Source organism: Streptosporangium sandarakinum (assembly GCF_013409935.1).
GTDB lineage: Bacteria > Actinomycetota > Actinomycetes > Streptosporangiales > Streptosporangiaceae > Streptosporangium > Streptosporangium nondiastaticum.
Map to the genome: position 1 here is coordinate 2,904,528 of NZ_JACCCO010000001.1, position 55,968 is coordinate 2,960,495.

Annotated in this window: 56 protein-coding genes, 1 tRNA gene and 1 pseudogene (1 of these 58 cut by a window edge); 38 read left to right on the forward strand and 20 right to left on the reverse strand. The window is 70.3% G+C overall.

Annotation, left to right across the window (positions count from 1 at the left end; translation table 11 throughout):
* The first annotated feature begins 473 nt into the window (after positions 1 to 473).
* From HDA43_RS12935 to HDA43_RS12945, 3 genes are all read left to right on the forward strand, one after another.
* On the forward strand, positions 474 to 1,388 hold the full coding sequence (locus HDA43_RS12935; protein ID WP_179820203.1) for a hypothetical protein: 915 nt from the start codon (positions 474 to 476) through the stop codon (positions 1,386 to 1,388).
* A gap of 746 nt (positions 1,389 to 2,134) precedes the next feature.
* Positions 2,135 to 2,620 (forward strand): hypothetical protein, encoded by a 486-nt coding sequence (locus HDA43_RS12940; RefSeq protein ID WP_179820204.1) that lies wholly within the window; start codon positions 2,135 to 2,137, stop codon positions 2,618 to 2,620.
* 193 nt (positions 2,621 to 2,813) lie between these two features.
* A complete protein-coding gene (locus HDA43_RS12945) occupies positions 2,814 to 3,311 on the forward strand; it encodes a hypothetical protein (RefSeq protein WP_179820207.1) in 498 nt (165 codons plus the stop codon).
* Between the two features lie 948 nt (positions 3,312 to 4,259).
* Here the strand turns inward: HDA43_RS12945 and HDA43_RS12950 are convergent.
* Positions 4,260 to 4,487 (reverse strand): hypothetical protein, encoded by a 228-nt coding sequence (locus HDA43_RS12950; RefSeq protein ID WP_179820209.1) that lies wholly within the window; start codon positions 4,485 to 4,487, stop codon positions 4,260 to 4,262.
* Between the two features lie 750 nt (positions 4,488 to 5,237).
* A pseudogene (locus HDA43_RS34330) lies at positions 5,238 to 5,471 on the reverse strand (2'-5' RNA ligase family protein); the annotation flags it as partial.
* Between the two features lie 169 nt (positions 5,472 to 5,640).
* Between HDA43_RS34330 and HDA43_RS12960 the strand changes: the two are divergent.
* The 3 genes from HDA43_RS12960 (at position 5,641) to HDA43_RS12970 (ending at position 8,606) form a co-directional block, all read left to right on the forward strand.
* Positions 5,641 to 6,591 (forward strand): tyrosine-type recombinase/integrase, encoded by a 951-nt coding sequence (locus HDA43_RS12960; protein WP_246423972.1) that lies wholly within the window; start codon positions 5,641 to 5,643, stop codon positions 6,589 to 6,591.
* Between the two features lie 484 nt (positions 6,592 to 7,075).
* On the forward strand, positions 7,076 to 8,068 hold the full coding sequence (locus tag HDA43_RS12965) for a DUF4747 family protein (protein WP_179820211.1): 993 nt from the start codon (positions 7,076 to 7,078) through the stop codon (positions 8,066 to 8,068).
* Entirely contained in the window at positions 8,052 to 8,606 is a 555-nt protein-coding gene (locus HDA43_RS12970) for a hypothetical protein (RefSeq protein ID WP_179820214.1), read from the forward strand. Before HDA43_RS12965 ends, HDA43_RS12970 begins: the two co-directional genes overlap by 17 nt.
* Positions 8,607 to 8,622: 16 nt before the next feature.
* On the opposite strand, the gene HDA43_RS12975 is transcribed toward HDA43_RS12970, so the two are convergent.
* Genes HDA43_RS12975 through HDA43_RS12985 form a run of 3 tightly spaced genes read right to left on the reverse strand, consistent with a single transcriptional unit; the run spans position 8,623 to position 9,846 of the window.
* Positions 8,623 to 8,943, reverse strand: coding sequence for a hypothetical protein (locus HDA43_RS12975; protein ID WP_179820216.1), 321 nt, complete (start codon positions 8,941 to 8,943; stop codon positions 8,623 to 8,625).
* A gap of 29 nt (positions 8,944 to 8,972) precedes the next feature.
* Positions 8,973 to 9,524 (reverse strand): hypothetical protein, encoded by a 552-nt coding sequence (locus HDA43_RS12980; RefSeq protein WP_179820219.1) that lies wholly within the window; start codon positions 9,522 to 9,524, stop codon positions 8,973 to 8,975.
* Positions 9,517 to 9,846, reverse strand: coding sequence for a hypothetical protein (locus tag HDA43_RS12985; protein ID WP_179820221.1), 330 nt, complete (start codon positions 9,844 to 9,846; stop codon positions 9,517 to 9,519). The genes HDA43_RS12980 and HDA43_RS12985 overlap by 8 nt, the downstream gene beginning before the upstream one ends.
* Before the next feature lie 387 nt (positions 9,847 to 10,233).
* Between HDA43_RS12985 and HDA43_RS12990 the strand changes: the two genes are divergently transcribed.
* From HDA43_RS12990 to HDA43_RS13075, 18 genes are all read left to right on the forward strand, one after another.
* On the forward strand, positions 10,234 to 10,374 hold the full coding sequence (locus HDA43_RS12990) for a hypothetical protein (protein ID WP_179820223.1): 141 nt from the start codon (positions 10,234 to 10,236) through the stop codon (positions 10,372 to 10,374).
* A 123-nt stretch (positions 10,375 to 10,497) separates the two neighbouring features.
* A complete protein-coding gene (locus HDA43_RS12995) occupies positions 10,498 to 10,659 on the forward strand; it encodes a hypothetical protein (RefSeq protein ID WP_179820226.1) in 162 nt (53 codons plus the stop codon).
* Positions 10,660 to 10,744: 85 nt separating this feature from the next.
* Entirely contained in the window at positions 10,745 to 10,960 is a 216-nt protein-coding gene (locus HDA43_RS13000; RefSeq protein WP_179820228.1) for a hypothetical protein, read from the forward strand.
* 5 nt (positions 10,961 to 10,965) lie between these two features.
* Complete coding sequence (locus HDA43_RS13005; protein WP_246423973.1) at positions 10,966 to 11,610, forward strand: NUDIX domain-containing protein; 645 nt, start codon at positions 10,966 to 10,968, stop codon at positions 11,608 to 11,610.
* A gap of 139 nt (positions 11,611 to 11,749) precedes the next feature.
* Positions 11,750 to 12,097 (forward strand): WhiB family transcriptional regulator, encoded by a 348-nt coding sequence (locus HDA43_RS13010; RefSeq protein ID WP_179820233.1) that lies wholly within the window; start codon positions 11,750 to 11,752, stop codon positions 12,095 to 12,097.
* A gap of 3 nt (positions 12,098 to 12,100) precedes the next feature.
* The gene (locus HDA43_RS13015; RefSeq protein ID WP_179820235.1) at positions 12,101 to 12,247 is read left to right on the forward strand and encodes a hypothetical protein; all 147 of its coding nucleotides are present in this window, start codon (positions 12,101 to 12,103) and stop codon (positions 12,245 to 12,247) included.
* A complete protein-coding gene (locus HDA43_RS13020) occupies positions 12,247 to 12,414 on the forward strand; it encodes a hypothetical protein (protein ID WP_179820238.1) in 168 nt (55 codons plus the stop codon). Before HDA43_RS13015 ends, HDA43_RS13020 begins: the two co-directional genes overlap by 1 nt.
* Before the next feature lie 15 nt (positions 12,415 to 12,429).
* Entirely contained in the window at positions 12,430 to 12,627 is a 198-nt protein-coding gene (locus HDA43_RS13025) for a hypothetical protein (RefSeq protein WP_179820240.1), read from the forward strand.
* On the forward strand, positions 12,624 to 13,889 hold the full coding sequence (locus tag HDA43_RS13030) for an SPFH domain-containing protein (RefSeq protein WP_179820243.1): 1,266 nt from the start codon (positions 12,624 to 12,626) through the stop codon (positions 13,887 to 13,889). The genes HDA43_RS13025 and HDA43_RS13030 overlap by 4 nt, the downstream gene beginning before the upstream one ends.
* On the forward strand, positions 13,886 to 14,194 hold the full coding sequence (locus tag HDA43_RS13035) for a hypothetical protein (protein WP_179820246.1): 309 nt from the start codon (positions 13,886 to 13,888) through the stop codon (positions 14,192 to 14,194). The genes HDA43_RS13030 and HDA43_RS13035 overlap by 4 nt, the downstream gene beginning before the upstream one ends.
* A gap of 56 nt (positions 14,195 to 14,250) precedes the next feature.
* Positions 14,251 to 16,404, forward strand: a complete 2,154-nt coding sequence (locus tag HDA43_RS13040) for a P-loop NTPase family protein (RefSeq protein ID WP_179820248.1) — start codon at positions 14,251 to 14,253, stop codon at positions 16,402 to 16,404.
* A 304-nt stretch (positions 16,405 to 16,708) separates the two neighbouring features.
* Positions 16,709 to 17,401 carry a beta clamp domain-containing protein gene (locus HDA43_RS13045; RefSeq protein ID WP_179820251.1) on the forward strand — a complete coding sequence of 231 codons (693 nt, stop codon included), beginning with the start codon at positions 16,709 to 16,711 and terminating at the stop codon, positions 17,399 to 17,401.
* On the forward strand, positions 17,398 to 18,204 hold the full coding sequence (locus tag HDA43_RS13050; protein ID WP_218911707.1) for a deazapurine DNA modification protein DpdA family protein: 807 nt from the start codon (positions 17,398 to 17,400) through the stop codon (positions 18,202 to 18,204). The genes HDA43_RS13045 and HDA43_RS13050 overlap by 4 nt, the downstream gene beginning before the upstream one ends.
* 87 nt (positions 18,205 to 18,291) lie before the next feature.
* Entirely contained in the window at positions 18,292 to 18,678 is a 387-nt protein-coding gene (locus HDA43_RS13055; protein ID WP_179820253.1) for a hypothetical protein, read from the forward strand.
* 5 nt (positions 18,679 to 18,683) lie between these two features.
* Positions 18,684 to 19,595 carry a bifunctional DNA primase/polymerase gene (locus tag HDA43_RS13060; protein WP_179820256.1) on the forward strand — a complete coding sequence of 304 codons (912 nt, stop codon included), beginning with the start codon at positions 18,684 to 18,686 and terminating at the stop codon, positions 19,593 to 19,595.
* A gap of 33 nt (positions 19,596 to 19,628) precedes the next feature.
* Entirely contained in the window at positions 19,629 to 20,807 is a 1,179-nt protein-coding gene (locus HDA43_RS13065) for a DUF3631 domain-containing protein (RefSeq protein ID WP_179820258.1), read from the forward strand.
* Between the two features lie 144 nt (positions 20,808 to 20,951).
* A complete protein-coding gene (locus HDA43_RS13070) occupies positions 20,952 to 21,137 on the forward strand; it encodes a helix-turn-helix transcriptional regulator (protein ID WP_179820261.1) in 186 nt (61 codons plus the stop codon).
* Positions 21,137 to 22,519, forward strand: coding sequence for a tyrosine-type recombinase/integrase (locus tag HDA43_RS13075; protein ID WP_179820263.1), 1,383 nt, complete (start codon positions 21,137 to 21,139; stop codon positions 22,517 to 22,519). Before HDA43_RS13070 ends, HDA43_RS13075 begins: the two co-directional genes overlap by 1 nt.
* A gap of 87 nt (positions 22,520 to 22,606) precedes the next feature.
* On the opposite strand, the gene HDA43_RS13080 is transcribed toward HDA43_RS13075, so the two are convergent.
* Both HDA43_RS13080 and HDA43_RS13085 read right to left on the reverse strand, forming a co-directional pair.
* Positions 22,607 to 23,164, reverse strand: coding sequence for a hypothetical protein (locus HDA43_RS13080; RefSeq protein ID WP_179820265.1), 558 nt, complete (start codon positions 23,162 to 23,164; stop codon positions 22,607 to 22,609).
* Positions 23,165 to 23,938: 774 nt separating this feature from the next.
* A tRNA-Tyr gene (locus tag HDA43_RS13085) sits at positions 23,939 to 24,020 on the reverse strand.
* A 368-nt stretch (positions 24,021 to 24,388) separates the two neighbouring features.
* Here HDA43_RS13085 and HDA43_RS13090 point away from each other — a divergent pair.
* From HDA43_RS13090 to HDA43_RS13100, 3 genes are all read left to right on the forward strand, one after another.
* Positions 24,389 to 24,883: a YajQ family cyclic di-GMP-binding protein gene (locus tag HDA43_RS13090; RefSeq protein WP_179820268.1), complete on the forward strand. Its 495-nt coding sequence runs from the start codon at positions 24,389 to 24,391 to the stop codon at positions 24,881 to 24,883.
* Between the two features lie 520 nt (positions 24,884 to 25,403).
* Positions 25,404 to 26,408 carry a TolB-like translocation protein gene (locus HDA43_RS13095; RefSeq protein WP_179820270.1) on the forward strand — a complete coding sequence of 335 codons (1,005 nt, stop codon included), beginning with the start codon at positions 25,404 to 25,406 and terminating at the stop codon, positions 26,406 to 26,408.
* 21 nt (positions 26,409 to 26,429) lie between these two features.
* Complete coding sequence (locus tag HDA43_RS13100; protein WP_179820273.1) at positions 26,430 to 27,005, forward strand: pyridoxamine 5'-phosphate oxidase family protein; 576 nt, start codon at positions 26,430 to 26,432, stop codon at positions 27,003 to 27,005.
* A 67-nt stretch (positions 27,006 to 27,072) separates the two neighbouring features.
* Here the strand turns inward: HDA43_RS13100 and htpX are convergent, their stop codons facing one another.
* From htpX to HDA43_RS13135, 7 genes are all read right to left on the reverse strand, one after another.
* Positions 27,073 to 27,924, reverse strand: coding sequence for a zinc metalloprotease HtpX (htpX, locus tag HDA43_RS13105; protein WP_179820275.1), 852 nt, complete (start codon positions 27,922 to 27,924; stop codon positions 27,073 to 27,075).
* 177 nt (positions 27,925 to 28,101) lie between these two features.
* The gene (locus HDA43_RS13110; protein ID WP_179820277.1) at positions 28,102 to 29,886 is read right to left on the reverse strand and encodes an NADH-quinone oxidoreductase subunit N; all 1,785 of its coding nucleotides are present in this window, start codon (positions 29,884 to 29,886) and stop codon (positions 28,102 to 28,104) included.
* Positions 29,883 to 31,637 (reverse strand): complex I subunit 4 family protein, encoded by a 1,755-nt coding sequence (locus tag HDA43_RS13115; protein ID WP_179820280.1) that lies wholly within the window; start codon positions 31,635 to 31,637, stop codon positions 29,883 to 29,885. The genes HDA43_RS13110 and HDA43_RS13115 overlap by 4 nt, the downstream gene beginning before the upstream one ends.
* A 214-nt stretch (positions 31,638 to 31,851) precedes the next feature.
* Complete coding sequence (locus HDA43_RS13120) at positions 31,852 to 33,891, reverse strand: NADH-quinone oxidoreductase subunit 5 family protein (protein WP_179820282.1); 2,040 nt, start codon at positions 33,889 to 33,891, stop codon at positions 31,852 to 31,854.
* Positions 33,888 to 34,268 carry an NADH-quinone oxidoreductase subunit NuoK gene (nuoK, locus tag HDA43_RS13125; RefSeq protein ID WP_179820285.1) on the reverse strand — a complete coding sequence of 127 codons (381 nt, stop codon included), beginning with the start codon at positions 34,266 to 34,268 and terminating at the stop codon, positions 33,888 to 33,890. The genes HDA43_RS13120 and nuoK overlap by 4 nt, the downstream gene beginning before the upstream one ends.
* 1 nt (position 34,269) lies before the next feature.
* A complete protein-coding gene (locus HDA43_RS13130) occupies positions 34,270 to 34,806 on the reverse strand; it encodes an NADH-quinone oxidoreductase subunit J family protein (RefSeq protein WP_179820288.1) in 537 nt (178 codons plus the stop codon).
* Complete coding sequence (locus HDA43_RS13135) at positions 34,803 to 35,948, reverse strand: 4Fe-4S binding protein (protein ID WP_179820290.1); 1,146 nt, start codon at positions 35,946 to 35,948, stop codon at positions 34,803 to 34,805. The genes HDA43_RS13130 and HDA43_RS13135 overlap by 4 nt, the downstream gene beginning before the upstream one ends.
* 265 nt (positions 35,949 to 36,213) lie before the next feature.
* On the opposite strand from HDA43_RS13135, the gene HDA43_RS13140 reads away from it, so the two are divergent.
* Entirely contained in the window at positions 36,214 to 38,106 is a 1,893-nt protein-coding gene (locus HDA43_RS13140; protein WP_179820292.1) for a serine/threonine-protein kinase, read from the forward strand.
* Positions 38,107 to 38,275: 169 nt separating this feature from the next.
* On the opposite strand, the gene HDA43_RS13145 is transcribed toward HDA43_RS13140, so the two are convergent.
* The 5 genes from HDA43_RS13145 to HDA43_RS13160 form a co-directional block, all read right to left on the reverse strand.
* Entirely contained in the window at positions 38,276 to 39,217 is a 942-nt protein-coding gene (locus tag HDA43_RS13145) for a hypothetical protein (protein ID WP_179820294.1), read from the reverse strand.
* 147 nt (positions 39,218 to 39,364) lie between these two features.
* Positions 39,365 to 40,318 (reverse strand): NADH-quinone oxidoreductase subunit NuoH, encoded by a 954-nt coding sequence (gene nuoH / locus HDA43_RS34335; RefSeq protein ID WP_218911709.1) that lies wholly within the window; start codon positions 40,316 to 40,318, stop codon positions 39,365 to 39,367.
* Between the two features lie 312 nt (positions 40,319 to 40,630).
* A complete protein-coding gene (locus tag HDA43_RS34340; RefSeq protein ID WP_218911710.1) occupies positions 40,631 to 41,248 on the reverse strand; it encodes an NADH-quinone oxidoreductase subunit C in 618 nt (205 codons plus the stop codon).
* A complete protein-coding gene (locus tag HDA43_RS13155) occupies positions 41,241 to 41,738 on the reverse strand; it encodes an NADH-quinone oxidoreductase subunit B (protein ID WP_179820297.1) in 498 nt (165 codons plus the stop codon). Before HDA43_RS13155 ends, HDA43_RS34340 begins: the two co-directional genes overlap by 8 nt.
* 118 nt (positions 41,739 to 41,856) lie before the next feature.
* Entirely contained in the window at positions 41,857 to 42,237 is a 381-nt protein-coding gene (locus tag HDA43_RS13160; RefSeq protein ID WP_179820300.1) for an NADH-quinone oxidoreductase subunit A, read from the reverse strand.
* Between the two features lie 278 nt (positions 42,238 to 42,515).
* On the opposite strand from HDA43_RS13160, the gene HDA43_RS13165 reads away from it, so the two are divergent.
* From HDA43_RS13165 to HDA43_RS36375, 10 genes are all read left to right on the forward strand, one after another.
* Entirely contained in the window at positions 42,516 to 44,024 is a 1,509-nt protein-coding gene (locus HDA43_RS13165) for a polysaccharide deacetylase family protein (RefSeq protein ID WP_179820302.1), read from the forward strand.
* 361 nt (positions 44,025 to 44,385) lie between these two features.
* Positions 44,386 to 46,239: a 2-oxoacid:acceptor oxidoreductase subunit alpha gene (locus HDA43_RS13170; RefSeq protein WP_179820303.1), complete on the forward strand. Its 1,854-nt coding sequence runs from the start codon at positions 44,386 to 44,388 to the stop codon at positions 46,237 to 46,239.
* Entirely contained in the window at positions 46,232 to 47,281 is a 1,050-nt protein-coding gene (locus HDA43_RS13175; protein WP_179820304.1) for a 2-oxoacid:ferredoxin oxidoreductase subunit beta, read from the forward strand. Before HDA43_RS13170 ends, HDA43_RS13175 begins: the two co-directional genes overlap by 8 nt.
* A gap of 401 nt (positions 47,282 to 47,682) precedes the next feature.
* Complete coding sequence (locus tag HDA43_RS13180) at positions 47,683 to 48,603, forward strand: NAD-dependent epimerase/dehydratase family protein (RefSeq protein WP_179820305.1); 921 nt, start codon at positions 47,683 to 47,685, stop codon at positions 48,601 to 48,603.
* Between the two features lie 122 nt (positions 48,604 to 48,725).
* Positions 48,726 to 49,427 carry a polysaccharide deacetylase family protein gene (locus tag HDA43_RS13185; protein WP_312873223.1) on the forward strand — a complete coding sequence of 234 codons (702 nt, stop codon included), beginning with the start codon at positions 48,726 to 48,728 and terminating at the stop codon, positions 49,425 to 49,427.
* Between the two features lie 200 nt (positions 49,428 to 49,627).
* Positions 49,628 to 50,551, forward strand: a complete 924-nt coding sequence (locus HDA43_RS13190; protein WP_179820306.1) for a glycosyltransferase family 2 protein — start codon at positions 49,628 to 49,630, stop codon at positions 50,549 to 50,551.
* A gap of 22 nt (positions 50,552 to 50,573) precedes the next feature.
* On the forward strand, positions 50,574 to 51,674 hold the full coding sequence (locus HDA43_RS13195; RefSeq protein ID WP_218911711.1) for a GNAT family N-acetyltransferase: 1,101 nt from the start codon (positions 50,574 to 50,576) through the stop codon (positions 51,672 to 51,674).
* Positions 51,675 to 51,811: 137 nt separating this feature from the next.
* Positions 51,812 to 53,176 carry a nucleotide sugar dehydrogenase gene (locus HDA43_RS13200; protein WP_179820307.1) on the forward strand — a complete coding sequence of 455 codons (1,365 nt, stop codon included), beginning with the start codon at positions 51,812 to 51,814 and terminating at the stop codon, positions 53,174 to 53,176.
* Positions 53,166 to 54,362 (forward strand): glycosyltransferase family 4 protein, encoded by a 1,197-nt coding sequence (locus HDA43_RS13205; protein WP_179820309.1) that lies wholly within the window; start codon positions 53,166 to 53,168, stop codon positions 54,360 to 54,362. The genes HDA43_RS13200 and HDA43_RS13205 overlap by 11 nt, the downstream gene beginning before the upstream one ends.
* Before the next feature lie 160 nt (positions 54,363 to 54,522).
* Positions 54,523 to 55,281 carry a methyltransferase domain-containing protein gene (locus HDA43_RS36375; protein ID WP_179820312.1) on the forward strand — a complete coding sequence of 253 codons (759 nt, stop codon included), beginning with the start codon at positions 54,523 to 54,525 and terminating at the stop codon, positions 55,279 to 55,281.
* A gap of 127 nt (positions 55,282 to 55,408) precedes the next feature.
* Here HDA43_RS36375 and HDA43_RS13215 read toward each other — a convergent pair whose 3' ends face one another.
* Positions 55,409 to 55,968, reverse strand: partial view of a glycosyltransferase family 2 protein gene (locus HDA43_RS13215; RefSeq protein WP_218911712.1) — the 3' portion only. Its footprint extends 421 nt past the window's final position; the window shows 560 of its 981 coding nt (coding positions 422-981); the start codon falls outside the window, past its right edge — the gene reads right to left on this strand; it ends in the stop codon at positions 55,409 to 55,411.

A 55,968-nucleotide genomic window follows, 5' to 3' on the forward strand; every position in this document is an offset into this window, starting at 1 on the left:
GCGGCGGAGTGGTCGCCTCGACGGCCTGCACCGAGGTCTGGCAGGAAGCCCGAAGACCGGCCTTCGCTCCCGCACAGGTGGCCTCTCCCCTGGCCCATAGGCCGTACGACCTGAGGCACGCGGCGGTGTCGCTCCGGCTCAACGCGGGCGTCTCGGCTCCCGACGTGGCAGAGCGTGCCGGGCACAGCGTGGACGTGCTCCTACGGGTCCACGCCAAGTGCCTCGACGGGCACAAGGACGGGCGAACAAGCGGATCGATGACGCGCTGACCGCGTGAGGCGCATGCCGTACGACCAGCGGAAGCACTTCGGGGTCCTTCAGCGAGCATGCAGCCTTGGCGGCCAGTCACGGCTGGCACCGGTTGCGGCTGATCCGTCACCCCGAGTCCTCGCCTGATTTCCCGGCTCACGCTGGTTCCGGGCGGCTATGGTGCGCCGTACCCGATTTGATCTAGATAGCAGGAGCGCGCAGTGATGAACGTGAGGGAGCCCGACTGGGCGTACGTGGCCAGGTCCCTCCTCAAGGTCCTGGCCGTCACCGCGGCATTGTTCCTGGCTCTCAGCGCGGCCGAACGAGTTCTGACGATGTTCATCGACTTCGACGACGAGCGGATGGCCCAGGTGTACGGCACGGCCGCTCGCGTCGCGAACCCGGATATGCGCCTGACGGACGGCCACGGCGATGACGAGGGGCTACTGGAGACGACCTACACGCTGTGGGGGGAGCCGCGCCGGGCCGGTCGCGGCGAGGGCTGGGCAGGGTACGAAATCACGAAGAACCTGTTCGGCACCGTCCGGGCCTCCTCCCTCGGCGAGTCATCCGGCAGCCTGGGCGGCGCGATCACCTCCATGGAGGCAGACCTCGGCGTCGACAGGGAACTTACGGAGAAGGCCCGAAAGACCATCGATGGGCTCCCCCAGACACTCGACGCCGTCGCTGTCGTGGAGTTCGCACACGTGATGACCACCGAGCAACTCGTCGCCTTCAACCGGAGGCACGGACTCTGCGGAGGAGCGGACGTCGCCTACATTTACTCCCCGTCCTTCTACGACGACTCCAGCGACGATCCCTCGTTGAACGCGGTCGTCTGGAACCGCGCCATGACCGAGGACCGCATCCGGGCGGATCTCACATATCAGTGCGAGACCGAGCCCGAGGCGGCGCTGAAGGAGTTCCGCAGATGGGTAGGGCTGCTTGACGAGGGGGACGACCTCAGCGATTTCGAGCTGAACTACGAGTGGCTCAACGGGACGGCCAAGGAGGGTGTCGTGTACGGGCTCGTGGCCGACCGCTGGAAGCTCGCCGACCTGCGCAAGCTCCTCGACGACCCGGAGGTGCGGACGATTCACCTCACCGACGTCGCCTTCGACCTCGGCGAGATCAAATAGCAGTCTTCGATGGGTTTCAGCGGCGTGGATGCGAGCCCCAGCGCCCACACCGCCCAGGGTTGTGCATGATCTAGCCGCTGCATGCCCGGTGCGCCTGATCGACGTGCTCACCCATGCCAACATGCCGGCCTTCGCCGGCCAGGGAGTCCCAGGGCTCGGGCGGCATGATCCACATGCTGTTCGAGCGCCACCGGTGTCGACCCCTCCCGTCCTGCGGCCAAAGATCCGTCAATCGCGTCCATGCCCGCACCTGTGCGATCGATGAGCGTGTCGTCGCGCTACCGAGGGCAGGAGGGCACCGGTCCGGCTCCGTTGCCATCTCCGTCGCGCTACCGCGATCGTTGGGCCGTTCTCGTTCCGCAGGCGATCGAAGCCGATCACCACTCGGCCGGAAAAGCAAAAGAGGCCCCGTAGGGCCTCTGAGCCGCCGTTTGCCTGGTGGCAGGTGCAGGACTTGAACCTGCACAGGCTGAACCGACGGTTTTGCAAGTCATGATCGTTCCCGCCGAGATATGGCCTCTCACCTGCGGCGCAGCCATGTCTACCTGCCACGACTTCCATGATCATTGCATATATGTCGTACGACGAGCCGATCACGGCTTGTCCGGAGCGGACGCACAGGAACCCTGGATCACCCGGTTTGCTTGGTCCGACCGCGGACGTTGATCAGGTTCTTGCCCGGCCCTCTCGCGGGCAAGCCGCCCCAGCGGGATGCGCCGGCCTCCTCCGACAGGCAGCATGGCAGAATGCCGGATCTGCTGTGGGATGAGGTCAGGAGCTTCTTCGACCCCGATCTGATGGGGAGCCTGCCGGATGTCTGGGTTGCGGATGCCTCGGTCGACGACTGGCAGGCGGTCCTCGATCTGATCGAGGTCCATGGTTGGAGGAGCGAGTACTCCGAGGGCGACATCGTCCTGCCGCTGCCTCACGCCGAGCAGGTGTTGTCCCTACCTGCGGATGCCGACTACCCAAGCCTGCGCGTCTGGCCGGCTCCGGATGTGCTGGCGATCTTCCGGTTTCTGTCGGAGGACATGATCGACTTCGATGTCGATCTGCGGGAGCTGCAGGGGCAGGAGCGGCTGGACCTTCTGTGCGGATTCTTCGTAGAGATCGGGCGGAAGCTGGGCAAGCCGGTGCTGATATCGCCGGAGGGTGACCCGGACCGTCCAGTGCTCGGGTTCGATGTCCGGGCCGACCGTGTGGTGCTGCTGACGGACCCTTGGGCCGGCTGACCACCACTGCGGAACGGACGTCCCGCAAGATTCGAACCCACGACCATCGGATCAGAGGCGGATCGGTCGTTGAGGGCTCCGTAATGCGGTGGCCTACGGCTGTGGGCTATGGGACGGTGAGTGGGATGAAGATCGTTCCGTGCAGGCTCCGCAGCAGTTGCACTCGGGCCATCCCTCCGGATGCGGTCGACGCATGAGGTACGTCGATCTCAACGCCTCGATGACCCTGCCCGGTGGTGTCGTTCACGGTGTCATCAGCCCGGCCGAGTACCTGGAACGGCTTCCCGAGTTCGCCGACGTACTGCCGGCGGGCGCTCGGGCGTTCGCAGCAGATCCCCAGCACTACGACTTCCACGGTCCGCGATGCGTGAAGGACCTCAACCTGGAGCGGATCTCGTTCGCCGAGACCGGCGGTGAGAACCGCATGGAACTCGCGTTCCGGCACAACTGCTGGAAGCACGAAGAGGACCTCGTCATCCGCTATGAGGGCGTGACGGGCTACAGACTCGACATCGCCGCCCCCTCCGGGATCGAACCGCGCAGCGTGGTGATCCTCGATGAGATCCTGCCGCACCCCGACGGATGCAGCCACGAGATCGCCTTCCGGCCCGGAACGACCATGGTGGTCTGCCGGGACCTGACCGCCACGTGGGTGGATATCGACTGCCCCGAGAAGCCCTCTCGCGCCTGAGGTCATCGGCAGAGCGTCCTGCTGGTCAACGGTGGCAGCGGTTTTCAAGAGGGCCGTATTCCAGATGGCGGCAGAGCCTCTGATCAGGGCGGGAGCACCTTCCGGCACCTCAACCACAGAAGATCATCCCGCATATGTCCCGCGCACTTCTCAATCCTCGCCTACCAGGACCCTGCGGTGGCCGCACATGTCGCGGGCGAGGACTTCCCTCCCAGCTCTTGACCTGTCCCGTCCACCATCCGAGAGCATGTCGATCATGCTGTTTCTCCGTTTCTCGGCCATCGGGCTTCTCTGCGGAGTCGTGCTGATCCCCCTCTTCTAGATCCAGCGGGGCGATGAATTCGAGCATCTGCGCCTGGCCGCACTGATGGGCTTGGACGTCGCCCAGGTCGTCACGGTCCCGATCGCGCTGGCGGTCGGAGCCTGGAAGGCTCGCCCTTGAAGCAAGCGCCCTCGGCCGTCGCCTCCAGGCTTCGTCCTCCTCATAGCTGTCGACCTCCCAGGACGGGACCGCTGTGTCAAGGGTCAGCGAAGCTGATCGTGAGGCAACGGCGCAGGCGCCCTCGACTCGGCGAGCACGAGACACCTGGGCGGCAAGGAGGACGAAGGGCCATCGGATTAGAAGTGGATGACCCTTCATGGGCTTCGCGTAGCCTCTGATCCGCGGAATGAGACGTCGGGGGTCAGCCGAAGACGGAGATCATCCCGTGCATATCCCGCAACGCCTATTGAGTAGCCACGGCTCCCTATGAGTCCCTCATGGTCTCCTCACCGACGGGCATGCAACGGGCACGGGGCATGGCTTCTGCTTCCTCGCGGCATGCCTATGGTCGTATGGCCGGGCCGAGGAAGGAACGTCTCCACACGGTCCTGCGGACGCCGGCTCGGCCGAGCTAGACGCTGGCATGGATGTGCTCGCGCTGTGTGCTTTCCCGCATGACAGCGGTCTCAGAGTTTGTACAGCCTGTTGAACGGTGTAGTGATTCGTTGCTGCCGCGATCCGAAATCGATGAACACGGCGATCTCGTCTTCTACAGCGATGACGACGCCGAGACCATACCGATCATGGGTCACTTGGTCGTTCACGCTGAACCGCTCGGCAGGCGGGGCGGGGGGCGGGGGCTTGAAGGGACTTGTGGACAGGTGGCGACGGGGCGCGCCGCTGGCTGACTTCATCCCCACCAGTATGTGCCGCCTGTTAGAACGCTCGCAACGGGACATGGACATGGCCCTAAAAATGACCAAGGTGCGAGTCTGGATCAGCGTCCTGACCTGGGCCTTCGCGCGTGGAGCGGATGACGGGAATCGAACCCGCGCTGTCAGCTTGGGAACTGCATCGATCATGGCCTACTGGAACCCTGAGCTGGGCAGCGAGCCGGTCCTGAGTGACCGTGGCGGACCCCTCGTCCCCCTCTTAATGGCCCGCTAATGGCCCAACGATCAGCCAGCGACCTGGCATTTCTCGCGCAACGCGCGTACCCCGGCCCGCCTGATCATCCCGTCCGCCTTCGACCCGCCCGAAGGGGAAGCGGGCCAGGGCCACGGGGACAAGGTGGAGCCCCCAACCGCAGGAACGACCTTGGCCCCGTGGCCCTGGTCTGCTCGGCTTGTCCCGGGTCGATGGTGGGCGGGATGATCAGGCTTCCACCTCAGCCACCCACGAACCTCAGGCCCGAACGGCGATCATCCCGGAGCCGGAGCGCCCCCGCCGGAGGCGATCTTTTCCATGAGGTACGGGTGGAGAGATCATCCGAGTAGCGGGAACTCGGCACGTGAGTGCCAGCGGTCTCCGTCGCTGACGAAGAGGCTGACCAACGTGACGTTGGCTGTGATGGGCAGTCGTGCGGTCAGCGCGGCTTCCGCCTCGTCGAGCACATGCGCCTGTTGGCCGTGGGCGACGGTCAGGCGCGGGATGACCTCCGTGAACTATCCACCGTAGGGCAGCGCTTCGGGCCACCGTGCCACGACGGCCTCGGTCAGGGCGTGAAAGGGCTGGTCAGGTGTCGACGCGAGGTAGAGCACGTCGGGGAAACGCTGGCACTTGTCGAACCGGACAGTGAACGGCCTGTGCTCGCCGAGCAGTGCCCTGAGTTCGTCGAACATTGCAGTGTCGATGCGATCAATGTCCAGGAAGGGCACGAGCACCGTCACATGCGCGGGAACCCCGGCCGAGGCGAAGGAATCAAAACGCTACCGCCAGCGTCCGACCACTGGCTCAGCTTCCTTCACCACGGCCAGCAAGGCCGTCTCGCCTGCTCGGTACTGTCCTGAAGTGCCGTCCGACATGGTCGGATGATCTCAAGCTTCAAGGCATGCCTGCTACCTCTTTATGTCGCAGTCGCCTCGCATACCGAACGGCCCGGGCCGCTGCCGCCCGGGACCGACCCCCAGGCCGCACACCCGGGCGGCGGAGGGCCGTCGGCGGCGCGCAGCGCCGCCGCTTGACGCGCTCGCCCTCCGCCTCGACGGCAAGGCGGCGGCGCCGAACACGATCGCCCGTAAGCGGGCCGTCTTCCATGCCGTTCTTGAGTACGCGGCGGAGCTGGAAGAGCTGTCGGCCAATCCGCTGCACAAGGTCAAGTGGAAACCACCCAAGGTCACCGAGACCGTGGACCCTCGCGTGGCGGTCAATCCGCGGCAGGCCCAGGAACTTCTGACCATGGTCACCTACGTGGGTGGCCGGGGCAGGGGCCGGCGGCTCATGGCGCTGTTCGCCTGTATGTACTACGCGGCGCTGCGCCCGGCTGAAGCGGTCGGCCTGCGTATCCAGGACTGCCACCTGCCGCTCAAGGGCTGGGGGCGGCTGACGGTCGATGTCTCCCGGCCGGAGGTCAACACTCAGTGGACCGACAGCGGGGACGCCCACGAGGAACGCGGGCTCAAGCATCGGGGCCGTGACGACGTGCGTCCGGTGCCGATCCCGCCGACGTTGGTCAAGATCCTTCGGGAGCACATCGCCGAGTACGGCACCGGTGAAGATGGGCGCCTTTTCCGCAGCGAGCGCGGCGGAGTGGTCGCCTCGACGGCCTACACCGAGGTCTGGCAGGAAGCTCGAAGACTGGCCTTCACTCCCGCCCAGGTGGCCTCCCCCCTGGCCCGCAGGCCGTACGACCTGAGGCACGCGGCGGTGTCGCTCTGGCTCAACGCGGGTGTCTCGGCTCCCGACGTGGCGGAGCGAGCCGGGCACAGCGTGGATGTGCTCCTACGGGTCTACGCCAAGTGCCTCGACGGGCACAAGGACGTGGCGAACAAGCGGATCGATGACGCGCTGACCGCGTGAGGCGCATGCCGTACGGCCAAGGCCCCGGAAGCGCTCCGGGGTCCTTCGGCGTTTCGGGGCCGGTCCCCGTCTCCAAGACGACCGAAAAGCCCGGCACGACCTGGGGAAACACGGCCAAGATCATTGCACGTATATTGGTGGACCGGCGACAGGCGGCGGCTCAGAGCGGCACACGGCTGCATGGCCCGGAAAAGCAAAAGAGGCCCCGTAGGGCCTCTGAGCTGCCAGTTGGCTGGTGGCAGGTGCAGGACTTGAACCTGCGTAGGCTGAGCCGACGGTTTTACAGAGCCCTGCCGATGGCTCCTCTACATAGCTTCTGACCTGCAGAAAGCTAAGTCTTCTCTTTCCCGGAACGACCAAGGCGACGCGCATCCGACGCAACGCTCACATCAGAGTGATCTTCTTGGTCTCAAGTGACAACTAGTTGCATTCCACGAACGTCATGTAACACAGTTACGTACCAGTCGGCGGCATAGTGGAGGTGGTGATTCGGGTGGCACCATCCGGAGAAGTTCAGGGGCACAGGGCTCCAGAACCATGGTTCACAGGAAAAATAGGAACAGTCCTCTTATATCGGGTAAATCGGAGACCCAGGACAAATCAGACTCTTGGTGCTGAACAGCCCTCTTCGGTTATGGTGCACATCTCAGAAGTCCTTAGCTTCGGCCAGTCAGTGACAGCAGGGCGTCAAACCAACGCTCGCGACTGGATCTTAGGGAATGAGACAATCTCGGACGATCAAACGGTTCTTACCGGTCAGATTGGGTGGCACAGGTCTAGCGAGCGAACAACAGATAAATTTGATCCGGTAACAAAGACTTGGATAGACTCCGTAGAATCTTCGGAGATATCCGCAAGAGCACCCTTCATTTTTCATAGCCCCAGTCGGATTTTAGGTGTATTAAAACATCCAACGTTCACCGAGAAAACCATCTCTCTAGTCTTTGAAACACTGCTTCGACAAGGAGAAGAGAGGCGAGATTGGCCGTCCACTGAATGGTCAGTAGAGCCCATACTAGATGAGATAGATTTCATAAACTGGCTGCACAGCGTTGAGTCCGTTCAGCGGGTTAATCTAGTGGCTAGGATGCCCAACCCGGATGGACTAGACGAGTTCGGTTCGGTCTGGCAAGAGATGGAGAGACACAAAGCACGCCTTCTCAAACAGATCATGGAAGCAGCAGACGAACGTGAAGGTCTTATTGACATCGAAGAAGACGAACGCGTGAAAGCGCACATCGCGATGAGCGCAAACGGCTTCGGATACATAACAGCAAAGGGAATTAGGAATGGCAGGGAGACCAAATACGATCAGAGAGAGAAGGTCGCCCGAGAAACAACAGAAGAACTTGGCCCCAACTGGATAGAGACCGCACAAGAGGTACTAGAGGTTGTGCGTAGGAGACATGCCCGAGCAGCACGCAGAAGGGAGTCGCAATCCGCAGAGAGGAGAACGTTAGGTGAACCTCAATCGTAGCGACTTCGGCTTTTGGAAAAATGCCAAAGACATGCCAGCTGGACAACTGATAGGAATCGAGGGGATATTCGCCCTAATATTAGGCGGCCTCGGGTGCGGCCTACTAATTCCCTCAACAAAAATAGCCGACCGCGTCGTGATTGCTGGCGACTTCTTAACTCTCATAGGGGCGCTCTTAGGAGTGATGGTCGCCGCATTCGCTTTAGTAATAACTTTATTTTCAGACAGTTATCTGCTTCAACTGAAGACACACCCTAGCGGGGTGAGGATCTTTCTTGCACCGTTCGTGGTGAACATTGGATTTAACGTTGGTGCCGTTATTGGAGCAGTGGCCTACCGGTCAACAGCATCGCATCTTCCCGCGACTCTTGAGCAGTCATTTTTTGTAGCAATAGGAACGATGTTTGTTTTTGTACTGTTGAAGATAGTAGCGATCTCCCGGAATGTCCTAGCTCATGGAGTAACGAGGGCAGAGGTGGCCGAAATCGAGCAGATGCAGCGGATGATAGACAAACCCAACCGGGACAAAGACCTCTAAGCCCTCCAACACCTCCTTACATCTCTTCGTCCAAGACATCAGCCGCGAGGCTAATGGAGACGCCTTCTTCATCAGTTATTGCAGAGTGGAGATGCACACCGCTCCCTCTGCGAATACCGTGCGGCCATGCTTCCGCGCCAAGAGCGTTGCGCCATGCCTCAAAATCATCCTGGCGTTGGATGGGATCGGCCGCATTGCATTCCCCCACCAGCGTGGGACCAGAACCACCATCCGTGATGGTCCATGAAATAGCCGGAAGCCGTTCCGTGTTTGCCTGCCCCAGAAGCCTTCCAAGAGCTGCGTAGGCTCGCTGCTGCGCCTTCTGCTGGTTGTCCATGGCTACCTCCGTATTCGTGCTCGTGCCGCTCAGGACAGAACGCTCGCGTCAGGCAGCGTGATCGGTGCCTCTCCGCGGTCGTGGTCGTACATGCCAGCCAGGGCGGGGAGGAACGCCTGAAGGTGCGTCTTCCACCGGCCGCACAGCGCCGACCGCGCGGCGGAGTCGGTGTGAAGCAGGAACCGCAAGTGCCTCAGTCCATGCATGAGCACGTCGATGTACCGGGGAATCGGCGCCTCGGTGGCTTCCACCGGAATGGGCTTACCGACCGCATCGGGCAGTGCGGGATTGATCGGCGAAGCGTCCGGCCACTGTTCACGGGCCAGGTCTGAGCAGCCGACGATGGCCACGTACGTCAGGATCACATCGCCGTCCTCCGCACGCCACGAGGTGGAGTGCAGGAGCGTCACGTCGGCCGATGCCGAGTGGTCCGCAAGGAGCGTTTCGACAGTGGTGTGCGGATCGCTGTCCTGGGTGATGGGGCCTGAGCGCCATGCGTCGGCCCCGCTGATCAGCCAGAGCCCGACAGCGTCCGCCGTCACCGGCCAGACCTCTACGCGGACCCCTGCGCGGTCAGACATGTTCATCCTCCGATGTCTTCGGCCGGCCTACGCTCCTGGCCGTCTTGACCAACTGAGCCGCCCTCGCTTTGGACACTCCGATCCGGTCGGCGAGGCCAGCCAGCGACATGCGTTCGGTCTCGAAGATTCGAGCCGCTTGCTCAGCTCGTAGGTCTGCGGAGGCTTCGTAAAGCTTCCGCAGGGTCTCTACCAGCTCTGTCGCCTGCTGGAACGCCTGGTTGGGGTCGCCAATCTCTCGAACGGCGCCCGCTGCCGCCTCGGAGTCGCGCTCAAGAGCCGCCAGGGCAGCGGCGACGGCCTTGGTCGCATCCTCCTCTGTCATGAGACCCAGCGTACGCCGCTTCGTCAAGGACCCCCTACACAAATCGTGTAGCACCCCCTTGACGTTCGTGCAGGGGGCTCTGTACGGTCGTTCGTGTAGCACCCCCTAGACGAACGACTTGGAGGGAGCACTGTGATCCCGACCCCGAAGCCCCGCCGCTTCATCGCTGCCCTGTTGATGGCCCTCGCGGCCTTCTACATCGTCACCTAGCCCGAGAAGGCCGCCGCTGCGGTCACGAGCGCCACGCACGGCGCGGCCAAGGTCGCGGACGCGCTGATGACCTTCGCCAACGCTCTGGGCTGACTTCTCCGCTTCACATAAGCGGGGCGACCCCCATCCGCCAAGACGCAGGGCCGCCCCTCACTCCCGCAAAGGAGCACAACCATCATGACCCGCCCGTTCGCCGCGGCCAAGTCGGACTGCTGCCCGTCGGACTGCCGCAACGGCCAGATCTGGAACCCCGGCTCCGGCTCCTACCCGTGCCCGATCTGCCAGGGCTCCACCGGCGCAAGCAAGGTCACCCGATGAGAGGCCAGTGGCCGGCCGGGGCCAACGACATCACGCCCGGCAAGCCGCTCCACACCTGCGTCTGCGGAGCGATCAGCTCCAGCCCGATCAACCACGACCACTCCCGGAAGTAAGGAGAGAGCGATGTCTCAGACCGACAAGTGCGGCGGCTCATTCGCCAACGGAGAGGAGCTGTTCGTCTGCGACCGCGACAACGACCGGCACCTGGTCCACCGCGACGCCAGCGGCACCACGGCCGTGAAGGTGCCTGGTGGGTTCCTGGTCAGCAAGCCGAAGCGCGCGTAGCGGCGTTGCGGGTGCTCGCCCGGTCCCCGAGGTCGGGCGGGTGCCCGGAGCAGCCAGCTCCGTCACCCCGAAAGGAAGCAACAGCGTGAGCAAGCGCAAGAGCACCACGAACGTCACCACCAGTGGCTGGACCGCCGTCCAGGTCGGCAGGGTCGTCGACTCCGGCGAGGAGCCGACGACGCTGACTCCCCCCAGGGGGGCCGCCTCCGGCACCGTGACCAACGTCCGGTCCGGTAACGCCCGGGTCGGTCTCCAGGCCGACGAGGTCCGCGGCGGGCTGACCATCCGGATGCCGCGGTGATGACGATGACCGAGTACACGCACCCCGACGTGCTGACCATCGGCGTCCGGGACGGCTGGGCCGAGGCGGAGACCGACCCAAGCCGCATCGACTGGCCCGCCCGGCAGATCACTGCGGCGATCCCGTTCGAGGTCATCGACGGCCGCCCGGTCAACCCCTGCGAGAAGACCAGCATCCAGCGTGGACGCAATGAACTCGGCCACTGGGGCGAGAAGCAGGCGGCCGACGCGATCGTCACCGCCGACCACGCCGGCAACCGATGGCTGCTCATGGTGGAGCGGGACGACAACCACGGCTGGGCCATCCCCGGCGGCTGCCTCGACCCGGGGGAGGACTCGCTGAGCGCTGCGATCCGGGAACTGGAGGAGGAGACCTGCTTGGTCATCGAGGGCGCCGCCTGGCAGGTCCTCCCGGCTCGGTACGTGCCGGACCCGAGGGCCAGCGATGAAGCGTGGATGGTGACCTGGCCCGCCATGGCCGATCTGGGCGACGTCGCCGAGCTACCCGCCGTGGTAGGAGCTGACGACGCCCGGCGGGCGGCGTGGGTACCGGCCGACTCCTACGCCGCCCTGGTGGCTCACCTGGCTGACGTCTACGAGGCGTCGGTATTCCGCGCGCACGAGGCCATGCTCGCCGAGGTACTCGGCTGACACCTGCGGGTGCTCGCCCGGCCTATGTGGTCGGGCGGGTGCCCGGAGCAGTCAGCTCCGCTTCTATCACGCCGGGGCGGTTCCCAACCGCCAAGTCCGAAACCGCCCCGACCTCTCCCGGTAAAGGAGTTCCACCATCATGTCCCACTCATCCACCCGAGCGCAGCACGGGCTCACCTGGCTGCCGCCGGGGACCGCGAGCACCCAGGAACTGAACCCGGCCGACGCCTGGAACGTCCTGGCCGAGGCCGGCGAATGCCGCTATGACCGCGACCTGCACGCCGGACCCGACCACCCGGAAAGCGAGGAGGAGCGCGCCGCCCGCGTCCAGGTCGCCCGCGAGGTGTGCGGCCCGTGCCCGGTGCGGGCACTGTGCCTGGCCTACGCCCTGACCGTCCGCCCCGCCACCGGCGTGTGGGCCACTCACACCGCCGAGGAGATCGGCCACCTGGCCGACGTCCTCCCCGCGCTGGCGGAGGTGGCCTAGCTCATGGGCCGCTACCAGTGCCCGCTGTGCTCGGGCCGCCACCGCAGCGAGGACCTGCCGCGCTGCTCGGTCCACACCCTCGGCTACGACCACGCCTGCTCCGGCTGCCGCGCCGCGGCCACGCAGACCCCGTGCGGAGGTGGCCGGTGATGGCCCGCTTCTCCTGCACCGACTGCGGCGCCCGCTCCCACAGTCCGATCGGCTGCCGCCGCTGCGGCACTACCGCCGCCCGCCCGATCCCGCGCTGCCCCGTCCACGGCATCCGCTGCACGGCCGCCTGCCGGCTGTGCCGCACCCTCGCCCATTCCACGCCCTGACCCGAGGTGACTGCCATGACGAGCAAGAAGAACCGCAAGAGCAGCGTGCTTTGGTCGCCGGACCTGGACGCCTACGCCTCCGGCCGGATCGACGTCTCCCAGATCCGCTGCGCCCTGTGCGAGCAAGCGCCGTGCGCCTGCCCCGAGTTCGGCACGAAGGAGTACTTCGCGCTGATCGACCGGCGGCACGGCCGCACGGGAGGTGCGCGATGAGCCGCCACACTCCCGCTGAGATGTCCGCCGAGGAACTGGCCGGCGTCCTGGGCCGTGAGCGCCAGGCCGCCGAAGTACGGCGCGCCGACGAGCTGGCCCGCACCCGCGCGCAGGCTGCCCACGAGCGAGCCCGCGCCGATGTCGCCGTCGGCTCACGCCTGGAGGAGCTGGCCCGCGCCGAGCGGGAGGCGTCCGCCAAGGCCGATGCGGAGCTGGCCCGCATGTACCGGGCAGCGCTCACCTCCGGAGAGCGCATCCGCATCTCTGCCGGACTGTCACAGTCGGCCGAGGCCAGGGCGCTGCGCCTGGAGCGCCTACGGACCCTGAACCTCAAGGTCCTCGTGCCAGTACTGCTGGGGTTCGCCGCCTGGTCCACCACGGGCGTACAGGGCGGCGCGGCCCGGCTGATGGCCATCGGCTCGGATGAGGCGATGTGGTGGGCGCTGTGGCTGCTGGAGCCGGTCCTGATCGGCGCGGTGGCCTGGGTCATCATCGCCCGCGCCCGCCTGGCCGCCTCCGGTGGCCGGCTGGCCGAGGCCGCCGAGTGGATCGCCGTCGCCTGCCTGGGCACGAGCGTGATCCTCAACGTCATCAGCGCGTTTCCCGGCGAGGGTGGCCCGACCGGCTGGGCGGTGGTCGGCGCGATCATCGCGCACGCCATCGGCCCGTTCGGAGCGGCGGGGACCGCGCACCTGATAGGCGTCATCGACGCGAGCATCGCGCACGCCGATCCCTGGCACGACGAGCGCGGGGAGCGGGTGCCGCGCCTGGCGGAGATGGACCTGCGCCCGCCCGTCTCACCTGCGCTTGACGCCGCGCACGAGAACGCGAGCCCGGCCGTTTCGCAGAGCACTCCAGAGCGCCCCCCGCTGGCGTGGCCGATCTCGGCTGACGGGCGGGAGCTGCTGCCGATCATCGCGCGTTCGGCCCCCGCATCGGCACGGGCGCGCGGCACCGCGCGAAACGGGGCTGGCCAGGGGGGATCGGCCACGCTGAGAGCGCCCCGCCCGGTGCGCCCGGCAGCACGCCCGAACAAGGGCGCGGCGCTGCCGCCGGTCTTGAAGGGCGTGCCTGCCCGTTCGGTCACCGATGAGGAGCTGACCCAGCGCCTGGCCGCTCTCATGGACGCGGATGCGCTCGCCGAGAGCGCGTCCATCCGGCAGGTGGCGACCGCTCTGGGGATCGGGTTCGAGCGCGCCAAGCGCGTGCGGGCCGCCCTCGCCGCAACCGCGTCTGAGCACGGTGAGGAGGTCGCGGCATGAGCACGCTCGCCGTCTGCCTGATCCTGCTGCTTCTCGTCCTCGGGTCGATCACCGAGCCGCGCCCGGGGGATCGCACCCCGGCGCAGGTGGCCGCCTGCCTCGCCACCGCCACACCGCGCGGCTGCCTGGGCTGGCTGGCCGGGGTGTTCCTCGCCGTGCCGCTGTACGCCGCCGCCGTCGCCACCCGTACCGCCCTGTGGCTGGCCCTGGCCGGCCTGTCGTGGACGGCGTGCGCGCTCACCACGCTGCTGGCCATGGACGGCCGCGCGGTCCGGATGGCCCGCATGGCGGGAGGCCGAGCATGAGCGCCCGCCCCCACCCCAACTTTGACTTCACCGAACCGCTGAAAGGTGGTGCCGCCATGGGAGACCTCGTCCGATTCCCCCAGCGGCGCGACGCCGACGCCGCGCCGCCGCTTCCGCTTCCCGCCCGCGCCGATGCCGCTCCCGCCGCGCTGGAGGGCACGCTGCTGCCCCGCCCGGAGACCACGCAGGCCGCCGACGTCGCGCCGCTGCCGATGCGGATCACCGGGCGCGTCATCGCGGCGCGCGATGCCGAGCAGACCGCCGCCATCGTCCGGGCGGTGCTGCGCACCTCCCTGACCATCGGCCAGGGCTGGCACTCGTGGCTGATCCGCTCCTGGGACGCGCTCACCCTGGGGGTCTACCGCAAGCAGATCCGCGCGGCCGAAGCCATGGGCGACCGTGATGCGCTGGCCGAGTGGGTCGAGCGCAAGGAGCGGGCCGTCCAGCAGCGGCACGCCCGTCTCATGGACCTGCCGCTGACGGCCCTGAACGTCGCGAAGTTCCTCGGGATCTCACTGGTCGGCGCGCTGGTGCTGTTGCTGCTGCTCAGCCTCGCGGTGTGGGCCACCGGGGTGGGTGAGTTCGGCGCGGTGTTCGGCGCCGTCGGCGCCCTGGTCCGCGGCATCTTCCAGGTGGTGGCAGCCGTCTGGACGCCCCTGCTGGTCTGCTCGCCGGCCGCGTTGCTGCTGGCCGCCTGGCGGGAAGGCCGCCGCCGCGGCATCACGCCCGTCTGGCTGGCCGCCAGCGGCGCCGGCCGGGATGACACCGGTGCTCCGATCACCCCGTCCATCGTGGTCACCGCCCTGCGGGACCTGAACTACGCCCCGCTGCGCAAGGCCATCAAGGAGATGGGCGACGCCGGTGCGGCCATGCTCAGCCCGATCCGCATCGCCGGATGCGGTGTCGAGGTGGACGTGACCCTGCCCTCGGGCTCCTCTACGGACGAAGTGCAGAAGCGGCGCCGCAAGCTGGCGGAGAACCTCGGCCGCCACGAGCACGAACTGTTCATCACCATCCCGCAGGCCGCCCGCACGGTGCGGCTGTGGATCGCCGACTCCGGCGCACTGGACGAGCCGATCGGCCCGTCCCCGCTGGTCACCGACCCGGAGATGAAGGCCGACTACAAGAGCGGCCGGGCGCCGTGGGGCCAAGACCTGCGCGGGGACGCCGCAGCGATCAGCCTGTATCAGCGGCATCTGCTGATCACGGGGCTGTCCAACCAGGGCAAGACCGCCTCGCTGCGGGCGCTGGCGCTGTGGCTGGGCTTCGACCCGAAGGTGGAGTTCCGTATCGGTGACCTCAAGGGCGTAGGCGACTGGGCCATGTTCGACGGCCTGGCCACCGTACTGATCCAGGGGCCGACCGATGAGCATGTCATAGCCGTGACGGAGATGGTCGAGGAGGGCGTGCGGGAGATGGAGCGGCGCCTGCTCGCCAAGCCCGGCACCCGGTTCGCCCCGCTGATCCTGATCGTGGACGAGGCGCAGGTGGCGTTCATGTGCCCGGCCAAGGGCGAGGACGGCCGGCCCTACGGCGGGACGAAGGCCACGTCCCGGTACTTCATGGCGGCCCGGAAGCTTCAGAACCAGGGGCGGGCCGTGGACGTGCTGCTGTGGCAGGGCACGCAGAACCCCACCGACGCAAACCTGCCCGTCCTCGTCCGCGAGGGCGCTCACATCCGCACGTCGCTGGCCGTCGGCACCGAGTCGCAGTCGCGTATGGCGCTGGGCGACAAGGCCGTTGATGGCGGCGCGTCACCTCACCTGCTGCGGCAGGGCCTCGACAAGGGAACGCTCGTCAGCAACGGCGAGGGCTTGACGCTGCCGACGGGCCAGTCGTCGATCACGATCCGCACGCACTACATCTCCGACGAGGAGGCCGTCGAGGTCGCCGACCGGGCCAAGGCCCACCGCAAGAACGTGACCACCCGCGCCAGCGTGGTCCCCGAGGAGCAGATCGACCCTTACGCCGACATCGCCGACGTGCTGGGGGACGCGCCGCGGATGCCCACCCAGGAGGTTCTGCAGCGCCTGACCGAGCGCAACCCCGGCACCTACCGGGAGTGGACCTTCGCCGACCTGAAGCGGGTTCTGGAGGGGTCCGGGGCCGAGCCGTACAAGTCCGACGGCCGCATGGTCATCAGCCGCGACCGCATCCTGACCGCCCTCGCCCAGCGCGAGCAGAACCACCGCCAATACCACGCTGAGTAGCGGGAAGCCGTCAGGGATGCCCTCAGGGAGGCAGGGAGAACTCCCTGACCGCCTCCCTGCCCCGCCTCCCTGGCCACCACCAGCGCAAACACCTCTTCAGGGAGGCAGGGAGGCACCTCCCGGCATGGCCCTGGAACCCCCTCAGGGGCCGCTTCGCGGGCGGGGCCTTCCGCCTCCCTGCCCGGCGACCTGACTCCGCTCCGTCACCACACAGACGCCCCGGGAAACCCGATCAGGCCACCTGTGCGCGCCCGACATACGCCACCTTTCACCGATCTTCATCACCACCGTCAAGGAGACATCCATGTCCACCCCGACCACCACCACCCGCTCCCGCCGCCGCGAGGTCACCACAGACCTGACCGGCCGCGAGCTGCGTGAGATCTTCGACGCCGTCCTACCGCACGCCGGCACCGACGACACCCTCCCGCCGATCACCATGCTCACCCTCGACGTGACCGACGGCTGGCTACACGTCCTGGCCACCGACCGCTACACCCTCGGCATCGTCCGCCACCCGCTGCCGACCACCTGGGGGCACTTCGCGCTCACCCTGCCCGCCCGCGCCGTCCAGGCCGTGCTCCGCCAGATCAAGCTTCGCGCCACCCTCACGATCCGCCTGACCCCAGACGGCCTGAGCATCGACCAGACCAGCGAACCCGCCCTGAGCTACCGCCTCCCGGCCAGCGGCGAGCACCCGCTGCTGTCCGACTGGCGCGCCTGGATAGCCGAGCGCGCCCGCCTGACGCCTGACCCGGTGCTGACCTCGCCGCACGGCGTGGCCCTGAACGCCGCCTACCTGGCCCGGTTCCGCCCCGCGACCCGCACCGGCGCCCCCTTGGAGATCCGCCCGGCCGGGCGCTGCATGCTCATCACCTGCGGCACCCACTTCCTCGGCCTGATCTCCGCGATGGACCTGACGAGGGCCCACGCCGAGACCCCTGACCCGCTGACCGCCTGGCTGCCTGCCCCCGCCGATGGGGAGGTCGCCGCATGACGACCATGACCGCGGCGCCGGTGTTCTACCTCGGCGCCCACCAACCGCACTGGCTGTGGACCGCAGACTTCCCGCTGTTCGTCAGCCACCGCCAGCTGGCCCGCAAGGCCACGCTGCGCCCGGCCCGTACCCGGTGGGCGCTGGACTCCGGCGGCTTCACCGAGCTGAGCCTGCACGGCCGATGGATCACCAGCCCCGAGCAGTACGCCGCCGCGGTCACCCGCTACCACGAGCAGATCGGACAGTTGGACTTCGCTGCACCGCAGGACTGGATGTGCGAGCCGTTCATGCTCCAGCGCACCGGGCTGAGCGTGCGCGAGCACCAGCACCGCACCATCGCCAACTACCTACACCTGCGCCGAATCGCCCCACATCTGCCGTTCATTCCGGTGCTTCAGGGCTGGCAGCTGAGCGACTACCTCACCTGCCTGCGGCTGTATGAGGCCGCCGGAGTGGACTTGGCCGCCCTGCCGCGCGTCAGCTTGGGCTCGGTCTGCCGCCGCCAGTCCACCGCAGAGATCGAAGCCATCGTCACCACCTTGGCCCGCGCCGGGCTGCGCCTGCACGGCTTCGGCGTCAAGACCGGTGGCCTGCACCGCTACGGCCCACACCTGGCATCAGCCGACTCCATGGCCTGGAGCTACGCCGCCCGCCGCGAACCACCCCTGCCGGGCTGCACCGGTCACAAGAACTGCGCCAACTGCCTGCGCTACGCCACCACCTGGCGCACCCGCCTGCTGACCGGCCTAAAACGACGCGGCCACCAAGCCGACCTCTTCGACTACCTCGGAGACGCCGCATGACCACACCTTCGCCCCTGCGCTACGCCCTGGCCGCCGTCCGCGACTGGAACGTCTTCCCGCTCACCACCCGCTGACCGAAGGAAACCCATGAGCACCATGACTCAGGCGATCGAGGACATCCTCGACGCCCTCGACGACCGCGACCTTCCCGCCGCCCGCGAGCACTTCGATCGGGCCATCCACGGCGAGCCGTCGGCCGTGACCGACCTCCTCAAGCGGCTCGCCGCGACCGTCCCCATCCCCACCGGGATGATCGTGTTCGGGTTCGGGATCGACATCTGGAACAACCCGCACCGCGACGACTACGCCTGGCGGTGCGGCGACTGCCCATGGACCGGCAGCAACTACCGCAGCATGCCGGCCGCCCGCACCGCAGCCCAGGAACACGCCGCCGACCACCAGGCCACCGGAAAGCCCGTCCCGGCCGTCGTGGAGTACGGCAGCACCCTGCACACCGCAGGGGCGGCGTGGTAACCGTCATGAGCGTCCCCGACCGGCTCCGTTACGCCCTGGCCGCTGCCGCCCGCGGCTGGGCGATCTTCCCCATCGCCATCGGCGACAAGCCACCCGTCAAGGGCTTCACCGACTGGGAGGCCAAGGCCACCGCCGATCCCGAGAAGATCCGCCGCATCTGGTCGCGGGCGCCGTACAACATCGGCATCGCCTGCGGTCCGTCCGGCCTGGTCGTGATCGACCTGGACACCCCCAAACCCGACGAGGACGGGCTTCGCCCGCCGCCCCCTTGGGACCTGCCGGGGGTGAACGACGGCGCCGACGTACTGGCCGTCATCTGCGAACGCGCCGGCCAGCCGCTGCCGCTGGAGACCTTCCAGGTCCGCACCCGCCGCGGCGGCACCCACCTGTACTTCGCCGCCCCGGACGGGGCCCGGCTGGGCAACACCGAGGGCGACAAGGGCAACGGCCTGGGCTGGCTGATCGACACCCGCGCCCATGGCGGTTACGTCCTCGGCCCCGGCAGCCACGTGAACCGGCTAGACGGCACCGGCGCCTATGAGGTGCTGCACAACGCGCCCCCGGCCCCGCTGCCCCCCTTCCTGTTCCAGCTGCTTGCACCCCCGCCCCGTCCGGCGCCGACGCCCGTGCGGCTGAGCCTGCCCGACACCCGCCGGGGTGCCTACCTGCACGCGGCCATCACCCGCGAGCTGGACCGGGTGGCCGCCGCACCGACCGGCCAGCGCAACAGCACCCTCTATCTGGCCGCGATCGCCCTCGGCCAGCTGGTCGCCGGTGGCGCACTCGGCGAGACGGAGGTGACGACCTTGCTGGAACAGGAGGGGGTCGATGCCGGGCTGAGCCGCGCCGAGACCCTGCGCACCATCGCCTCCGGCCTGAGAGCCGGCGCCAAGCGACCCCGCACGGTGGCCGCATGACCACCCGATCGACGCACCTGAGGAGCTGAACCGATGTCTGAGCACACCATGCGTGGCGCGCTGCTCCTGGACGCTCTGCTGGCCGCGCTGACCCGCTACGTCATCCTGCCGAGCCCGGAGGCCGCCGATGCGGTCACGCTGTGGATCGCCGCCACCCACGCCCAACCGGCCTGGGCGCACGCCCCCCGGCTGGTGATCCGCGCTCCCGAGAAGCGGTGCGGCAAGTCCCGGCTGCTGGACGTGGTCGAGGCCACCTGCCATGACCCGTTCATCACCGTCAACAGCTCAAGCGCCGCGGTCTACCGGTCCATCAGCGATGACCCGCCGACCATGCTGGTGGATGAAGCGGACACCATCTTCGGGCCGAAGGCCGACGGCAACGAGGACCTTCGCGGCCTGCTCAACGCCGGACACCAGCGCAACCGGCCCGCCAAGCGCTACGACGCCAACGCCAACCGGGTGGAGTCCATCCCGACGTTCGCCATGGCCGCCCTCGCCGGGATCGGCGCCATGCCCGACACCATCGAGGACCGCGCCGTCGTCATCCGGATGCGCCGGCGCGGCCCCGGCGAGACCGTCGCCCCCTACCGGCACCGTCGCGACCGGCCACCCTTGCGCCAGCTCGCCGACGACCTGGCCGCCTGGCTGCGCGCCGACCTGGCCACCTTGGAGCAGGCCGAACCGGCCATGCCGGTGGAGGACCGGGCCGCCGACACCTGGGAACCCCTGGTGGCCGTCGCCGACCACGCCGCAGGGCACTGGCCCGAGCGCGCCCGCGCCGCCGTCCTGGCCCTGACCGCCGAGGCCGACGAGTCCGGCCAGCCCTCCCCGCGGATCCGGCTGCTGACCGACTGCCGCACCGCCTTCGGCACCGACACCGCCCTGCCCACCGCGACCCTGCTGGAACGCCTCAAGGCCGATCCCGAAGCACCATGGGCCGACTACGGGCCGACCGGACTGACCGCGATGCGGCTCGGCGCGATCCTGCGCGAGTACGACATCCGCTCGGCCAACATCCGCTTCCCCGACGGCACCCAGGCCAAGGGCTACCACCGCGCCGACTTCACCGACGCCTGGACGCGCTACTGCCCCGCCGTCGACCCGGTTCCGGAGGCCGATGTGCTCGCCTTCACCCGAGGGAGCCGTCCCAGCCGTCCCAGCATCATCAGTGCAGGTCAGAGCGGGACGGCTCCGATCCCTGGGACGGCTTGAGCCGTCCCACCGAAAAAGCCGTCCCAGGCTTGAGCTGCGGAAATGAGCCTGGGACGGCTGGGACGGCTACCCCCCTCAGAACTTGACCCGACCACCCCGAAAACCCGCCGGATCCACGCGCATCGCCGAGGAGAAACACCCGCCATGCCCAGGGCCGAAAAGCTCACCATCGCCGACATCTGCGAAGACCTCGGGATCTCCCGCAGCACCTTCTACGACTGGCGTGCCAAGCACCGTGCTCCGAAGTGCATCACACTGCCGAACGGCAGCCTGCGTGTTCGCCGAAGCGAGTACGAGCGGTGGTTGGCCTCCCGAGAGGACATCGCCTGATGAACACCACCTATGACGTGCGCGTATGGCGTCTGCTGATCAATAAGAACAAGGGAGGGAACACCTACACCGTTCGCTGGCTCACAGCGGACCGACCATGGCGGGAGACTTTCACGACACGGGCGCTCGCCGAGAGCTTCCGCGCCGAGCTGCTGACCGCGATCCGGAAAGGCGTGGCGTTCGACTTGGCCACCGGTCGCCCTGCTGAGCATGCTGGCCAGCGCGGCCAGTCGGTTACCTGGTGGGCGCTGATGTGCGACTACGTCGACCATCGCTGGGACGACGCCGCCCCGAACACGCGCCGTTCGATCGCTGACGCTCTCTCCACCGTCACCCTCTCCCTGGTCAACAGCGGGACGGGATGTCCCACGAAGGAGGAAATCCGCAAGGCCGTGACCAAGTGGGCAGCCCACAAGCCCCGGCGCGCCACCGACGACATGCCCGAGGACATCGCCCGTACCGTGTCATGGCTGGAGAGACACACGCTTCCGGTTGCCTCGCTTGCCGATGAGGCCGTGATCCTCAGGACGCTCAAGGGGATCTCCAGGACCCTTGATGGAAAGACCGCTGCGGGAACCACGATCGCCCGCAAGCGGGCGGTCTTCTACAACGTGCTGGACTACGCGGTGAGCCCTGCCAAGCTCTTGGCAGGCAACCCGCTGATCAGCGTGAAATGGAAGGCGCCCAAGGTTACCGAAGAGATCTCTCCCCGCCGTGTAGTCAATCCTCAGCAGGCTGAATCGCTGCTGATTGCCGTGGAGAAGATCATGCCGCGCCTGACCGCGTTCTTCGCGGTCATGTACTACTCGGCTCTGCGCCCCGCGGAGGCCGTTGACCTGACCATCGACGAAATCGACCTTCCCGAGGCGGGGAACAGCGACGCCTGGGGATGGTTCTGCCTCGGTGACTCCGCGCCGGCTGTGGGAGCTGACTGGACAGGCAATGGGCAGCGTCGGGAGTCTCGCGAGCTCAAGCACCGGGCGCGCAAGGCGGTCCGGCCAGTGCCGATTCCACCGCCCCTGGTCACCATCCTCCGAAGTCACCTCACCAAGCACGGCATAAGCCGCGACGGTCACTTGTTCGTCGGAGAACGGGGTGGTCCGCTGTCGGAAAGCGTCTATGGCCGCGTCTGGCAGAAGGCCCGCATGGTGGCGCTGAGCACGGCAGAGACCGCCTCGCCCCTCGCTGAGCGGCCTTACGACCTTCGACACGCCTGCGTATCTACCTGGCTCAACGCTGGTGTCCCAGCACCTCAGATCGCCGAGTGGGCAGGACACAGCGTGAACGTGCTTCTACGGGTCTACGCCAAGTGCATCGCCGGCCAGGATGACTTTGCTCGGCATCTGATCGCTGAAGCTTTGAAACGCGAGCGAGAGACCTAACGGATCACCAGTCCGCACATGATGTAGCGCTCCCATCGAGTCCGCGGGAGCGCTACATCACATATAGCGCGTGGGATGTGACCCTGATCATGGCTGCCGCTGATCTGACACCTTGGGCGCCTCCCGAGGATCGACCGTCTTTTCCTCTTTGGCCGACGGGTACAAAGAGGGATATATCGGCGCAAGACGGCCGTAAGCATCGAACCCGGCATCTGGGAGGGCATCCGATGGGTCTACCGGGCTTACTTGCCTCTTCCGGTCAGGCCGCCCAATGGCGTCAGCGACCCGTTGAATATCAACAAGGCCGTACATTCCCCTGACTCCAGATATGGACATTCCAGCGGCTTCTGCCAGGGAAGCAAGGCGGTACGGCTCAGGCCGAATGAACTCTCGCCCGTAAGTCACGAGAAGTCGCATTTGCTCCTCGACCTCCCTCTTTGCCCTGCCGAGTCGGCGTAGCTCCGATATCAAGAGGTCAGAGCTGTCCTTAGGGGCACCCGCTGGACCGGTCAGCCGCTTCCGCATCTCGTCTCGCCGGCGACTCGCTTCGGAGCGTCGTTGCACGAAGTGCTCGCGCTTCTCCTGCGGCCACGGTGCAGGGTCGGGATAGAAGACCTTGATGATCTCTTCTGCAATGTCGCTCACGCCTTGCAGTATGTACACATTTATGCGTACACCGCAATGCGTTGCGGAGAACGCATAAACCTTTGACAGCTTAGACGTAGAAAGCTCATACCGGTTACAAGTTTCTTCACCCGCCAGAAGAGACTAGTAACTCCGATCAGCTTTCACCCAAGTAGCACCGAAGGCGATCTTCTGGAACGGTGTGGTTGCGCAAGGGCTTTGCCCGATCTATGTGAATGGTCCCTCGCGGGCACGAGGGACCATTCTGCGGCACTCATGCAGTTAGACCCAGAGAGGCCACACGATGAGGATACTTAGCCAAGCTGTCCAGCGAAAGCAAGAGGAACAACCTGAAGAGAGGCGTCGACTTCCGCTTCGCTGGGTCGTCATCCTCAGCCTGGCAGCAGGGACAGGAGTCTTCGTTGGGGCCATGACCACCAGCATCGCCACCGGATTCGGCACAGGGCTGGCCATGGTGGGCCTCCTCCACCAGATCATGGATTGAGGTCACAGAGCAACGAACTGTCCTGCCATCGCCGAAGAGACTCGTCTTCGTCGGCCGCGCTCACGGACGACGCCTCCAGTCGACAGGAGCCTGTCCAGGCGAAGACCTCAGCGCATGGCCTTGAGAGGCACAGGATGCGATCCCTTGAGGCTATGCAAGAGGCCGGCCAGCCACCGACGCACATCCGACGCGAACGCCCGGAGACCTCCGGCGATGACCGTGGACAGCCGGACATAGAAGAAGAGCCCCATCGCCGCGTTTCCGCTGGTGATGGGGCTCTCCCGCTGGTGTGGCAGGTGCAGGACTTGAACCTGCGTAGGCTGAGCCGACGGTTTTACAGACCGCTCCCTTTGACCACTCGGGCAACCTGCCGCGTCATCCGCTCGAAGCGGCGACATGAGAAAGAATAGCGGACTTCGGGGTGTGACGTGACATCGGCGGGATCCGGCTCGGGCGGGCCCGCCGTACGGAGGTCGCGGCCCGCCGTACGGACGGTTTCGTCGCGTGGGAGCTCCGCTGTCGCAAGGGATCCCGCGCGCGGAGGTCCCCATCGTGCGGGTCTCGCCGTACGGGGCCCTGCCGTGTGGGGTCACCGTGCGGAAGGCCCCGCCGGGGCAGGGCCCGTACCGGCGGTGGGCGATCATTGTCACCGTCGTCGGGGTGTTGACGGTGACGTTCGATGTGTGCCGACCGGCGAAGGCGCTAGTGTCGGCGAGAGAGCTAGAGAGGACAGCCAAGGCATGGCCGACAGCAGTTTCGACATCGTCAGCAAGATCGACCACCAGGAGGCCGACAACGCGCTGAACCAGACGGTCAAGGAGGTCGGGCACCGGTTCGACTTCAAGGGCACCGGCGCGAACATCGCCTGGGCGGGCGGGCAGAAGGCCGTCGAGATCCGGGCCAACAGCGAGGAGCGGGCCAACGCCGTCCTCGATGTCTTCAAGGACAAGCTGATCAAGCGCGGGCTCTCCCTCAAGATCCTGGACGCCGGCGAGCCCAAGCTGTCCGGCAAGGAGTACCGGCTCATGGTCAACCTCAAGGAGGGCATCGACCAGGAGCACGCCAAGAAGATCTCGAAGATCATCCGGGATGAGGGACCCAAGGGCGTCAAGGCCCAGATCCAGGGCGAGGAGCTGCGGGTGAGCTCCAAGAAGCGGGACGAGCTGCAGGAGGTCATCGCCCTGCTCAAGGGCAAGGACCTGGAGATCGCCCTGCAGTTCACCAACTACCGTTGACGCACCGGGAACCAAGGCCCTGATCTGTGGCGTCAGGGCCTTGCTCTCCTGGGAGGACGCACCCGGGGCATGCGAACGGCACGTCCGGCCGAGCCCCATTCTCTCCCGCACGCCGCTCCCCGCCCACCGGGCAGGAAGGCGCATGCGCCGCTTCGACAGCGGCACACGCGATCGCTCATCGGATGGAGGAGCGGGAGGACCCGGCCACGTCCGGCGGCTGCCGTGGCCGCGGCACGTCCCGGCCGGAATGACGCCCAGGGCACGTTGCCCAGGAGCCGTGCCTTTCTGAAGGGCGCGGGACGCTACCGGCCCGTCTCCGCGTCGATCGCCCGTGGCAAGGCGGGCATCCGGGCCATGGACCGGAGTTCGCCGGGGGACGCCGATTCGATGTCGGCGAGACCGGACGGCCGCGCGGGGCAAGGCCGGTCGAGACCGCCGACACCGCCGGAGGAAATGCTCGATTCGCGACCAAACCTTTCGTCCCCGGGGGGCGTCTATACCGGTGGTGAAAGGAGCGCCGATGAACCCCCCACGCGGCACAGCCGCACTCCTCACCGCCGTGACGGCGGTGACCTCGTTCTTGATCGCGGGTCCGGCGGACGCGAAGACGGAAGCCGTGTCCGCCGACTCCGTCGACTACGCGTGGATCAAGAGCTGCCCCAAGAAGGACTACACCGTTCCCTGCGGGAAGTGGAAGCTGGCCATGCGCAGCGGGAAGACCATCACGCTGACCGACGCGCAGTCCTTCCCCAGGAGGCCCGGAGGCAAGGTCGACAAGGATCTCGGTGCCCCGCTCCGGGTCAGCGGGGACGGCCGGATCGTGAGCTACCTCAAGAACGGCCGGCTCGTCGTCCGCGACGTGAGCAGCGGCGAGGTCAGGCCGCTGCCGGGCCGGGCCGCCACCCTCCCCCGGGGGGCCGACGAGGGGGAAGTGTCCACCGCCCTCTCCCCCGACGGCTCGGTCGTCGCGGTCGACTACGGGGACGCGAACGACAGGCTGCCGAGCCTCATCGCCGACCTGAGGACCGGCAAGGTGGCCACGCTGTCGGCGAGGGAGGACGTGGCGGGCTTCAGCCCGGACGGCGAGCATCTGCTGACCACCCGGCAGACCGCCGACAACACCACCGAGTTCTCGGTCTTCGGCAAAGACGGCCGCAGGACCGCGCGCAGGGTCGTCCCGCAGATCGTCGCCAACAACGCCCCGTTCGCGCTGGCCGACGACGGGACCACGGTCGCCGTGGTCGTCGGCGGGGACTCGGGTAAGCCCCGCCTGCACACCTACGACCTGACCTCCGACGCCGTCTCCGGTGCCGTACGGTTCAGCCTGCCGAAGGGCGAGGAGGTGCAACTGCTCGGATGGGGGCCGGCGGGTGCCCTCACCATGTGGAACTACGTCGGCAACGGGGACGCGGGGACCGTCCTCGTGGTGAAGCGGACGGTGGACGCCGAGACCGGCGTCACTCGCAGGCTGCACTCCTTCAAGCCCCGGCGGGATTCGTGGATCTGGTGGGCATCCGGAGAATAGCCACTCGCTATCTTCCCTTTTATGGGGAAAATTCATGACAGGATCGATGGCCGGCTGCGCGCGTTCATCGAGGCGCAGCCGGTCTACTTCGTCGCCACCGCCCCCGAACAGGGTGGACACGTCAACGTCTCCCCCAAGGGATACGCCGACACCTTCGCCGTCCTCGGCGACACCACCGTCGCCTACCTCGACCTGGACGGCAGCGGAGTGGAGACCGTCTCCCACCTCCGTCAGAACGGCCGCATCACGATCATGTTCTGCGCCTTCTCCGGGCCGCCCAACATCGTCCGCCTGTACGGCACCGGCCGGGTCGTCCTCCCGGCCGACCCCGACTTCCCCGAGCTGATCCGGAACTTCGGCCCGCACCCGGGCGTCCGGACGATCATCGTCGTCGAATGCGACCGCATCGCCGACTCCTGCGGCTACTCGGTGCCGTTCATGTCCTTCGACCAGGACCGGACGCTGCTGGACGAGTGGACCGGGCGCAAGGACGTCCAGCGCAGGCGCGCCTACCGGGCCAAGCACAACCGCGAGAGCATCGACGGCATCCCCGGCCTCGCCCCCGAGGAGACCGACCCCGTCACCCACCACTCCTGAGGGACGGGTTCCAGCCCTGGCGGCCGTCCTCGCCCCGGCCCTCCGGGAAGAGGACGTCCGCGACGGCTCAGCGGCGGTAGCCGGCCATCCGCTCCAGGCGGGCGACGCGGTCGGCGGTGGGCGGGTGGGTGGAGAACAGGCGGCCGATGCCCGCGCCCCGGAACGGGTTGGCGATCATCAGGTGGGAGGCGGAGGCGATACGGCCGTTCTCCGGGAGCGGCAGCCGGCGGGCGCCCATCTCGATCTTCCGCAGGGCCGAGGCGAGGGCCAGCGGGTCACCGGTGAGCCGGGCGCCGGACTCGTCGGCCTGGTACTCCCGGGAGCGGGACACGGCCATCTGGATCATCCCGGCGGCGACGGGGCCGAGCACCATCATCAGCAGCGCGCCGACGAAGCCGGGGCCCTCGTCGTCGTCCCCGCCGCCGAAGAACATGCCGATGTAACCGAAGTAGGTGATCACTGTGGCGAGCGCTGCGGCCACCGAGGAGATCAGGATGTCGCGGTTGTAGACGTGGGACAACTCGTGCCCGATGACGCCGCGCAGTTCCCGCTCGTCGAGGAGCCGGGTGATGCCGTAGGTCACGCAGACCGCGGCGTTCCGGGGGTTGCGGCCGGTCGCGAAGGCGTTGGGCTGCATCGTCGGCGAGACGTACAGCCGCGGCATGGGCTGGCGGGCCTCGGTGGAGAGCTGGCGCACGATGCGGTAGAGGACCGGCTGCTCGACCTCGCTCACCGGGCGGGCGCGCATCGCCGACAGGGCGATGCGGTCGGAGAAGAAGTAGGCGAAACCGTTGGAGGCCAGCGCGATGAGAACGGCGATCTGCACGCCCGCGCCGCCCCCCAGCCAGGCGCCCACCGCGATGATGACCGCCGACAGCGTGCCGAGGAGGACCGCGGTACGCAGACCGTTGTGGCGCACTGCACCGTCCTTTCGGTGGATGCGATTCGGCCGGTGCCGACTCATCAGTGCCAACGTTTCCGGCCAGGTCGAACGTTCCCCGGCCTAGCCGGACGTTCCCCGGGGGCGCTCTGCCGACGGTGATGGACGGCCCCAGTGGAGGCCCGGCCGACGGCGGCGATCCGGGGCCGGGAGCACTCAGCCGGTGGCGATGAGTGTCTCCGGCAGGAGGACGAACACCGTCTGCGGGGCGACGGAGAAGAGCACGGCGACGACGGCCGCCAGAGCGATCGCCACACCCGCCGCCACCTGCCCGGTACGGCCGCCGGCCGCCGCGGAGACGGCTCCCGGCGCGACCGGGACGGCCTCGGGGGCGGTCCCCGCCACGCCCGGAGCCGGAGCTGGAACCGGAACCGGAGCCATGGCCGGGGCTTCGGCTGGAGCCGGGGTGGTGGTCGCGGCGGGAACAGGGGCCGGAGTGAAGATCCGTACGACCCAGGCGACGTAGTAGTACAGGCCGATCACCGTGTTGACGGCCATCACGGCGGCCAGCCAGCCCAGCCCGCCGCCGACGAGCTCCCGGAACACAACGATCTTGGCGAACAACCCGGCCAGCCCCGGCGGCAGGCCCGCCAGGCAGATCAGGAAGAAGGCCAGCGCCGGACCGGCGATCCGGCTGCGGGCGGCGAACCCGCGGTAGCCGTCCAGCTCGCCCGATTCGCCGCGCCGCGCAGCCAGCATGACCACCGCGAAGGCGCCGAGGTTCATCGCCGCGTAGAACGCCAGGTAGGCGACGGAGGCGTTCATCGCCCGCTCGTCACGGACCGCGAGAGGAGCGAGGATGTACCCCGACTGGGCGACCGACGACCAGGCGAGCAGCCGTACGGCACGGCGCCGGCGCAGGGCCAGCAGGTTTCCGGCGGTCATGGTCAGCGCGGCGACGACCGCGACCAGCGGGGCCCAGACCGGCGCCAGGTTTCGCAGGCCGCCGACCAGGACGAGGATCAGCCCGGCGAACCCCGCGGCCTTGGAGACCACCGAGAGGAGGGCCGCGACGGGGATGGGGGCGCCCTCGTAGACGTCGCCCGCCCAGGCGTGGAACGGCACCGCGGCCACCTTGAAGGCGAACCCGGCGAGCACCAGGACCGCGGCGACGGCGAGCACGGGCGGCAGGTCGTGACCGATCTGGAGTGAGGACGCGTACGCCCCGTCGACGCCGCCCGCCGTGACGGCGGCCGGCCCGGCCGTCCCCACGCCGGAGCCGGATACGGCGCCCGCCGCGGCCCCCGGCACCGCGTGCGGTACCCGGGCCAGCCGTTCGAGGTAAACGGTGCCGGTCAGGCCGTACAGCAGGGAGATCCCGAAGAGCATCACGGCCGTGGAGACCACGGAGACGAGGAAGAGCTTGACGGCGGCCTCCGAACCGCGGCCGTCGTAACGCCTGAGCGCGGTGAGGGCGAAGACCGGCAACGAGGCCAGTTCCAGCGCGACCACAAGCATCACCAGGTCGCGGGAGGCGGGCAGCGCGACCGCGCCGGTCAGCGTGCAGAGCAGCAGGAAGTGCCACTCACCGGCGGGGATGTCGCCGAACGACAGCTCGGTCATCGACAGCAGCACCACGATGATCCCGGCGGCCAGCGCGAGCCCGGCGAAGACCAGGGTGAAGCCGTCCACCACGAACGAGCACGGGGGCGCGGCACCCGCCTCCGGCGCGGTGACCGGGAACGGCGCGCCGGGTCCGGGGGCGGCGGAGCCCGGCAGGCCGGGGGGCACGCAGAAGGTGCGCAGCGGCCCCGCCGCCCGCACGGCCTGGGAGATCACCACGGCAAGGGCGCCGGTCACCCCGGCCAGTGTCACGATGCCGAGCAGTGGCCTGGCGTACGGCGCGCGGGGCAGGAAGACGTCCAGGAGCAGCACGAGCCCGGCGGTGAGCGCCAGGATCAGCGGTGGCGCGACGGCGTAGTAGTCGATCGGCTGGATCACGGCGCCCCCAGGAGGCTTCGGGCCACCGGGCCGGTGACGTCGAGCAACGCCTTGGGCCACAGGCCGAGCAGCAGGATCAGCGCCATGAGCGGCACCCAGGCGACGAGTTCGTGGGGCGCGACGTCCCGCATGCCCCGCCTCCCGTGCCCCCTTCCACGGCCGGTGCTCCCCACGTCTGCCGTGCCCTCTCCGCTTTCGGCGTTCCCGGTGCCGCCTGTGTCCGCCGGGCCGACGGCGGCCAGCACCGGGGCGTGGACGGTCTCGACGGGCCGGCCGTGGGTGACGCGGGAGAGCATGGACAGGAAGTACGCGGCGGTCAGGACGGTGCCGAGGCCACCGAGGGCCATGAAGACGAGATAGAGGGAACGCGGCAGGCCCGCCGCCGGCCGGAACGCCCCCAGGAGGGAGAGCACCTCGCCCCAGAAGCCCGCCAGGCCGGGAAGGCCCAGGGAGGCGACGGCGGCGAAGGTGAGCACGGAGCCGAGCCGGGGCAGGCGTGTCAGCATCCCACCGCCGAGCGACGGGATCTCCGCGGTGCCGTAGCGCTCCTTGATCGAGCCGACGACGAAGAACAGCAGCGCGGTGATCAGGCCGTGGGCGATGTTGCCGAACAGCGCTCCGTTGAAGCCGGCCGGGGTGAGCGCGGCGAAGCCCAGGAGGACGAAGCCCATGTGACCGATGGAGGAGTAGGCGATCATCCGTTTGAGGTCGCGCTGGGCGAGACAGGCCAGGGAACCGTAGATGATGCCGATCACCGCGAAGGCGCCCAGCCACGGGGCCAGGACGGTGGCGCCGCCGGGGAGCATCGGGACGGCGATGCGGGCGAAGCCGTACGTGCCCATCTTGAGCAGGACGCCCGCGAGGAGCACCGAGCCGACGGTGGGCGCCTCGGTGTGGGCGTCGGGCAGCCAGGTGTGCAGTGGCCACATCGGGGTCTTCACCGCGAGACCGGCGCCGACCGCCAGGAAGGCGAGGATCTGCGCGGCCCGGGACATGCCGGTTCCGTGGGCACGGGCGAGAGCGGTCATGTCCAGGGTGCCGGTCTGCGCCCAGATGAACAGCAGGCCCAGCAGGAGCACCACCGAGCCGAGGAGCGTGTAGAGGATGAACTTGGTGGCCGCCGCCCGGCGGCGGTGACCGCCCCAGATGGCGATCACGAAGTACATCGGGATGAGGACGACCTCGAAGAACACGAAGAACAGCAGCAGGTCCAGCGCCAGGAAGGTGCCGATCATGCCCACTTCGAGGACCAGCAATGTGAACGCCAGGGCCCGCGGGCGGCCGCCGTCCGCGGGCTCGGACGGACGGCCGGACGCCGCCCCGGGTGGGTCGCCGGGCGAAGGCGTGGACGGGCCTCCGGGCGAAGGCGTCGCCGAGCGGCCGGGGGCGGGCACGCGGCCGGACCCGGCGGGGCGACCCCGGCAGAGGTAGGCGAAGCAGAGGAAGGTCAGCAGCGCGGTCAGCAGGACCAGCGGCAGCGAGACGCCGTCCACGCCGAGGTGGAACCTGAGGCCCAGGCCGGGAATCCACGGCAGGTTCGTGACGAACTGCATCCGGGCCGGGTCGTCGTGGTCGAAGGCGGCGGCCAGGACGGCCGACAGCGCGAGCGTGATCCCGGACACCGCCAGGCCGTACCGGGGGAACCAGCGTTCCCGGGCCGTCGGGCCCCGGGCCGCCGAGCCCACCGGAACGGCCAGCAGAACCGCCCCGGCGAGCGGGACCGCGAGCAACGCGACCGGCAACCAGCTCATGTCACCCGCCACCTCCCGGTCACGGCTCTCTCCGGTGCGGTGATCGGCCCGGCTCCGGAAACCCGGGCCTGACCGGGCCGGTGCGCGGAACCGGCTCGGTCCGGAAGCGGCTCCGGGGATGAAGCCGGCCGGTGGGCGGCGCCGATCCGGAAGACGCCGCCGGCCTGCCGGGCGGAACCGGCTGGACAGGTGAGGACGGGTCCGCGGGCGGGGGTCATCTGAGCATCACCGCTCCCACCGCGAGAAGCAGGACGCCCGCGAGCAGGCCGGTGACGTAGAGCTGGGCGTTGCCGTTCTGCGCCCGGCGCACCAGGCCCGCCAGCCCGGTGACCGTCCGGCCGGAACCGCGCACCGCTCCGTCCACCACGCGGCCGTCGGCACGGGCGACCACGTACGCGAGGAGCAGCGTGGGACGGACGAGCACCGCGCGGTACAGCTCGTCGACGGAGAACGCCCGCTCGCAGAGCCCGCGGAGAGGGCCGAGCAGCCGGGCCGGGTCCCGCCGGGGATCGGCCCGCCACACGGCGTGGACCGCGCCGGCGCCCAGCAGCGCGAGCGCGACGCTGAGGACGGCCGTGCCCCAGTGGATGTGGAGCGCGCCGGGCAGACCCAGGAGCAGGGCTGGAACGGCGAGAATGATGATCGGCCAGCGCATGACGGGCGGCGCCTCGTGGACGGCGGCGGACGGGGCGGGCTCGGAGGCGGACTCAGGGGCGATGGACGGGGCGGGCTCGGAGGCGGACTCAGGGGCGATGGACGGGGCGGGCTCGGAGGCGGACTCAGGGGCGATGGACGGGGCGGGCTCGGAGGCGGCGGTGCCGGGGAGGCCGGAGAGGGCACGTTCGCCGAAGAACGTCCGCAGCCACGCGCGGGTGGCGTAGGCGCCGGTCACCGCGACGGTGGCGAGCGCGCAGCCGTACAGGAGCAGGGCCACGGGGGCGGCGAGGTGACCCGCGGACAGGGACCGCTCGACCGCCGCCAGCACCTCGTCCTTGCTGAAGAAACCACTGGCCGGCGGGAGGCCGGCCAGGGCGGCGAACCCGATCGTCATCGCCGCGAAGGTGACGGGCAGCCCCCGGCGCAGACCGCCCATCGCGCTCATGAGGTTGGAGCCGACCGCGTGGATCACCGCCCCCGCGCACAGGAAGAGCAGGGCCTTGAAAGCGCCGTGGGTGATCAGGTGGAAGACCGCCGCGTCGCGGGAGCCGGCGGCCAGGGCCCCGGCCATATAGGCGAGCTGGCTGATCGTGGAATAGGCCAGCACCCGCTTGAGGTCGTCCTGCGCGAGGGCGGCCAGCGCGGCGCCGAGCATGCCGAGCGCGGCCATGACCGCCAGCACGTCCAGGGCGGGTCCGGAGGCCAGGAAGACCGGATAGAGGCGGGCGACGACGAAGATGCCGGCCGCGACCATGGTGGCCGCGTGGATGAGGGCGCTGATCGGGGTCGGGCCGGCCATCGCGTCGGGGAGCCAGGTGTGCAGCGGCACCTGGGCGCTCTTCCCGGCGACCCCGGCCAGCAGCAGGAGGGCGGCGGCGAGGATCGTGCCGGGCGGCAGCTCCGGGAGCTTGGCGAGGACGTCGGCGATCCGGAAGCCGCCGGCCGCCGTGCCGAGGACGAAGACGCCGAACAGGAAGCCGACGTCGCCGATCCGCGTGACCAGGAACGCCTTGATCGCCGCCCGCGAGTTGGCCCGGTCTTCCCACCAGTGCCCGATCAGCAGGTAGGAGCACAGGCCCATGACCTCCCAGCCCACGTAGAGGACGAGGAGGTCGGCCGCGTAGACGACCAGGAGCATGGCGCTGGTGAACAGGCTGATGAAAGCGCTGTAGGAGGGGTAGCGCCGGTCGTCGCGCAGGTAGCCCACGGAGTAGACCTGGACGGCGAGCGCCACCACGGTGACCAGCACCGCGATCGTCGCGGCGAGGCCGTCGACGAGCAGTCCGACGGAGATCGGCGCCGAGCCCGTGTCAACGGCCACGGACGCCGTGGCGACACGGGCGGTGCCGGCCGACCCGGTGAACCGGGAGAGCCAGTCACCTCCCCCGGCGGCCTGACCGGCCCGTATGGAATACGCCAGCCAGATCGTGAGCAGCGTGGAGACCGCGGTGGGCACGATCGCGATCCAGGCGGCCCGCCGGTTCGCGGCCGCGTCGGCCGCCCCTCCGCGGAGCCCCTTCGGGAACCGGGAGCCCAGCAGGCCGGCGGCCGCGGCCGCGAACGGCAACAGGATGGCGAGGACGGCGGCGGTGGTCACGGGCCCTCACCGGGCCCGGAAGAAGGCGGGGACACGGCCCCGGGGACGGATGTGGATCCGGTGGGGGCGGGGGTCTCGGCCAGGAGGCGGAGGCGGTCGAGATCGACGGTCCGGCGGTTGCGGTAGAGGGCGAGGATGATCGCCAGGCCGAGACCGACCTCCGCCGCGGCGATCACGATGACGAACAGGGTGAGGACCTGGCCGGCGTGCAGGCGGTCGCGCAACCACACGTCGAACGCGACCAGGTTGAGGTTGACCGCGTTGAGCATGAGCTCGACGGACATCAGGACGAGGATCGTGTTGCGCCGGGCGAGCACGCCGTACACGCCGATGGAGAACAGCAGCGCCGAGACGACCGCCGGGTAGACGATGTGCATGTCAGCCCCTCCCCCGGATGTCGGTGCGGGACAGCACGATGGCGCCGATCAGGGCGGCCAGCAGGAGGACCGAGAGCGCCTCGAAGGGCAGCACCCAGTTGCGGAAGACGCTGGAGCCGATCTCGCCGGCCGAACCGCCACCGGCCCGGAGGGGGGCGTAGGCGGTGCGGAAGCCGTCGACCACGACGGTGACCAGGACGGCGGCCGTGGCGAGCGCCACGAGCGCGGCGGCCGGTCGGTTCCCGCTGTCGAGATCGGCCGACCTGCCGATCGGGGCACGGGTGAGCATGATGCCGAACAGCAGCAGGACCACGATCGCGCCGACGTATATCAGCACCTGGACCCAGGCGACGAACTCAGCCGTCAGGACGAGGTAACACCCCGCGAGCGCGCCGAACGTGACGACCAGCCAGAGGGCCGCGTGGACGAGTTGCCTGGTGGTCACCACCAGCAGCGCCGCCCCGACCGCCACCGCGCCGAGCAGCAGGAAGACGATCTCCTGCCCGGTCGGTGACAGATAGGACGGCGCGTCGGTCACTTCTCCTCCTCGGACTCCTCAGCCTGGTCCGTGGCAGAAGTCTGCTCCGCCGGGCCTTCGTCCGGGGGCACACCACCCTGTTCTGTGGATAAGTTCTCGGCAGGCGGGGTGTCCTTCTTCGGGAGCGCGCCCGGCGGGCGGATCGCCCGGACGTCCGAGAACCGGGTGGAGGTCCTCCGTCGCGGCCGTTCCGGCCGGGAAGACTCGGTGGGAGACGGTGGTTGGTCACCGTGTTCGGAGCCGACCGGCGGGGAACCGGCAGACCCGGAGCCCGCGGGCCCGGCACCGGGGAGAGAAGAACCGGCAGATCCGGAGCCCGCAGGCCCGGAGCCGGGACCGGGGGGAGGAGAACCGGCGGGCTCGGAACCCACCGGCGTGGAGTCCTCGGGCCGTCCTCCCGGGGATTCCACCGGCTCGTCCCCGGCGGGGGGAATGTCATTCTTCGGGAGCGCGCCCGGCGGGCGGATCGCCCGGACGTCCGCGCGCCGGGTCGAGGTCCTCCGCTCGGGACGGCGCGGCTCGGAGGACGTGGACGGTCCGGAGGACGTTGACGACTCGGGAGAGGTGGACGGCCCGGTAGAGGTGGTCGCCTCCGGCGGTGTGGGGGACGCGGGCGCCTCGGAGGGCGCCGACGGCGTCCCGGCCGTCCCGGCCCCTCCCGGTACCGTCCGGGCCGGCCCCGCGGTGGTGCGGGGACGGGCGGGGCGTGAGGCGGCCGCCAGTTCCTTGGGCGGCTCGGCGTTGGGCTCGTGGGCCGGGGGCGGCGGAACCGTCTGCACCCAGGCCGCCAGCCTGTCCTTCTCGTGCAGAAGGTTACGGATGTCACCGTCGGCGTACTCGAACTCCGGCGACCAGAACAGCGCGTCGAACGGGCACACCTCGATGCAGATGCCGCAGTACATGCACAGCGAGAAATCGATCGCGAACCGGTCGAGCACGTTGCGGGCGCGGGGACGGCCGCCCTCCGGGGCGGGGAGGGTCTCCTTGTGGGAGTCGATGTAGATGCACCAGTCGGGGCACTCACGGGCGCAGAGCATGCACACCGTGCAGTTCTCCTCGACCAGGGCGATCACGCCGCGGCTCCGGGCGGGCAGATCGGGCCTGACGTCGGGGTACTGCTGGGTCACCGACTTGTTCAGCATGTGGCGAAGGGTGACGGAGAGCCCTTTCGCCAGCCCCACTCCTGGTATCCGTGCCACAACACCACATCATGACGCATGGGGGCGCGCCCGGGAATGCGGCGTCCAGTAAAACGCCCATATCGGACACCGATCCAGCCTCCGAGGGTTGTCCACAGAAGTTATCCACAGACTGTGTGTTCGAGTATCGGCCCCCATCCGGAGGCCGATACGGAAAGGACACCCGCGGAGACTGCGGCTGACGGTGGGAATACGTATTGTTCGCGACATGTCCCACCAGTACGGCCCCGGCCGGTACCCGCAGACGCCTCCGCGGCCCTCCACGGGATGGAGCGTGGCCTGGGCCCTGGTGCCCCTGTTCACCTTCGGGATCGGCACGCCGTTCGTCATCGGCCACGCCGCCCGCCGCCTGCGCAGTCCCGGGCTGGCCCTCGCAACCGTCCTGTACGGCATCGCCGTCGCGACGTTCCTGGTCGGGGCCGGCACCTACGGTGACTCGGAGCTGATCCCGACCTGGCTGGACACCATTATGATGATCGGCTTCTTCGGCACCTGGATCGGCGGCCTGGGACACGCGCTGACCATCCGGGGCGCGGTGTTCCGGCGGGAGGGCTCCCCGCGGCAGGCGGCACCGTACGGGTCGTACGAACCGTACGGCGAGCCGTACGGGACGAAGCACGGCTCGCGGCACGGGTCCTCGCACGAGATGACGCACCCCTCACGGCAGGGATCGCCGTACGAGGCGCCGCGCCGATCATCGCACGGGCCCTCCGCCGAGCCGCCGCCCGGATCGCCGTACAAGCCGTACGAACCGCGTGAATCGTACGAAACAGCTCCGCGTGGGTCACGGTCACGGTACGGCTCGCCGCCCGGCCCGTACGCGCAGCCGAGGACACCGGCGGGGTCACCGGCCGGGCCCGCCCCGGCGTCACACGGACCGGCTTCGGCTGTGCCCGGGGTGGGTCCGGTGACGCCGTACGGACCGACCCCGGCCTCGCACGGAGCGGGTCCGGTGACACCGTACGGGCCGCCGGGGTCGCACGCCCCGGCCGTCGCCGCGCCGCACCCGGCTCCCCCCGTCCCCGGCCGGGAGCCCGCCTCCCCGTGGGGGCCCCGGCCCGGCGAACCGCCGTACGGCACGTCGCGGACCCCGGCCCACCACACCCCCGCCCACCACACCCCGGGGCCCTACGACCGGCCCTCGCCCGCCGGGACCTTCACCGGAGCCGGCGGGCCCGCCGGCTCCCTCCGCGGCCATGAAGGCCGTGAAGGCCGTGAAGGCCGCGAAGGCCAGGACAGCCACGACGGCCACCGTGACCGCGGCGGCCGGCACGACGGTCACGACCGGCGCGACCGTCGTGACCCGCAGGGCGGTCACGACCACGAGGAGCGCCGCCTGGGGCCGTACCGGCTGGTCGGCACCCTCGGCAGGGGTGGCCAGGGCACGGTCCACCTGGCGCTCACCCCCCGGGGGGAGAAGGTGGCGATCAAGGTCCTGCACGAGCACTTCACCGGCGACCCGGTGGTCAGGGAACGGTTCATCCGGGAGGTTGAGGCGACGCGGAGGGTGGCGACGTTCTCCACGGCCCGGGTGCTCGACGTGAACATCACCGACGACCAGGCCTACGTCGTCAGCGAGTACGTCGACGGCGTCTCCCTGGAGCAGCTGGTCCGCGAGCAGGGTCCCCGCACCGAGGACGGCCTGACCCGGCTGGCCCTGGCCACGGCCGGCGCGCTGGCCGCGATCCACCGGGCGGGCGTGGTGCACCGTGACTTCAAACCGGCCAACGTGCTGATCGGCGGGGACGGGCCGCGTGTGATCGACTTCGGCATCGCCCGCGCCCTGGACCAGGCGACGGCCACGGCCACCGGCAGCGTCATCGGCACCCCGGCCTACATGTCCCCGGAGCAGATCTCCGGGGAGCACGTCGGCCCGGAGTCCGACGTGTTCAGCTGGGCGTCCACGATGATCTTCGCCGCCTCCGGCCGGGTGGCCTTCGGCGCGGACACCATCCCGGCGATCCTGAACCGGGTGATCAGCCACCACCCCGACCTGTCCTCGCTGCCGTCGTCACTGCGCCCGCTGGCCGCCTCCTGCCTGGACAAGCGGCCCGTCAACCGGCCGACGGCCGCCGACATCATGCTGCGGATCGTGCACTAGCCGTCCCCCGCCCCCCACCGGCGGACGGCTGACAGCGGACGGCTGGAACAGTCGACCGGCTGACGGCGGACGGCTGGAGCGGACGACCGGCGACCGGCGAGAACAGCCGGCGGCCGGCGGCGAGCGGACCACGGGGCGGCCGGAGGCCGATCGGCGGGCCTGTTCCGGATCAGGGCACCGCGTCCCCGACCCGGCTCGTCAGGTCGAGATACTCCTCGCGGCTCAGCGTCCGGGTCTCCAGCTCCAGCCCGTTCCGTACGGCGAAGCGGCGCGCCGCCTCCGGGTCCCAGCGCCCCGGCAGGTGGAACCGGCCCTCCCCGACGATCAGCCCGGTCATCCCGGGGTCGGCCGAGTAGAGAAGCAGCCGGTCGGCCTCGATCTCGCGGGTCCTGCGCTCGGTCTCCAGCAGCAGCCGATCGTGCACCACCACGAGCCGGCAGTGCGGTTTGCCCTGCCGCTGCAGCTCGCGGCTGTCGGCGGTCTGCCTGCGGGCCCGCCGCCTGCCGATCCCGACCAGGAAGACGGCGGCGGCGCCGGTGGCGGTCAGCCCGGCCAGCACCAGGGAGGTGATCCCGAGCGTGTCCATGCCCCGGGTGACGTCGGTGAAGTTCGCCATGTTGAGGACGACGAGGGTGGCGAAGGCGGCGCCGTAGGCGAGCACCAGCCACATCAGCGCGTACAGGAGCTGTTCGCGCCACCAGACCTTCGCCGGCCCCTTGGGAGGCCGCAGGCTCCGCGGGCCGGGGACGCGCAGCCGCGGCAGGGCCGGGGGCGGCATGCGCCAGCCCACCATGCACCACCCCGGCGACCGGCGGGCGAGCGCGACGCGGGCCTCCTCGCCGGTGGCGAACCGCCGCTCCTCGAAGGTCAGGCCGTGCCGCCGGGCGAACGCCTCCAGATAGGCGCGCGAACGGGAACCGGGGGCCTGCATGATCACCAGGCCGGACTCGTCGAGCAGCGCCAGGCCGTACCTGGTCCTGCTCCGGCCCGGGTAGTCGAAGAACAGCAGCGTGCACACCCGGGCGCCGCCCGCGAGCGGCAGCCGTACCGGCGGGTGTTCCGGCACCTCGACGACGAGGTCGTCATGGTCCACGGCGAGTGCGAGGGTCATCGGTTCCGTCCTATGGCCGTGCTGTCTCACATGCGGGTCCTCCTCCTGCCCAGCGTGCACGTTTTGAAATCCCGGAGGCCGTATCCGGGGGCGCGACACGTGGCCGGAACCGGACACGACGTCCGGGGGCCGCCGGACGCACCGGGATCAGCCCGCCAGGACACGGACGATCCCGGTCAGCGCGAGCTGGACCAGCGCCAGCGGCACCAGTCCCACCCAGGCGAGTCTCTGGAGCTGGTCCTCGCGCAGCCGGGGGTAGCTCACCCGGACCCAGATGACCACGAAGACCAGGACGGCCACCTTCAGGAGCGTCCAGACCGGCCCGGGGAGGAACGGCCCGTGCCAGCCGCCCAGGAACAGGACCGTGGTCAGCGCGGACAGCACGATGATCCCGGCGTACTCGGCCAGCATGAACAGGGCGAACCGCATGCCGGTGTACTCGGTCATCGGGCCCATGATGATCTCGGACTCGGCGATCGGCATGTCGAACGGCGGGCGGCGCAGCTCGGCGAGCCCGGCGGTGAAGAAGACGACCGCGCCGATCGCCTGCCAGGGCAGCCACCACCACCGCCACGCCTCCACGATGCCCGGCAGGGAGAGGGTCCCGGCGGCCATCGCGACGCTGGAGGCGGCCAGGACCAGCGGAAGCTCGTAGGACACGAGCTGGGCGGCCGAGCGGATGCCGCCGAGCACCGAGTACTTGTTGCCGGACGCCCAGCCGGCCATGATCGAGCCGAGCACGCCGATCCCCATCACGGCGAGGACGAAGAACAGCCCGGCGTCGAGGTCCACCCCGACCAGGCCGGGGCCGACCGGGACGACCACCAGCACCACGAGGTACGGGATCAGCGCCACCGCTGGGGCCAGGGCGAACACCCGGCGGTCGGCGGCGGCCGGGACGATCTCCTCCTTCTGCGCGAACTTGACCCCGTCGGCGATCAGCTGCGCCCAGCCGTGGAAGCCTCCGGCGCGCATCGGGCCCAGGCGCGCCTGCATGTGGGCCATGACCTTGTGCTCGGCCTGCCCGGCGATCAGCGGGAGCACCAGGAACGCCGCCACGATCACGGCCAGCCGGACGGCGACGTCGAGCACCACGGCCATCACGCCTCCCAACGCCGTGCCCCGGGGGGGCCGGGACCCGGACCTCTCGGCCGCCGCGCCCACGGGCGGGGGCGGCCGGGTCTGCCGGTCTCCCGGTCATCATGCCCCGGCCGGGCCCGTGGCATCCCCGCCCGCCGCCGCGAGAATCGCGCCCGTCGTGGGGTTCCCGGCCCCCGCGGCGTCCGGACCCACCGCGGCGGACAGATCACCGCGGCATTCGAACTCACCGCGGCGGACGGACCACCGCGGCGTCCGGATCCATCGCGGCGGACGGATCATCGCGGCCCGGTCCCGGCCGCGTGCCGTCCCCGGTTACCGCTCCTCGGTGTCGCGCCCCCAGCCGGCGGCGGGCACGCCGGGCGGGAGCGTCTTGCGGCGGCTCGGCGATCCGTGGCCGGACTCGCCCGGCTCCTTGGCGCCGGGCCACGCCTTGGCGACCCGGGCGGCCAGCACGAAGTCCTTGCGCAGCGGGTGCCCCTCGAAGCCCTCGGGCAGCAGCAGCGGCACCAGGTTGGGGTGGCCCTCGAAGACCACGCCGAACATCTCGAAGGTCTCGCGCTCGTGCCAGTCGGCGCCCCGGAACACGCCGACCGCGCTGGGCAGGCGGGGGTCGGCGCGCGGCACCCGGGTGCGGGGCAGCAGGTGGGCGCGGGTCACGGGGTCGTAGAGGTGGGCGACCACCGAGAAGGCGTCGGGCGGCTCGTCCACACCGGTCAGCCAGTCGAAGAACACGTATCCCCGGTCGCGGGCGAACTCCAGCAGGTCGGTCCAGTCACCCGGCGGGACGTCGGCGGTGATCTCGCCGAAGGACTCCGACACCTGGACGCGCTCGCCGTACCGGGCGAGGAGGGCGTCCCGGACGGGGGTCGCGGGCCCGGCCCCGGCCACGGGGCGCGCGGGCGGCTCGGGGATCGGGGGCTGCTCAGACATACCGGTCACCCAGGTTCTCGGCGGCGATCTTCTCCTGGAGCATCATGATCCCGTGCAGCAGCGCCTCGGGCCGGGGCGGACAGCCCGGGACGTAGACGTCCACCGGGATGATCTGGTCGACGCCCTTGGTGACGCAGTAGGAGTCCCAGTACGGCCCGCCCGAGTTGGAGCACGCGCCGAAGGAGATGACGTACTTCGGGTCGGGCATCTGCTCGTACAGCCGCTTGACCGCCGGCGCCATCTTGTCGGTCACCGTGCCCGAGACGATCATCAGGTCGGCCTGGCGGGGGCCGTTGGCGAACGGGATGACCCCGAACCTGATGAAGTCGTGCCTGCTCATCGAGGTCGCGATGAACTCGATGGCGCAACAGGCCAGACCGAAGTTGAACGCCCACAGCGAGTAGCGCCGGCCCCAGTTGAGGACGAAGCGCATGGGCTTGGGAGCCAGCCGGGAGACCGGCCCCACGGTGGGCATCGGGAGATCAGCCATGTGATGCATTCTCCCTTCCGTGTCGGTCGGCCGGGGCCGTGGGACCCTCGGCGGGGCCGGGCGCCGTTTCCCGGTGCGGGCTCCGGCGGGCCGGACCGTCCCGCGCGGCGCCCGGTTGTCAGGCCCAGGTCAGGACGCGTTTGCGCCAGCCGTACAGGATGCCGAGCGCGATGAACCCCAGGAAGACGAACATCTCCACCAGCGTCGTCATTCCGAACCCGGGGGCGGCGAAGACCGTCGCCCAGGGGAAGAGGAAGACCGCGTCCACCGCGAAGATCACGTAGAGGTAGGTGAAGACGTAGTAGCGGACCTGGGACTGCGCCCAGCCCTCGCCCACCGGGTCGACGCCGCACTCGTAGGTCGCCAGCTTTTCGGGGGTCGGCCGGGCGGGCCTGAGCATCCGGTTGGCGAACAGCGCCCCGGCGACGATCGCCACCCCGACCACGAGCAGGGCGAAGACCGCGGCGTAGGAGCCGAGATACCCGAGAGACACGGTCACGACCTCCCTCTCCGTCGCCGGCGCGCCCGGCGGGCGTCCCGCCGCGCACGCCCCTCGAACCGGCCCCGGAGCCCGCGTCGATCCTCCCGCGCGGCTTCCTTCCGACCGGCTTCGGAGCCCGCGGCGGTCCCGCGTGTGCGCCCCTTCTGACCAGCTATATCAGCATCCGCGGCACCGGTCACCCCATGGCGGGCCCAAACCTTCTCACGATCAAAACCTCTCCGCCATTAACCCCAAAAAACGGCAAATAGCCACTTATCGCCCCTAGCCTGGCACCCATGCCCAGTCTGCGACTCACCGGAGGAATCGCGCTGATCGTCGCTTCCGCGGCGGGTTGCGGCGCGGTCTCCTCCGACACCGAGGCCCCCCTCCACTCGGAACCCACGATGGTCGACTACGTGGCGCCCACCGCCGTGCGGGGACTCGACGTCCGTACCGTCTCCCGGCGCGACCCCGGTAAGCCGGAGGTGCACGCCGCCTACCCCTCGGTCGCGGACGCCCCCCGCCTCACCGAGGAGCTCCGGCGTACGGTGACCGCGCAGCTCGACCTGTTCGACCGGAGCGTGCGGGAGGATCGCAAGGGCACCGCGGGGCAGTCGCCCCGCGCCGAGTTCAACGTGGACTGGCAGCTCACCGCCGCCTCGGAAGAGGTGCTCGGCGTACGGCTGCGCACCGGCGAGTCCGCCGGCGGCGGCTGGACGGAGACCCGCACCACCGTCTGGTACGACCGGGTGGACAAGCGCGCCGTGGACTCCGCCGGCCTTCTCAGGGACCGCGCGGCCCTGACCGAGCTGGCCAGGCTCGCCAGGCGGAGCCTGCTGTCCCGGGGGGCCGCGGCGAACCCGCAAGCGGTCACCCCGGACCCGAAGATCTTCGACTCCATCGCCTTCAACATGCACGGCGATCTCGTCGTGGAGTTCGACGACTCGCAGGTCGGGCCGGGCTTCCTCGGCCGGGTCGCGGTGGCCGTGCCGGCCGGGACCGCCGGGCCGATGCTGTCGCCGACCGGGCTGCGGGCGCAGCGGGCGGTCGTCGAGGAGGCGGGCAGGCGGGCCACGGCGCCGCCGCCCTCCTCCCTGGAGGAGCCGAACGCCGACCGGCCGAAGGCGACCAGCTCGCGCGGCGGCGACGTCGACTGCGCGAAGGCCAAGTGCGTCGCGCTGACCTACGACGACGGCCCCGGCACCGGCACCGCCGGGGTGCTGGACGCCCTCGCCGCGCAGGGGGCGAGGGCCACCTTCTTCTGCGTCGGCTCCAGCGCGGTGGCCCGCCCCGACCTGCTCCGGCGCATGACGGCCGAGGGGCATCTGGTCGCCGGTCACACCTGGTCGCACCGCGACCTGAGCGCCATGTCCCGGAACATGATCACCGACCAGCTCGTCCGGGGCCGGGACGCGGTCGCCCAGGCCGCCGGGCAGGTGCCCACGCTGGTGCGCCCGCCGTACGGCAGGGTCGGCGACCAGATCACCGCCGCCGCCCGCGAGCTGGGCATGCCGGTGGTCCGGTGGAGCGTCGACACCGGCGACCTCGGCGACAACGCCCCCGCGGACGTCGCCGCGCGGGCCGTCGCGGGGGCCACGCGCGGCGCGATCATCCTCATGCACGACACGGGCGGATCGGCCGCCGAGGCCACGGCCGAGGTCCTGCGGCGTCTCAAAGCCGAGGGTTACACCTTCGTCACCGTCCCCGAGCTGTACGGCTCGCAGGGGATGCGGCCGGGCGCGGTCTACGACTCCGCCGAGTCCGGCGAGCGCGCCCGGACCCTCGACAAGCAGACGATGCTCTGACCGGCGCGGGGCCGACGCCACGGGGAGATGGCTACGGGGGAGAAGGTTCCGACTCGAGGCGGGACATATAGTTGAGGATCGTGACCACAACCGTCCTCTTCGGCCGCCTGCACGTCGACCTGTGCCGGATCGCCGCCGGGCTGTGTCGGGCAGGTCGCCCGCGGTCGTGACCGTCCCCCAGGCCCTTCACGACCCCCTCCGAAGCCCGACTCCGCGACCCGCAGAGGACGTGTGACGCGAGCACGCGCCTTTCCACCGTGTGGAACGCGGAACACCCGAAGCGTGACCCCGAGGGATCTAGCATGGAAAGAAAAACGTGCCACCAGCGACGGCGCCCCATCGCGTCGAGGAGGACCGAGCTGTGACCAAGCAGGTTCAGCAACTCGACCGCGTGATCATACGCTTCGCCGGAGACTCCGGCGACGGCATGCAGCTCACCGGTGATCGCTTCACGGCCGGGACAGCGGAGTTCGGCAACGACCTGTCGACCCTGCCCAACTTCCCCGCCGAGATCCGCGCCCCCGCAGGGACCCTGCCGGGCGTGTCGAGTTTCCAGCTTCACTTCGCCGACCACGACATCCTCACGCCCGGCGACGCGCCGAACGTCCTGGTCGCGATGAACCCCGCGGCATTGAAGGCCAACCTGTCCGACCTGCCGCGCGGTGGCGACATCATCGCCAACACCGACGAGTTCACCAAGCGCAACCTCCAGAAGGTCGGCTACACCGCCAACCCGCTGGAGGACGACTCGCTGGCCGAGTGGCGGGTGCACGCGGTGCCGCTGACGTCCCTGACGGTCAAGGCCCTGGAGGGCTTCGACCTGTCCAAGAAGGACGCCGAGCGCTCCAAGAACATGTTCGCCCTGGGCCTGCTGAGCTGGCTGTACCACCGGCCGACCGAGGCGACGATCCAGTTCCTGGAGACCAAGTTCGCCAAGAAGCCCGACATCGCCAAGGCCAACATCGCGGCCTTCCAGGCGGGCTGGAACTACGGTGAGACCACCGAGTCGTTCTCGGTGTCCTACGAGGTCAAGCCGGCCAAGCTGGCCCCGGGCGTCTACCGCAACATCTCCGGCAACCAGGCCCTGGCCTACGGCCTGATCGCCGCCTCGGTGCGGTCGGGGCTGCCGCTGTTCCTCGGCTCGTACCCGATCACGCCGGCCAGCGACATCCTGCACGAGCTGTCGAAGCACAAGCGGTTCGGCATCCGCACCTTCCAGGCCGAGGATGAGATCGCCGGTGTCGGCGCCGCGCTCGGGGCGGCGTTCGGCGGGGCACTGGGCGTGACCACCACCTCCGGGCCCGGCGTGGCGCTGAAGGCCGAGACCGTCGGCCTGGCGGTGACCACGGAGCTGCCGCTGGTCGTGGTCGACGTGCAGCGGGCCGGCCCGTCCACCGGCATGCCGACCAAGACCGAGCAGACCGACCTGCTGATGGCGATGTACGGCCGCAACGGCGAGTCGCCGGTGCCGATCGTGGCGCCGGCCACCCCGTCCGACTGCTTCGACGCGGCCGTCGAGGCGGCCCGGATCGCGGTGAAGTACCGCACCCCGGTCATGCTGCTGTCGGACGGCTACCTCGCCAACGGCTCCGAGCCGTGGAAGGTGCCGAGCGCGGCCGAGCTGCCCGACATCTCCGTCGACTTCGCCACCGCGCCGAACGGCGAGGACGGCACGACGTTCCTGCCCTTCGCCCGCGACCCGGAGACCCTGGCCCGCCCGTGGGCGATCCCGGGCACCGCGGGGCTGGAGCACCGGATCGGCGGCATCGAGAAGGCCGACGGCACCGGCAACATCTCCTACGACCCGAACAACCACGACAAGATGGTCCGGCTGCGCCAGGCCAAGATCGACGGCATCGCCGCCGACATCCCGGAGCTGGAGGTCGACGACCCCGACGGCGACGCCCGGGTGCTGGTGCTGGGCTGGGGCTCCACCTACGGCCCGATCGCCGCGGCGGTGCGGCGGATCAGGAAGTCCGGCGGCAAGGTCGCCCAGGCCCACCTGCGCCACCTCAACCCGCTGCCCGCCAACACCGGCGAGGTGCTGCGTTCCTACGACAAGGTGCTCCTTCCGGAGATCAACCTCGGCCAGCTGGCGCTGCTGCTGCGCGCCCGCTTCCTGGTCGACGTCATCAGCTACAACCGCGTGCGCGGGCTTCCGTTCAAGGCCGAGGAGCTGGCGAGCGTGATCCAGGATGTGATCGACAGTGAGTGACCTCATCACCAACGGCAGGGGCCTGTCCCTCGTCCCCAAGTCCGACGTCGCACTGGGCATGAAGGACTTCAAGTCCGACCAGGAGGTCCGCTGGTGCCCCGGCTGCGGCGACTACGCCATCCTCGCCGCGGTCCAGTCCTTCGTGCCGGAGCTGGGCCTCAAGCGCGAGAACATGGTGTTCGTCTCGGGCATCGGCTGCTCGTCGCGGTTCCCGTACTACATGAACACCTACGGGTTCCACTCGATCCACGGCCGCGCCCCGGCGATCGCCACCGGCCTGGCCGCCTCCCGGCCGGACCTCAGCGTGTGGGTGATCACCGGTGACGGCGACTCGCTGTCCATCGGCGGCAACCACCTGATCCACGCGCTGCGCCGCAACGTCAACCTCAACATCCTGCTGTTCAACAACCGGATCTACGGGCTGACCAAGGGCCAGTACTCCCCGACCTCCGAGGTCGGCAAGGTCACCAAGTCCACGCCGATGGGGTCGCTGGACAAGCCGTTCAACCCGGTGTCGCTGGCGCTCGGCGCGGAGGCATCGTTCGTGGCCCGCACCATCGACTCCGACCGCAAGCACCTGCAGTCGGTGCTGCGCCAGGCCGCCGAGCACCGCGGCACCTCCCTGGTGGAGATCTACCAGAACTGCAACATTTTCAACGACGGCGCCTTCGAGCAGCTCAAGGACCCGGCGCAGCGCGACGAGATCACGCTGCGGCTGGAGCACGGGCAGCCGATCGTCTCGGCCACCAAGGCGGTCCGCCGCTCGGCCGACGGCGGCATCGAGGTCGTCGCCCGCTCGGAGGTGCGCGAGGAGGAGATCCTCGTGCACGACGCCCACCGCGCCGACCCGACGCTGGCCTTCGCGCTGTCGCGGCTGGACGAGCCGGCGTTCGAGCACGTGCCGATCGGCGTGTTCCGCAACGTCGACCGCCCGAGCTACGACGAGCTGATGGCCGCGCAGCTGGAGGAGGCCACCGCCCAGCGCGGCGCCGGTGACCTGGACGAACTGCTGCTCGCCGGGGACACCTGGCGCATCGGCTGACCGCGCCTGGCGCACGGACCGCTCCGGAGCCCGGAGTGAACGAAAGAAGGCACGGCCACGGGGCCGCTCCCACGCGGGGGCGGCCCCGTGGCTTTTCTCACCGAAGAACCAGGGAGAATTTCCCGATACATCGGTTATCGGGTACATCGTCGGGTCGGTTGCGGTATGAAACGCCTGTGCCCTCCGAGGCCCGGCCGGAGCGCCCGGCGGCGCCGTCATCGACCCCTGGGAGAACGCCCATGCCGACCGCCCCGGAATCCGAACGGCCGAGCGGGCCCGAGCGGGAGGGCTTCGGAGGTTCCGGGGGCTTCCCGGGCTTGGACGGCTCCGGCGGTTCCGGGGACTTCACGGGATCCGGGGGTCCCGAAGGCTCCGAGGCCTCCGGCTGGCACGGCCGCCGCGTGCTGGTGACGGGCGCCACCGGGTTCATCGGGGCCCGCCTGGTGGGACGCCTGGCCGCCCTCGGCGCGCGGGTGCACGCGGTCAGCCGCAGACCCGGCCGGGCAACCGAGTACGGCCCGGCCTGGCACGTCGCCGACGTCGGCGACACCGAGGCGGCCGGGGCGCTGGTCCGCTCCGTCCGGCCCGACGTCGTCTTCCACCTCGCCAGCGAGGTCGCCGGCGCGCGTGACCCCCGGCTCGTCCCGACGATGCTCCGTGGCAACCTGGCGAGCGTGGTCAACCTGCTGACCGCGGTCGCCGAGGACCCCGGGGCGCGGGTGGTGCTGGCCGGGTCGGTGGAGGAGCCCCGTCCGGACGAGGGCGACGCCGTGCCGTCCTCCCCCTACGCGGCCGCCAAGTGGGCCGCGCGCGGTTACGCCCTGATGTTCCACCGCCTGTGGGACGTCCCCGTGACGAACCTGCGCGTCGCGATGGTCTACGGCCAGGGCGAGCGGAACCTCGCCAGGCTGGTGCCGTACATGGCGCTGTCGCTGCTGCGGGGGCGGGAGCCGGCTCTGAGCAGCGGCAAGCGTGAGATCGACTGGATCCACGTGGACGACGTCGTCGAGGCGTTCCTGGCCGCCGCCACGACCCCGGAGGCGGCCGGCCGGAGCCTCGACGTCGGCTCGGGCACGCGGACGACCATCCGCGACACCGCCGAGCTGCTGGTCCGGATCACCGGCGGCGTGGCGCGTCCCCGCTACGGCGCGCTCCCCGACCGGCCGCTGGACAGCGCCCGGATCGCCGACATCGGTCCCACCGCCGACGTGCTCGGCTGGCGGCCCGTCATCGGGCTGGAGGACGGCCTGCGCCGTACCGTCGCCTGGTACGCCGACCGGCTGCGGGCCGGCGAGTTCCAGGACGCGCCCGGCCCGTCCTGAACCACCGGGCCCGCCCTGCGCCGGCCGGGGCGGGCGTCCACCGCTGTAACGGGGGACGCGGGCGGTCCCGATATCCCGGACGGAGCCGGAAGACCGCACGCCGCGCCGCCCCGCCGTCCCGCGTGGCCGAAGGACCCCGGCCGGAGAAGGGGACGCTGGTGGAGTCGGTCGTCAACCTCACGGTCCACGGCATCGGCCCGGCCGTCCGCCCGCTCGATGAGGGCGAGGACGAGACCTGGGTCGACGTGGAACGGTTCGAGCGGGTGCTCGACGCCGTGGCGGGCCGCCCGGACGTCCGCGTCACCTTCGACGACGGCAACGCCTCCGACGTGGAGATCGCCCTCCCCCGGCTGCTCGAACGCGGCCTGACCGCGGAGTTCTTCGTGCTGGCCGGGCTCCTCGGCGAGCCGGGCAGGCTGGACGCCGACGGGGTCCGCGAGCTCGCCGCGGCGGGCATGCGGATCGGCTCGCACGGCTGGGCCCACCGCGACTGGCGGCGGCTGGACGCCCGGCAGGCGAAGGAGGAGATCGACGGCGCGAACCGCCTGCTCGGCGAGCTGGTGGGCGGGCCGGTGACGAGGGTGGCCATCCCGTTCGGGTCCTACGACAGGCGGGTGCTCGGCATGCTGAGGCGGGCCGGGGTGACCCGCGCCTACACCAGCGACGGCGGCCGGGCCCGCCCGGGTTCCTGGCTTCAGGCGCGCAACAGCCTGCGGCACGACATCGACCCGGGCTGGGCGTCCCGCGTAGTGGACGGCACCCCGCCGCTGCCGCTGCGCGCCCGCCGGACGGTCGCCCGGGTGGTCAAGCGGTTCCGCGGCTGACCGGCCGCACCGGTCGGCTCAAGCGGTTCCACGGCTGACCGGCCGCACCGGCCGGCGCGGGGCCACCTCGCAGCGCCGGCAACCCCCCGGCAACCCCCGGCAGCCCAGCGCCCCCGGAGACCCTTCGGACCCTCAAGGCGTTTTCCGACGCCCTTTTGGAACGCGGTAACGGCGTCCCGGCGCGGCACGATGAGCCGTACATGACGTCTGGTGCGCCCAGGATCGCCGTGGTGGTCGTCACCTACAACAGCGCGGAGGTCCTCCCGGGCTGCCTGCGCTCCCTCGCCGAGGGCGCACGCGGGACGCGCCTCGCGCGTGTCGTCGTGGCCGACAACGCCTCCCGGGACGGCTCGCTGCGGATCGCCGGGGAGGCCACGGACCTGCCGGTCCGGACCGTCCAGCTCGGCCGCAACGCCGGATACGCCGCCGCGGTCAACGCGGGGGTCGCGGAGCTCGACCTCGGCGCGCTCGACGCGGTGCTGGTGGTCAACCCCGACTGCCGGCTGCGGCCGGGCTCGCTGGCCCCCCTCGCCGAGGCCCTGCGGCGACCCGGGTGCGGTATCGCCGTGCCGCGGCTGGTGAACCCGGACGGCAGCCTGCAGCCCTCGCTGCGCCGTACCCCGACCGTACGGCGGGCACTGGCCGAGGCGGTGATCGGCGGCGGCCTCGCGGGCCGCATCGGCACCCTGGGCGAGCTGGTCACCGACCCGGCGGAGTATGAGCGGGCCGGTCCGGCCGCGTGGGCGACGGGCGCGGCCATGCTCGTCTCCACCGATCTCATCCGGGAGATCGGCCCGTGGGACGAGTCGTTCCTCCTCTACAGCGAGGAGACCGAGTTCGCGCTGCGCGCCGCCGACCGGGGATGGACGCTGTGGTACGAGCCGTCGTCGGTGTTCGAGCACATCGGCGGCGACTCCGGCGTCAACCCCACCCTGGCCGCGCTGCTCACCGTCAACCGGGTGCGGCTGTTCCGGCGGCGCCGGGGCTCGGCCGCCGGGTCCCTCTTCTTCGCCGCGGTCGTCCTCGGCGAGGCGGCCCGCGCGCTCGCCGGGCGCCGCACGTCGAGGGCTTCGGTCATGGCGCTGCTGCTGCCGTCACGCCGGATCCGGAAGCTCGCCGACTGACCGGCGATCGGGGGAGGCCACGATGACCGTGCCCGCGGACGCGGCGCCCGCCGCCCGGACCGTGCGAAGCGTGCGGACGGTGGGCTTCGACGCGCTCACCGCCGAGGAGCTCGACGCCTGGCATTCGCTGCGGGCGGCCAACCCGCTGCTGGACAGCCCCTACTTCCACCCCGGGTTCGCCGCCGCCGTGCACGCGAGCGGCTTCGAGGTACGGGTCGCCGTCGGCCGGGACGGCAGCGGCGTGGTCAGCGCCCTGCTGCCCCACCACCGCGACGGGTCGATGGCCAGGCCCGCGGGCTGGCCGGGCGCCGACTTCCAGGGGCCGGTGCTCGCGCCCGGTTCGTCCTTCCCCCCGCGGGCCCTGCTCGCCGGCGGGGTGCGCGGCTTCGCGTTCGACCATCTCGTGGAGAGCTGCGCGGATTTCGCCCCGTGGGTGGAGTCGCGGCGGGCGTCGCCGTACCTCGACGTCTCCGGGGGGCTGGAGGGGTATCTGGGCCGGGCCTCGCGCAGCGGCCGGGACAACATGGCGCAGGCCCGGCGCCGCGCGAGGCGGGCCGAGCGGGACCACGGCGCGGTGCGCTTCACCGCCGACGCGGCCGACCCGGGGATCCTCGGGCGGGTGGTGGCGCTGAAGCGGGCGCAGTACGCCGCCACCGGCGTCCGCGACCACTTCGCCGAACCGGGCCGCCGCGAGCTGCTGGAACGGCTGCTGCGGGTGCGGGACCCCTCGTTCGGCGGGATCCTGTCCGCGGTGCACGCGGGCCCGCATCTGGTCGCCGCGCATTTCGGGATCCGCTCGGGAAACGTGCTGCACTGGTGGTTCCCCGTCTACGACCCGGCCTTCGCGGGCCTGTCCCCCGGGTGGATCCTGCTGCGTGAGATCGTCGCCGCGGCCCCGGCCCTGGGCATCACCCGCGTCGACCTCGGGCGGGGGGACGACGAGTACAAGCGGCGGGCCAGGACCGGCGAGACGGCGGTGTGCCAGGGGCTGGTCACCCGGAGCGCGGCCCGGCTGGCGCTGCGGCGGGCGCGCGCCTCGGCGGTGGCCGCGGCGAAAGCGTCTCCCCTGGGTCCGGGGTTACAAAATATGACCCGAAAAATCCGTACATTAATGAGAAACTAATGCCATATGAGTCAGAGCTGCCATTTTTCACTTCGTAACGCTCGCAGAAAATCACCTGATTAGAGAACGAGCAGTGCGGGGCGCGGAAAACGCCTCCCGCCCGCGGCCGGCGGACGACCCCATGGAGGCGGTTCCCAGTGAGAATCAGCGTTTTCGGGCTCGGTTACGTCGGCTGCGTCTCCGCCGCCTGCCTCGCCTCCGCCGGGCACGAGGTGGTCGGCGTCGACGTCAACCCGCTCAAGGTCGACCTGGTCGCCCGCGGCCTGGCCCCGGTCGTCGAGGAGCGCATCGGCGAGCTGACCGCGGAGGCCGTGCGGAGCGGCGCGCTGCGGGCCACGGCCGACGTCGCCGAGGCGGTCGGCTCGACCGACGTCTCGCTGGTGTGCGTGGGCACGCCGTCCGCGCCCAACGGCAGCCTGTCCACCGCCTACCTGGAGCGGGTCGCCGAGCAGATCGGCCGCGCGCTGGCCGCCGGGACACCGGCCGCCGCCGAGACGCCCGCCCCCGAACCGCCGGCGGCCGGGGCGGGGCGGCACACCGTCGTCTTCCGCAGCACCATGCTCCCCGGCACCTGCGAGGACCTGCTCGTCCCGATCCTGGAGCGGGAGTCCGGCCTGACCGCCGGGACCGGCTTCGGCGTGGCGGTCAACCCGGAGTTCCTCCGCGAGGGCACCAGCGTGCGCGACTTCTTCGACCCGCCCAAGACCGTCATCGGCGAACTGGACCGCGTGAGCGGCGACGTGGTCGCCGCGCTCTACGAGGGGCTGCCGGGCGAGGTGTTCCGGGTGCCGATCACGGTGGCCGAGATGACGAAGTACACCGACAACGCCTTCCACGGCCTGAAGATCAGCTTCGCGAACGAGATCGGCGCGATCTGCCAGGCGCTCGGCCTCGACTCCCACCAGGTGATGGACGTCTTCCTCGCCGACCGCAAGCTCAACGTCAGCCCGGCCTACCTGCGGCCGGGCTTCGCCTTCGGCGGCTCGTGCCTGCCCAAGGACCTGCGGGGCCTGGTGTACGCGGCCCGCCGGGCCGACGTCTCGGTGCCGCTGCTGGCGCACGTCCTGCCGTCCAACGACGACCACCTGCGCCGCGCCTTCGAGCTGGTGACCGCCGCGGGCGGCCGCCGGGTCGGGCTGTTCGGGCTGTCGTTCAAGCCGGGCACCGACGACCTGCGGGAGAGCCCCATGGTCGAGCTGGCCGAACGGCTCCTGGGCAAGGGCTACGACCTGCGCATCTACGACGCCAACGTCTCCCTGTCGCGGCTGGTGGGGGCCAACCGCGACTACATCGCCAGCAGGCTGCCGCACCTGGGCGACCTGCTGAGCGGTTCCGCGGGCGAGGTGCTCGCGCACGCCGACGTCTGCGTCGTCGGATGCAAGGACCCCGACGTGCTGGACGCGCTGGCCGGAGCCGGAGACCGCGTGATCATCGACCTCGTCCGCCTCCCCGACGCCGCCGCGCGCCGGGCACACCCTGGATACGTGGGCCTTGGCTGGTAGGAAAGCACTCATCCTCGTCGAGAACCTCTCCGTGCCGTTCGACCGCCGGGTCTGGCAGGAGAGCACCGCGCTGCGCGACGCCGGCTGGGAGGTGCACGTCATCTGCCCGCGGGGCGCGAAACGGGACACCGAGCCGTACGCCGAGGTGGAGGGGGTGCGCATCCACCGCTACCCGCTGCGGGCGGCGACCGGCGGCCCGCTCGGCTACCTGCGGGAGTACGGCACGGCGCTGTGGCACACCTTCCGGCTGGCCCGGCGGGTCGGACCGGTGGACGTGGTACACGCCTGCAACCCGCCCGACCTGCTGTTCCTGGTGGCCCTGACGATGCGGCGGCGCGGCGCCCGGTTCGTCTTCGACCAGCACGACCTGGTGCCCGAGCTGTACCTGTCGCGCTTCGGCCGCGGCGAGGACCTCCTCTACCGGGCCGTCCGCCTCCTGGAACGGCTCACCTACCGCGCGGCCGACGTGGTCATCGCGACCAACGAGAGCTACCGCGACGTCGCGGTCCGGCGGGGCGGCAAGCGGCCGGAGCGGGTGTTCGTGGTGCGCAGCGCCCCGGTGGTCGAACGGTTCCACCAGGTCCCCGTCGAGGAGGGGCTCAGGCGGGGCAGGCCGCACCTGCTGTGCTACCTCGGGGTGATGGGCCCGCAGGACGGGGTGGACTACGCGCTGCGGTCGCTGGCCCGGCTCCGCGACGAGCTGGGCCGTACGGACTGGCACGCGGTCTTCGTCGGCTCCGGTGACACCTTCGACGACATGGTGGCCCTCTCCCGCGAGCTGGGCCTGACCGACCAGGTGGAGTTCACCGGCCGGATCCCCGACGAGGACCTGCTGCGCTACCTGTCCGCGGCCGACGTCTGCCTGGCGCCCGACCCGCTCAACCCGCTCAACGACGTGTCCACCATGAACAAGATCATGGAGTACATGGCGATGGCCCGCCCGGTCGTCTCCTTCGACCTGCGGGAGGCGAGGGTGTCGGCCGGGGAGGCGGCGCTGTACGCGCCGGCCAACGACGAGTCGGCGTTCGCCAAGCTCGTCGCCCGGCTGCTCGACGACCCCGGGGAGCGGCGGCGGATGGGCGAGATCGGCCGGGCCCGGGTCTCCGGCCCGCTGTCCTGGGAGCACTCCCGGACGGCGCTGCTGGCCGCCTACGAGGCCGCCCGCCCCCGGCGCGCGGGGTCGTGACCTCCGGACGGAGGACACGACGCCCTGGAGCCCCCGGTTCCGGACCCGCGCCGCGGGACCCCGGAGCCGGGTCCGCGCCGGAAGCCCCCGGCGCGGCGTCCGTCCCGGAAGACCTCCGGCACCTGACCCGTACCGGCCTGACGACGAAGGAGTGGTCATCGTGAGCGTGCTCGTCGAGACCGTCGTGTCCCCCGAGGCCGCCCCCGTCGCGCAGGCCGTCGCCGACGCGTCGGCGGCGGTGGCGAGCGGCCTGCTGGGCGGGTTCGGGCGGGCCCACCGGTGGCTCCGCCGCACCGCCGGGCGGCTGCTCTTCGAACGCCGGTACGGCGTGCGGACCGCCGAGGTCGTGAGCCTGGAGGAGTTCGGGCTGGCCCGCCACGACCGGGTCTACTACTCGGCGGCGAACTGGCGGACGCTGCGCCGGGCGCTGCCGCGGGACGAGGTCGGCGAACGCGACGTGTTCGTCGACCTGGGGTCCGGCATGGGCCGCATGGTGCTGGAGGCCGCGTCCCGGTACCGGTTCGGGAAGGTGATCGGCGTCGAGCTGTCGGAGCAGCTCAACGACATCGCCCGGCGGAACCTCGCGACCACCCGCCTGCGCCTGCGCTGCCGGGACGTCGAGCTCGTCCGGTCGGACGCGCTCGACTACCGGATCCCCGACGACGTCAGCGTGGTGTTCCTCAACAACCCCTTCCGGGGGGAGACCTTCGAGACCGTGATCGAGCGGCTGGTCGCGAGCGTGGACCGCAGCCCGCGCCGGGTCACGGTGATCTACTTCAACCCCACGGAGGAGGAGTTCCTCCTGGGCACCGGCCGTTTCCGCCCCCTGCGCACGGTGGCGCACGGGCGCGGGACCCGCCAGGAGGGCCCGTTCGGCCTGACCCGGGTCTACGCGATCACCGAGAGGCCCGATGCCTGAGCCGACCGAGACGGGCCCGCGGAGTCCGGTCGGAGGGGCGACGGCGGCCACCGCACGGCGTGACGCGGCGCTCGGGCCGGGCGGCGGGACGAAAGCGGCCGCCGCGCGGCGCGCCGCGGTACGCGGGTCAGCGGGCAGGACGGGAGCGGCTGCCGCCGTCCGTGCCCCACTGGACCTCGCCGCCGCGGCGGGCGCGCACCCGGGTCAGCACCCGGTCCGCGAGCAGGACGGCGAGGTAGCAGGCCGCGTCGAGCGGGCTCACCCGGCGCCCCCGCACCAGGGCGGCCAGCGAGCCGAGCCGCAGGCGGCCCTCGGCCGCGGACCGGCCCAGCGCGGCGAGCTGCCGGTTGCCGAGCCGTACCCGCACCCGCCGGTCGAGGTGCGCCGCGACGGTCGGGGCGGGCCGGACGAGGGTCCGGGCCTCGGGCACGGTCACCCGCTCGTGCGGGGCGAAGCTCCCGTGCACCCAGCCGTCGTCGGAGATCACGTCCGGCATGGGGAAGACCCTGGCGTGCCCCCGCCCGGTGAGGAGGTAGGCCCCGGCCCCGGCCAGCCCGCGCAGCGGCGCGACGAGCCGGTCGTGCACCCGGTGCACGCGCCGGGCGACCCGGCCGGTCCCGGCGAGGTCCCAGTCGGGCACCGGGGCGCAGGCGAGCACCCCCGGCCGGGCCGCGGCGGCGACGAGCG

What these genes read in the sequence shown, in the direction of transcription:
- HDA43_RS12935 (WP_179820203.1), top strand. Translation starts at nt 474, where the DNA reads ATGAACGTGAGGGAGCCCGACTGGGCGTACGTGGCCAGGTCCCTCCTC.
- HDA43_RS12940 (WP_179820204.1), top strand. Translation starts at nt 2,135, where the DNA reads ATGCCGGATCTGCTGTGGGATGAGGTCAGGAGCTTCTTCGACCCCGAT.
- HDA43_RS12945 (WP_179820207.1), top strand. Translation starts at nt 2,814, where the DNA reads ATGAGGTACGTCGATCTCAACGCCTCGATGACCCTGCCCGGTGGTGTC.
- HDA43_RS12950 (WP_179820209.1), bottom strand. Translation starts at nt 4,487, where the DNA reads ATGAAGTCAGCCAGCGGCGCGCCCCGTCGCCACCTGTCCACAAGTCCC.
- HDA43_RS12960 (WP_246423972.1), top strand. Translation starts at nt 5,641, where the DNA reads ATGTCGCAGTCGCCTCGCATACCGAACGGCCCGGGCCGCTGCCGCCCG.
- HDA43_RS12975 (WP_179820216.1), bottom strand. Translation starts at nt 8,943, where the DNA reads ATGGACAACCAGCAGAAGGCGCAGCAGCGAGCCTACGCAGCTCTTGGA.
- HDA43_RS12980 (WP_179820219.1), bottom strand. Translation starts at nt 9,524, where the DNA reads ATGTCTGACCGCGCAGGGGTCCGCGTAGAGGTCTGGCCGGTGACGGCG.
- HDA43_RS12985 (WP_179820221.1), bottom strand. Translation starts at nt 9,846, where the DNA reads ATGACAGAGGAGGATGCGACCAAGGCCGTCGCCGCTGCCCTGGCGGCT.
- HDA43_RS12990 (WP_179820223.1), top strand. Translation starts at nt 10,234, where the DNA reads ATGACCCGCCCGTTCGCCGCGGCCAAGTCGGACTGCTGCCCGTCGGAC.
- HDA43_RS12995 (WP_179820226.1), top strand. Translation starts at nt 10,498, where the DNA reads ATGTCTCAGACCGACAAGTGCGGCGGCTCATTCGCCAACGGAGAGGAG.
- HDA43_RS13005 (WP_246423973.1), top strand. Translation starts at nt 10,966, where the DNA reads ATGACCGAGTACACGCACCCCGACGTGCTGACCATCGGCGTCCGGGAC.
- HDA43_RS13010 (WP_179820233.1), top strand. Translation starts at nt 11,750, where the DNA reads ATGTCCCACTCATCCACCCGAGCGCAGCACGGGCTCACCTGGCTGCCG.
- HDA43_RS13015 (WP_179820235.1), top strand. Translation starts at nt 12,101, where the DNA reads ATGGGCCGCTACCAGTGCCCGCTGTGCTCGGGCCGCCACCGCAGCGAG.
- HDA43_RS13020 (WP_179820238.1), top strand. Translation starts at nt 12,247, where the DNA reads ATGGCCCGCTTCTCCTGCACCGACTGCGGCGCCCGCTCCCACAGTCCG.
- HDA43_RS13025 (WP_179820240.1), top strand. Translation starts at nt 12,430, where the DNA reads ATGACGAGCAAGAAGAACCGCAAGAGCAGCGTGCTTTGGTCGCCGGAC.
- HDA43_RS13030 (WP_179820243.1), top strand. Translation starts at nt 12,624, where the DNA reads ATGAGCCGCCACACTCCCGCTGAGATGTCCGCCGAGGAACTGGCCGGC.
- HDA43_RS13035 (WP_179820246.1), top strand. Translation starts at nt 13,886, where the DNA reads ATGAGCACGCTCGCCGTCTGCCTGATCCTGCTGCTTCTCGTCCTCGGG.
- HDA43_RS13040 (WP_179820248.1), top strand. Translation starts at nt 14,251, where the DNA reads ATGGGAGACCTCGTCCGATTCCCCCAGCGGCGCGACGCCGACGCCGCG.
- HDA43_RS13045 (WP_179820251.1), top strand. Translation starts at nt 16,709, where the DNA reads ATGTCCACCCCGACCACCACCACCCGCTCCCGCCGCCGCGAGGTCACC.
- HDA43_RS13050 (WP_218911707.1), top strand. Translation starts at nt 17,398, where the DNA reads ATGACGACCATGACCGCGGCGCCGGTGTTCTACCTCGGCGCCCACCAA.
- HDA43_RS13055 (WP_179820253.1), top strand. Translation starts at nt 18,292, where the DNA reads ATGAGCACCATGACTCAGGCGATCGAGGACATCCTCGACGCCCTCGAC.
- HDA43_RS13060 (WP_179820256.1), top strand. Translation starts at nt 18,684, where the DNA reads ATGAGCGTCCCCGACCGGCTCCGTTACGCCCTGGCCGCTGCCGCCCGC.
- HDA43_RS13065 (WP_179820258.1), top strand. Translation starts at nt 19,629, where the DNA reads ATGTCTGAGCACACCATGCGTGGCGCGCTGCTCCTGGACGCTCTGCTG.
- HDA43_RS13070 (WP_179820261.1), top strand. Translation starts at nt 20,952, where the DNA reads ATGCCCAGGGCCGAAAAGCTCACCATCGCCGACATCTGCGAAGACCTC.
- HDA43_RS13075 (WP_179820263.1), top strand. Translation starts at nt 21,137, where the DNA reads ATGAACACCACCTATGACGTGCGCGTATGGCGTCTGCTGATCAATAAG.
- HDA43_RS13090 (WP_179820268.1), top strand. Translation starts at nt 24,389, where the DNA reads ATGGCCGACAGCAGTTTCGACATCGTCAGCAAGATCGACCACCAGGAG.
- HDA43_RS13095 (WP_179820270.1), top strand. Translation starts at nt 25,404, where the DNA reads ATGAACCCCCCACGCGGCACAGCCGCACTCCTCACCGCCGTGACGGCG.
- HDA43_RS13100 (WP_179820273.1), top strand. Translation starts at nt 26,430, where the DNA reads ATGGGGAAAATTCATGACAGGATCGATGGCCGGCTGCGCGCGTTCATC.
- HDA43_RS13115 (WP_179820280.1), bottom strand. Translation starts at nt 31,637, where the DNA reads ATGAGCTGGTTGCCGGTCGCGTTGCTCGCGGTCCCGCTCGCCGGGGCG.
- nuoK (WP_179820285.1), bottom strand. Translation starts at nt 34,268, where the DNA reads ATGCACATCGTCTACCCGGCGGTCGTCTCGGCGCTGCTGTTCTCCATC.
- HDA43_RS13135 (WP_179820290.1), bottom strand. Translation starts at nt 35,948, where the DNA reads ATGCTGAACAAGTCGGTGACCCAGCAGTACCCCGACGTCAGGCCCGAT.
- HDA43_RS13140 (WP_179820292.1), top strand. Translation starts at nt 36,214, where the DNA reads ATGTCCCACCAGTACGGCCCCGGCCGGTACCCGCAGACGCCTCCGCGG.
- HDA43_RS13145 (WP_179820294.1), bottom strand. Translation starts at nt 39,217, where the DNA reads ATGACCCTCGCACTCGCCGTGGACCATGACGACCTCGTCGTCGAGGTG.
- nuoH (WP_218911709.1), bottom strand. Translation starts at nt 40,318, where the DNA reads ATGGCCGTGGTGCTCGACGTCGCCGTCCGGCTGGCCGTGATCGTGGCG.
- HDA43_RS34340 (WP_218911710.1), bottom strand. Translation starts at nt 41,248, where the DNA reads ATGTCTGAGCAGCCCCCGATCCCCGAGCCGCCCGCGCGCCCCGTGGCC.
- HDA43_RS13155 (WP_179820297.1), bottom strand. Translation starts at nt 41,738, where the DNA reads ATGGCTGATCTCCCGATGCCCACCGTGGGGCCGGTCTCCCGGCTGGCT.
- HDA43_RS13165 (WP_179820302.1), top strand. Translation starts at nt 42,516, where the DNA reads ATGCCCAGTCTGCGACTCACCGGAGGAATCGCGCTGATCGTCGCTTCC.
- HDA43_RS13190 (WP_179820306.1), top strand. Translation starts at nt 49,628, where the DNA reads ATGACGTCTGGTGCGCCCAGGATCGCCGTGGTGGTCGTCACCTACAAC.
- HDA43_RS13195 (WP_218911711.1), top strand. Translation starts at nt 50,574, where the DNA reads ATGACCGTGCCCGCGGACGCGGCGCCCGCCGCCCGGACCGTGCGAAGC.